Genomic DNA, 57,671 nt, shown 5'->3' with positions numbered 1-57,671 from the left:
TGCATCGCAGATCACAAGTGAAGCAAAGGAATTTAAACGTCATAATTCGGAACTTCGCAATTCTCTGAATGCGATTCTGAAGGTGATCAGTATCATTATCGTGCCTCTTGGTGCCATGTTGTTTTACAAGCAATATATGATCGTAGGAGATACACTGAAGGATTCTGTGGTAAATATGGTTGCCGCAGTACTTGGAATGATCCCGGAAGGCCTGGTACTTCTGACAAGTGTGGCACTGACATTGGGTTCTATGGTTCTTGCTACAAAGAAGACACTTGTGCAGGAGCTTTACTGTATTGAAACGCTGGCGAGAGTTGACACGCTCTGTCTGGATAAGACCGGTACGATCACAGAAGGTACCATGAAGGTTGAAGATGTGCAGTTGTATGATACAGCACAGACAACTGTTGTACAACATACAGCAAAATTTGATCCGGAAACAGGGGAGCCTGTTCAGAATGTGTCAGCATTAAAACCGGAGGTTACGGTATCAGCAGAGAAGGAAAACGGACAGATACAGGAAACAGTAAATTCAGAAACGGTATCTCAGGAAGAAAGACAGAAGCTTCAGGAAATTGACCACATTATGGGAAATATGATGTCAGTTCTTCATGATCAGAATGCAACAGCAGATGCGCTGAGAAAGCGCTTTCCTTCAAGAAATGACCTGAAACTGATCCATGCCATTCCTTTCTCCTCAGACAGGAAATACAGTGGTGCTGTTTTTGAAGGAAGAGGAACTTATCTGATGGGAGCTGCACAGTTCCTTTTTCCGGAAGGAAATGAAGAACTTCTGGAACATTGCAGCAGTTACGCACAGGAGGGATACCGTATCCTTGTTCTGGCTCACAGTGAACAGGAGACAAAAGGAACGGAACGCCCGACAGGACTTGAACCGTTGGGACTGTTTCTCATCACTGACGTGATACGTGAGGAAGCACCGGATACTCTGGCTTTTTTTGACAGCCAGGGAGTTGACCTTAAAGTTATCTCAGGAGATGATCCTGTGACTGTCTCTGCAATTGCAAAGAAAGCAGGACTGAAAAATGCCAATCATTATATCGATGCAACAACAATCAAAACTTCGGAAGAAATGCAGCGTGCAGTTGCAGAGTGCAGTGTATTCGGGCGTGTAACACCTCAGCAGAAGAAACAGATGGTACAGGCTCTTCAGTCACAGAAGCATACAGTTGCGATGACCGGTGACGGTGTAAATGACGTACTTGCACTCAAGGAAGCAGACTGCAGTATTGCCATGGCAGCAGGAAGCGATGCAGCTAAAAATATTGCAAATGTCGTTCTTCTTGATTCTAATTTCGGGGCAATGCCTCATATTGTAAATCAGGGCCGTCGTGTTGTAAACAATATCAGAAGTGCGGCATCCATGTTTCTGATCAAAACAATTTTTTCTGTTTTACTGTCATTGATCACAATTTTCTTTGGAGATGCATATCCCTTTGAACCAATCCAGATGTCACTGATCAGTGCCTGCGCAGTGGGAATTCCTACATTTCTTCTGACACAGGAGAATAATTACAATAAGATTGACCATACATTCCTGAGGCACGTATTTATGAATGCATTTCCTGCGGCAGTAACCATTACAGGATGTGTATTTACGATCATGCTGGTCTGTCAGGATGTATACCATTCCAACGTCATGCTTAATACAGCCTGTGTTCTGGTTACGGGGTGGAACTATATGTCTGCACTGCGTACAGTTTATTCGCCGCTGAACACATACAGAAAAGTGATCATTTATGGAATGCAGTTTGCATTTTTTATAAGTGCGGTTGTATTGCAGGATTTGCTGACACTGGGTTCTCTGGAATTTGGAATGATCATTCTGGTATTTGTACTGATGACATTCTCTCCAATCCTGATCGAAACTATTACAGAATGGATCAGGAGGATTTATGAGAAGTCACTGGACAGAGAAGATGAAAATAAAGGATTTTTTGCAAGATTTTTGGAAAGAGTCCAGAAGTAAAAAACGAGGACAATCTGTAAAATATGCAGATTGTCCTCGTTTGCATTATGCGGTCTGCGTTATGCAGATTAATGGTTTATTTCTTTCTGCACAGCCAGAAGCATCCAAATGCAGGGATCATAACACCTTTAGCTTCCATCTCATGTCCTGAGATAAGATCAGTGTATATGCCGTCATCTTCGTTGATCCATGCAACCTTATCCTGATCGCTGAAGTTATAGATTCCGATGAATTTCTCCTCTGCATTTTCGCGTACGATTGCAAGGATAGAAGAATCCCAGGTATCGATTGTACGAAGATCAGCTGTTGTATCAAAAACGCTGTGTGAACTTCTGATATGTTCCAGATGATCCAGTGCGTGGAAAAGTTTTCCCTGTACTGTATCTGCGATATTTCTGTTTGGAGCAAGTGACCAGTTGAATTCTCCTCTGTGAAGATAGCGGGAATCAACTGCCTTGTCAGGATCATCTTTATAAGAATAGTCGTTTACCTGACCAATCTCATCTCCGCTGTAGATTACAGGGATACCTGACTGGGAAAGCATAAATGCATGAAGTGTGATGTCATAGCGCACACTTCTGTCAACACCAGCTGCATTTCCTTCAAAACCATATTTCTCAATGCCGCACAGAGATGCGGTAGTACCGCAAAGTCTTGCATCACCCAGACGCGGGTCATCATTGTAAAGTTCACCGCGGCCAAATGTATCCGGATATTTGCCTGTAAAGAAATCATTCAGGAATTTCTTATGAGAAACCTCATCGATTGAGAAATTCTTCAGGAAATCATAATCCAGTCCCCAGCCAATATCATCGTGGCAACGCAGATAATTCTGGAAGATGTACTCTTTTGGAAGAGATCCCAGAATATCCAGCTGTCTGCGGAGCAGAGATACATCTTTGGTTGCAACTGTGTGCCAGGTGCTTGCCATAGTAGTAACGTTATACAGGATATGGCATTCCGGCTTTTCAAGTGTACCGAAATATGGAACGACTTTTTCAGGAGCCATGACAACCTCTCCGAGAAGAAGGACTCCCGGGCACACGATCTCGCAGATCATACGCATCATACGTACGATTGTGTGAACCTGTGGCAGGTTGCGGCAGTTTGTTCCAAGCTGCTTCCAGATATAAGGAACTGCATCGAGACGTACGATGTCAACACCCTGGTTTGCCAGATATAACATATTGTAGACCATTTCGTTAAACACAACAGGATTTCTGTAGTTTAAATCCCACTGGTATGGATAGAAAGTAGTCATGACATGCTTGTGAAGGTCATCCAGCCATGTAAAGTTGCCCGGTGCGGTAGTTGGGAATACCTGTGGACAAGTCTTCTCATAGAGAGCAGGAACATCGTAGGTATCAAAGAAGAAATAACGGTCCTGGTATTCTTTTTCGCCTGCGCGAGCCCGTTTTGCCCACTCATGCTCTTCGGAAGTATGGTTCATAACGAAATCAAGGCAGATGTTGATGCCGCGTTCATGGCATTTGGAGGTAAGCTCTGAAAAGTCCTCCATAGTACCAAGCTCAGGCTGCACTGTGCGGAAGTCAGCTACTGCGTAACCACCGTCACTTTTTCCTTTCGGAGATGCGAGCAGAGGCATCAGATGAAGATAATTGACATTGCATTCTTCCACATAATCCAGATGTTCCTCCAGACCTTTTAAAGTATGTGCAAAATTGTTTACATACATCATCATGCCTACAAGGTCATTGCGTTTATACCAGTCCGGATCAGCCTCACGCTTTTTATCAGATGCCTTTAATGCTGAATTTCTGCTGTTATAGAAAGCTTCCATATTAGAAGTAAGATCATGCAGATAGGTCATGACATCATCATGATCCTGATATAATTCGCAATATAACCATTTCAGCTCATCATAATGTTTCTGAAAACGTTCATTATATAAAGTAAGATCAACAGGAACGTCCAGTTTAACAGGTTCCACTTTGGAAGTCTCGACCTTAACAGGTTCTACTTTAGAAGTCTCGACCTTAACAGGTTCCACTTTGGAAGTCTCGACCTTAACAGGTTCCACTTTAGAAGTCTCGACCTTAACAGGTTCTACTTTAGAAGTCTCGACCTTAACAGGTTCTACTTTGGAAGTCTCGACCTTAACAGGTTCTACTTTAGAAGTTTCAACTCTGACAGGCTCAGTTTTGGAAGTAGTCACTTGTAAAATTTCTGATTCCTGCTTTCTGACTGTTGATGAAGAACGTTTCTTCTGGAGTCTTTTTTTAGCCATAATATTCCTCCCTGGTTTATGAAAAATACAGTAACCGGGCAGTGTCGGGACATATAAAACATAAATATGGAGACACCGGACAGTTACGAATATATACAGAAAGCTGCAATTTCCATATCTGCTGTCAGTTTTTTATCATGATCAGCTATGATGCAGACCAGAGAAACAGTATTTGGAGCAGTTTGGAAATTGGGCTTCTGAAATCATATGTAATATTATATTATAGGAACTGCCATATAGGCAAGTACTGACACGTTTTACAGAGAAATAAATTCCGGTTTACGGTCTTTGAAGATTGTATAGTAACGAAAACCACAGGCTTCCAGTACACTGGCAGCTTTATCAAATGCACAGGCGATTTTATCCGGAGTATGCGCATCTGCTCCGATGGTGATGATCTCTCCGCCAAGTTCTCTATAGCGCCTTATTACGGCAGTACATGGATTGGGTTCTCCAAGACCATAATGATATCCGCCTGTATTAAGTTCGATGCCTTTTCCCATGGAAATCAGTTTCTTCAGAATCTCATCCAGAATATCTTTATACCGTCCGTAAGAATATTCCCGGTTCTTGTTAGGACCATAACGGACAACATAATCAATATGTCCGTAAACATCAAATCCGTCATATGCGGAAATGTTTTCAAGAATGGATTCAAAATATTCCATATAACATAAAAATTCCTTACGTCCTTCAAAAAATTCCGGGTAATAAGGATCATACCCATGGACAAGATGGGATGAACCGATAACGAAATCAAAAGGTGTCTGAGAGAGAAGTGAGTCAAAATATTCTCCCAGATGCATCTGCAGTCCCAGTTCAATTCCGAAACGTACCTGAATTTTATCCTTATATATATCTGAAAGTTCAGCCAGCTTTTCTTTGTAAGCCGGAATATTCAGAGAAAAATCCAGATTGTCCGGAGTAACAGGGTAATCCGGATCCAGATGTTCCGTAAAAGTAATTCCCTGTAGTCCCGTTTCAACAGCGCGATGGATCATAACTTCCATAGGCGTATCCGAGTCAGCAGAAAAAGAAGAGTGCATATGACAATCCCACAATATTTGTCTGTCCATAATTTCAGTCCTTTCTTCTGTAAAAACAGTACTGTTATATTTGCGTGTGATATATTATAAATGAATACTGTGTCCTCTTAAATGGATATATCTGCACCTGAAATATCACAATTACAGGCCCGGATCAGTGTATTCATAAAGCACTGTATACACAGTATAACATATAATTTACATTTTTTACTTAATTTTTATCTGTTTTTTGGAAAATGGTCTTGAATTTTTGTTTAGAATTATGTACAATACATTACAGGTTGATGATTCTTTAACAAACAAAGGATTACCATAATTAACCACTTAATTCATAGGAGGAATTTTATCATGGCAGTAAAAGTTGCAATTAATGGTTTTGGACGTATTGGACGTCTTGCATTCCGTCAGATGTTTGGAGCAGAAGGATTTGAAATCGTAGCAATCAACGATTTAACATCTCCTAAAATGCTTGCTCACTTATTAAAATATGATTCAACACAGGGAAAATATGCTCTTGCAGATACAGTAACAGCAGGAGAAGATTCCATCACAGTTGACGGAAAAGAAATCAAAATTTACGCAAAAGCTAACGCTGCTGAACTTCCATGGGGAGAAATCGGTGTAGACGTAGTTCTTGAGTGTACAGGATTCTATACATCCAAAGACAAAGCTCAGGCTCATATCGATGCAGGTGCTAAACACGTTATCATTTCCGCTCCGGCTGGAAACGATCTTAAGACAATCGTTTACAATGTAAACCATGAAACTCTTACAAAAGAAGATCACATCATCTCCGCAGCTTCCTGTACAACAAACTGCTTAGCTCCAATGGCTAAAGCATTAAATGATCTTGCTGCAATCAAATCCGGTATCATGTGCACAATCCACGCTTACACAGGCGATCAGATGACACTTGACGGACCACAGAGAAAAGGTGATTTAAGAAGATCTCGTGCAGCTGCAGTTAACATCGTTCCTAACAGCACAGGTGCTGCTAAAGCTATCGGTCTTGTTATTCCGGAACTGAACGGTAAACTTATCGGATCTGCTCAGCGTGTTCCTACCCCAACAGGTTCTACAACAATCTTAACAGCAGTTGTTGAAGGAAACGTAACAAAAGAACAGATCAACGCAGCTATGAAAGCAGCTTCTAATGAATCCTTCGGATACAACGAAGATGAAATCGTATCCAGCGATATCGTTGGTATGAGATTTGGTTCTCTGTTTGATGCTACTCAGACAATGGTTCTTCCACTTGAGAATGGCACAACAGAAGTACAGGTAGTTTCCTGGTATGACAACGAGAACTCCTACACAAGCCAGATGGTTCGTACAATCAAACACTTTGGTAAATTACTGAACGCTTAATTTTCAGTAAGTGTAAAGGAATAGACTCCAACGAAGGGTCCGGTCTGATTTGGACCGGACCCTTTTCGCGTGGTCTGGAATGACAGCAGGAAATCAATAAGTTACTGTTTACAGATATGCAGTAACTGTTAAAGAATATTATTAAGGAGGCACCACAAATGCTGAATAAAAAATCTGTTGATGATATCAATGTAAAAGGCAAAAAAGTTCTTGTAAGATGTGACTTCAATGTTCCTCTTCAGGATGGAAAGATCACAGATGAGAACCGTCTGGTTGCAGCTCTTCCTACAATCAAGAAGCTGATCGCTGATGGCGGAAAGGTTATTCTCTGCTCCCACCTTGGAAAACCGAAGGGAGAGCCGAAACCGGAATTATCTCTTGCACCGGTTGCAAAACGTCTTTCCGAATTATTAGGACAGGAAGTTAAGTTTGCAGCAGATCCTGAAGTAGTAGGACCTAACGCAAAAGCAGCAGTAGCTGAGATGAAAGACGGAGATGTTATCTTACTTGAGAACACACGTTATCGCGCAGAAGAAACAAAGAACGGAGACGAATTCAGCAAAGAACTTGCTTCTCTTTGTGATGTATTTGTTAATGATGCATTTGGTACAGCTCACAGAGCACACTGCTCTAATGTTGGTGTGACCAAATATGTTGATACAGCAGTTGTTGGTTACTTAATGCAGAAGGAAATCGATTTCCTTGGAAATGCAGTGAACAATCCTGAGAGACCGTTTGTTGCCATCCTTGGCGGAGCTAAGGTTTCCAGTAAGATTTCTGTAATCAATAACCTTCTTGATAAAGTAGATACTCTTATCATTGGTGGTGGTATGTCTTACACATTCTCAAAAGCTATGGGTGGACATATCGGAACATCTCTTTGTGAGGATGATTATCTTCAGTATGCATTGGACATGATGAAGAAAGCAGAAGACAAAGGTGTGAAACTTCTTCTTCCGTTAGATAACAGAATCGGTGATAACTTCTCTAATGACTGTAATATCCAGGTTGTTAAACGTGGTGAGATTCCGGACGGATGGGAAGGAATGGATATCGGACCGGAAACAGAGAAGCTTTTCGGTGACGCAGTAAAAGATGCTAAGACAGTTGTATGGAACGGACCGATGGGCTGCTTCGAAATGCCAAACTTCGCTCATGGTACAGAAGCTGTTGCAAAAGCACTTGCTGAAACAGATGCCACAACTATTATCGGTGGTGGTGATTCTGCAGCTGCAGTTAACATCCTTGGTTATGGCGACAAGATGACACACATCTCCACAGGTGGCGGTGCATCTCTTGAATTCCTGGAAGGAAAAGAACTCCCGGGTGTTGCAGCAGCAAACGATAAATAAGAATATAATAACATCCCACAGGGATACTAAGGAGATAAATCATCATGGCAAGAAAGAAAATTATCGCTGGTAACTGGAAAATGAACATGACACCAAGCGAAGCCGTTAAATTAGTAGAAACATTAAAACCATTAGTAGTTAACGATGAAGTAGACGTAGTATTCTGCGTACCTGCAATCGATATCATCCCGGTTGTAGAAGCTGCTAAGGGAACAAACATCCAGGTTGGTGCTGAGAACATGTACTTTGAAGAGAAAGGTGCATACACAGGAGAAATCTCCCCTGCAATGCTCGTAGATGCCGGAGTTAAATATGTTGTTCTCGGGCATTCCGAAAGAAGAGAATACTTCGGAGAAACAAACGAAGATGTTAACAAGAAAGTTCTCAAAGCTTTCGAACATGGAATTACACCTATCATGTGCTGTGGCGAAACTCTTACTCAGAGAGAACAGGGCGTGACAATGGATTTCATCCGTCAGCAGGTTAAAGTTGGATTCCAGGGTGTTACAGCAGATCAGGCTAAGACAGCAGTTATCGCTTACGAGCCAATCTGGGCAATCGGAACAGGTAAAACAGCTACAACTGAGCAGGCTCAGGAAGTATGCGCAGGTATTCGTGCATGCATCGCTGAAATCTATGATGAAGCAACAGCAGAAGCAATCCGTATCCAGTATGGCGGATCTGTAAATCCTGCAACAGCACCTGACTTATTCGTTCAGAACGATATCGATGGCGGCCTTGTAGGTGGCGCTTCTCTGAAAGCTGATTTCGGAAAGATCGTAAACTACAAATAAGAATAAAAAACTGATTATAAGCAGATAATCTTTGTGTCCAAACGAGAAATAATATAATGCCCCTGAATACAGGAAAATTGGTAATTTTACTGATTGGATCGTATTCAGGGGATTGTTATAGTTGAAGCAGGTAAGTTACCTGCTCTAATTGCTGTTGCGAATATTTGTTTGGCTATGTCAGACACATAGTATCTTATGAAATTAATATGTATAAAGAAAAAGACAGCTTCATTACTGAAACTGTCTTTTTTATCTGGTGTAAAAATCTGCTGTAAGCTGTTTCTTTTGTACTTTGGGTAAATCTCTTTTGCACGAAAGGAATGCCTCGATACTTTTGTATTTTGACTATTTATCAGGTGTATTTAGTTCATGTATTTTATCTTTTGTATTTTGGAGTATTTCTGAGTTTTTATCCTTGGTGATATAAATTTTTTTCTCTTTGGCAATTCGATGATTTTCTCTTTTGTATGTACAAACTATATCATATTTTTCTACATTCGTCTACAAGTTTCAACAGAAATCAGTCAAAAACATTTCGACAGAATCCCTGCTTTTTCGACATTCGGAGAGGAAATTGACAGATAAATAAAGATTGTCTGATTGCGGGAATCCATTTTCGCTGATATAATGTAAAAAATGTGTAATTATAGAAAGCAGGTTAATATTTTATGGAAGAAAAAGTAACAAAATGTAGTGTATCAAAGAAATGCGGAAGCTGCCAGTATCAGGGTGTTCCTTATAAAGAACAGCTTGCCGCCAAGCAGAAAAGGATGAAGAAGCTTCTTGGAAAGTTTGCAAATGTAAAACCAATCATTGGAATGGATGATCCCTTCTATTATAGAAATAAAGTTCATGCAGTATTTGACAGGGATAAAAAAGGTAATATTATCTGTGGAACCTACGAAGCGAAAACACATAAGGTTGTTCCGATAGAAGAGTGCATGATCGAGGATAAGATCAGTCAGGAAATCATCCGTACAATTCGGGATATGCTGAAATCTTTTAGAATCAAAACATATGATGAGGACACAGGATATGGACTTTTGCGCCATGTGCTGGTGAGAAGAGGGTTTTCCACAGATGAGATCATGGTGGTTCTTGTGATTGGTTCCCCGATCTTTCCTTCAAAAAATAATTTTGTGAAAGCTCTGAGAAAGAAATACCCACAGATTACAACAGTTGTGCTCAACGTCAATGATAAGAAGACCAGTATGGTACTGGGTGAGCGTGATATCGTCATTTATGGAAAAGGATATATCCGGGATACGCTCTGCGGATGTACATTCCGCATTTCTCCGCAGTCTTTTTATCAGGTAAATCCTGTACAGACAGAAATTCTGTATAAGACAGCAATTGAATATGCGGGGCTTGGACGAAAAGAAACAGTGATAGATGCATACTGCGGAATAGGAACAATCGGACTTGTAGCCGCAAAGCGGGCAAAGAATGTCATTGGTGTGGAATTAAATCCGGATGCAGTCCGTGATGCCAGAATCAATGCAAGGGAAAATAAGATTACAAATGCACGTTTCTATCAGGGAGATGCAGGAGAATTTATGGAAAATATGGCAGAAAACGGAGAACATGCAGATGTTGTGTTTATGGATCCGCCACGTACAGGCAGTGATAAAAAGTTTATGTCCTCTGTTGTCAAACTGAATCCATCAAGAATCGTATATATCTCCTGTGGACCGGAAACACTGGCAAGAGATCTGGAGTATTTGACAAAACATGGCTATGATGTGAGAAAAATACAGCCGGTAGATATGTTCAGTTTTACAGACCATTGTGAAAATATTTGTCTTTTGACGAAAAAATTTGAGAAACAGACGAAAAATCAAAACGAATACAAATACTAAAAGAATATAAATACCAAAAGAAAAGGAAGGTTTCATGGAAATAAGAAAAGCATCAGTGCAGGATCTTGGGCAGATCATGCAAGTTTATGATAAAGCCCGCAAATTTATGAGAGAAAATGGCAATGCAGAACAGTGGGGTGAAGATTACCCCTCAGCAGAACTGATAGAGCATGATATTGATAAAATGTATCTGTGCATGTCAGAAGGGCGGATTGCCTGTGTTTTCTATTATGCGGCGGAAGAAGATGAAGATTATAAAGAAATTAATGGAAAATGGCTGAATGAAGAACCCTATGGAGTAGTTCACAGGGTAGCGTCCACAGGAATAGTAAGAGGAGCCGCATCATTCTGTCTGGACTGGGCCTATGCTCAGACACAGAATCTCCGTATGGATACATACAGCGATAACATCCCCATGCAGAAACTTCTGGAAAAATGCGGATTTCACTACTGTGGTTCATTTGAACGTCTGGGAATGGATAAATGGATGGCATACCAGAAAATATAATAAACAAGTCCCTATCTGTTTCAACTGTAAGAGACAGATGGGGACTTTAAGGTTATTGATTGCTGTAGTTAGAGGTATCCATCAGAAGAAATCCGGTCTTTTACAGATTCTCAACAATCTGGCGTGCTACATATACACCGCTTGCAGAAGCATGGGACAGGGAATGGGTTACACCGCTTCCGTCTCCAATGATATACAGGCCTTTGTATCTGCTTTCCAGATTTTCATCAATATCAACTTCCATATTATAGAACTTAACCTCCACACCATAGAGGAGGGTATCGTCATTAGCTGTCCCGGGAGCGATTTTATCCAGAGCATAAATCATTTCAATGATTCCGTCAAGGATACGTTTCGGGAGAACAAGACTCAGATCACCGGGAGTAGCTGCGAGAGTAGGTCGTACCATACCTTCTTCGATACGTGCAACCGTACTCCTTCTTCCGCGCACCAGATCGCCGAAACGCTGTACGATCACACCGCCGCCCAGCATATTGGAAAGACGGGCAATGCTTTCGCCATATCCATTACTGTCTTTAAATGGCTCAGAGAAATGTTTGGCTACCAACAGTGCGAAGTTTGTATTTTCTGTCTGTTTGGACGGATCTTCATAGCTGTGGCCATTTGCTGTGACAATGCCGTTTGTATTTTCGTTTACAACGATGCCATAAGGATTCATACAGAAAGTCCTCACATTATCTTCGAATTTTTCTGTTCTGTAGACAATCTTACTCTCATACAGTTCGTCTGTCAGGTGTGAGAAGATAACAGCAGGAAGTTCTACACGTACACCCAGGTCTACCCGGTTTGATTTGGTTGGGATATCAAGTTCTTTACAGATCTGTTCCATCCATTTGCTTCCGCTTCTGCCTACGGATACAATGCATTTGTTGCAGTCAGTGGTATCATTCTTTGTGATGATACGGTATCTGTCTTCAAGTACTTCCAGACGTTCTACAGGAGTGTTGAAATGAAAATCAACATGCTCTTTTAATTTTGCATATAAGTTCTCAAGAACCACATAGTTAATGTCTGTTCCCAGATGACGTACGGAAGCATCCAGAAGCTTTAATTTGTTCTGCATACAAAGTTTTTTGAATTTGGTTCCGGCTGTAGAATACATTTTTGTGTCCTGTCCGCCGTAGGCAACATTGATCTCATCTACGTAACGCATCAGGTCAAGAGCGTCTTTCTTTCCAATATGTTCATAAAGTGTTCCGCCGAAATCATTTGTGATATTGTATTTGCCGTCAGAGAAAGCACCGGCACCGCCAAAGCCGCTCATAATGGCACAGGTTTTACATTTGATACAGGTTTTTACTTTGTCACCATCAATTGGGCAATGTCTTTTACTGAGAGGATTTCCAGCCTCAAAAACAGCAATCTTTAAATCGTTATTTTGTTTCATCAGTTCATAGGCAGAGAAAATACCGCCAGGTCCTGCGCCGATGATCACTACATCATATTTCATATATACTACGATCCTTTCAGGTAAAAATATTTTGTAAATCTGCAGCAAGTCTCCTGAACGCACTATTTAACTGATAAATTGCGAAGCGGATGATATTATGCGCCTGAAGAGAATGCCATAGATAAGTCTGCGTTACTGAGAACGAAGGAGACAGTAATAAGTATATCATAAATAAATGAAAAAATCTTATGTTTTTGTGAATGGACTTATAGGATAACATTATAAATAATGTTTTAACCGAATCAGGTAAGTCCCCTGTGGAGATTGCGAATATCCGCCTGACTTTCTGCAGGATATGATAAGCAAAATATATTATAGATATGAGAAGATATCAGGTTAGGGGTAAAATACCTTTTTCCCGAACATAAAAAGAACAAATAGTTCTACGAAAGGACACAACTACATCATATTGATGCTGAACCCGAAAAAATTATTTTTCCTCAGGTTCAGCATTATCCGGAATGTGTTCTACAATATCACCGAAATCGCAGTCAAGGATTGAACATAAGATATCAAGACTGCGGATTTCCACATTTTCATTATGACGGAGTTTATCCAGAAAAGAAGTGCTTATGCCATAGTGAGTGTACAGGGCATACTGGCTGATTTTCCGCTCCTTCATAGTCTTCCATAATTTTCTATAGCTTATCATATGTAATAACCGTCCGATTTGTTCTTGATTCATATTTATTATCGGGTTAAAATAGGTCTTGTAACAGTGTCTTTATAAAGACACTATTGAGAAGGAAAGTGATATAATGAAGACGATCAGAAAGATAATGGAAGGCGTGGCCGCAGCCTGCATATCAGTGGCAATGTATTACTGCTTCCTGAGTGGAGCCCCTGCCGGGGGAACAGAGAGAACTGTTTATATGATCCTGGATGGAATATTCTGTATTTCTGCCTGGGTGGCAGGAGTGGGGATATTATGGTATGTGAGATGGCTTCGCAGACGGAACAAAGAACTTGAAAATATGATAAAGATTTTGCTTAAAAATGCAGACAAACTTGACAAATAGGAAATTCTGCCATACTATAAAAACCAACGAAAACGAAAGGGGAATCCTGCAAAATGAATGAAAATGTCATCAAAGCCGCACTGTTAGGATTTGGAACAGTAGGAACAGGTGTATATAAGGTACTGAAGAATCAGGAAAAGGAAATGTCGGCCAAGATTGGCTGTAAAGTTGAGATAAAGAAAATCCTTGTGAGAAATATAGATAAGGCAGCAGCGAAGATAGAAGACGCCTCTTTGCTCACCAGCCAGTGGGATGAGATTATAAATGATCCGGAGATTGAGATTGTGATTGAACTGATGGGTGGGATTAATCCTGCAAAAGAGTACATCCTTTCTGCATTAAAAGCCGGTAAGCATGTAGTCTCTGCAAACAAGGATCTGATCGCAGTACATGGTCATGAGCTTCTGGATGCGGCACATGAGAGTAAAGTGGATTTTCTGTTTGAAGCAGCAGTAGCAGGTGGTATTCCGATCATCAGACCATTGAAACAGTGTCTGGCAGGAAATCACATGACAGAAGTTATGGGTATTGTAAACGGAACCACAAACTTTATTCTGACAAAGATGACTCAGGAAGGTATGGAATTTAAGGATGCCCTGGCACTTGCAACAGAACTTGGATATGCGGAGGCTGATCCGACTGCTGATATCGAAGGTCTGGATGCAGGACGTAAGGTAGCGATTCTTGCATCTGTGGCATTTAATTCACGTGTGGTATTTAACGATGTATATACAGAGGGAATTGCCAAGATCACATCAAAAGATATTCATTACGCGAAAGAAATGGGACGTGATATCAAGCTTCTGGGCGTTGCAAGAAACGAAGCAGACGGAATTGAAGCATATGTGTGCCCGATGCTAATTCCCAGTTCCCATCCGCTCGCAACTGTAAATGATTCCTATAATGCAGTATTTGTCCATGGAGATGCAGTGGAGGATGCCATGTTCTTCGGAAGAGGAGCAGGAGAACTTCCTACAGCCAGTGCAGTTGTGGGTGATGTATTTGATATTGTGAGAAATATTCTTGCAGGATGCTGCGGCAGAATCGGATGTACCTGTTACAAGAATATCCCTGTTAAGAAAATGGAAGATACACATAACCGTTATTTCCTCCGTCTCAAAGTAGAGGATCGCTGCGGTGTTCTTGCCGAGATGACTGCTATTTTTGCCAAATATCAGGTCAGTGTTGCACAGATTATCCAGAAAGATACCAAGGTGGAAGGGTGTGCGGAAGTAGTTGTGATCACTGAGAAGGTAAGAGAAGGTGATTTCAGAACTGCCATCGAAGAACTGAGAAACAGGGATTCCGTAAGAAAGATTTCAACGATCATTCGTGTATATGGAAAATAAGTTACTGTTCTTTTCATATATATAGTAATGAAAATGAAACAGATACAAAAAAAGAATTGAAAAATCCTGAGATTTTGATACTATATAAGAGATGTCAGATATAAAAGTTTTATTGTGCAGAGATGATCAGTTTTCTGCTCCTGATATCAGCAAAACAGTTATCAATTATGAATAAACATAAAAGGAGAACATTATGAGCAAAAAACCAACCGTATTAATGATTCTTGATGGATATGGTCTGAATGACAAAAAGGAAGGAAACGCTGTATATCTGGCTAAAACACCGGTTATGGACAAGCTGATGGCAGAATATCCATTTGTAAAAGGAAACGCAAGCGGACTGGCAGTAGGTCTTCCGGACGGACAGATGGGTAATTCTGAAGTAGGACATATGAATATGGGCGCAGGCCGTATCGTATATCAGGAACTTACCAGAATCACAAAAGAAATCCAGGACGGTGATTTCTTTAAGAATGAAGCTCTTCTTGCAGCAATGAAGAACGCAAAAGAGAATAACTCTGCAGTACATTTCATGGGACTTCTTTCTGACGGTGGTGTGCACAGTCATAATACACATCTTTATGGATTACTTGAGATGGCTAAGAGAGAGGGCGTTGAGAAGGTTTACGTACATTGTTTCCTTGACGGTCGTGACACACCTCCTGCATCAGGTAAAGAGTTTGTAGAGGCTCTTGAAGCAGAGATGAAGAAGATCGGTGTAGGTGAGATTGCTACTGTTTCCGGACGTTACTATGCGATGGATCGTGATAACCGCTGGGATCGTGTAGAACTTGCATACAATGCTCTTACAACAGGAGAAGGCGTAAAGGGAACAGATGCACCGGCAGCAGTTCAGGCTTCTTATGACAATGATAAGACAGACGAGTTTGTTCTTCCTACAGTTATCGAGAAAGACGGACAGCCGACAGGTGTTATATCTGATAAAGATTCTGTTGTATTCTTTAATTTCCGTCCTGACCGCGCTCGTGAGATCACAAGAGCATTCTGCGATGATGATTTCCAGGGATTTGAAAGAAAAGCAAGACCACAGGTTACTTTCGTATGCTTCACAGATTACGATGATACCATTCAGAATAAACAGGTTGCATTCCACAAGGTTCAGCTTCACAATACATTTGGTGAGTATCTTGCAGCACACAATATGACTCAGGCGCGTATTGCTGAAACAGAGAAATATGCACATGTTACATTCTTCTTCAACGGCGGTGTGGAAGAGCCGAACAAAGGAGAAGACAGAATTCTGGTTAAATCTCCGAAGGTTGCAACCTACGATCTTCAGCCGGAAATGAGTGCACCTCAGGTTTGCGAGAAACTGGTAGATGCGATCAAATCTGACAAATATGATGTGATCGTGATCAACTTTGCAAACCCGGATATGGTTGGACATACAGGCGTACAGGAAGCTGCCATCAAAGCAGTGGAAACTGTTGATGAATGTGTTGGCAAAGCAGTAGAGGCTCTTAAGGAAGTGGACGGACAGATGTTTATCTGTGCTGACCATGGAAATGCAGAACAGCTGATCGACTATGAGACAGGTGCTCCGTGGACTGCACATACAACAAATCCTGTACCATTTATTCTTGTAAATGCAGATCCGAAATATACACTGCGCGAGAACGGATGTCTTGCAGATATCGTTCCTACACTGATCCAGCTTATGGGAATGGAACAGCCTGCGGAAATGACAGGAAAATCACTTCTTGTAGAGAAATAATATAATACAAAAACTGTGAGAACTGCTTTGCAGACATCAGCAGTTCGTGATATTGACGAAACCCTCTGACACAAATCAGAGGGTTTTTTGTTTGTTTTTGGTGATTATGTAGAAAATCATGGAATTAAAAAACACATCTTGAAATGGAAAATTTTTTCAACTATAATCGCTCTGATATCTGATAAAACAGATATCGAAAACAGCAAATAAAGAGGATTAAAAAAGGATTGGGAGGGTTTATTGGAATGCAGACAGACATGACAGTTGGGAAACCAATGAAGATGATACTTGACTTTACGATACCTGTATTTATAGGTAATGTATTCCAGCAGTTTTACAACATGGCAGATGCCATAATCGTAGGAAAATTTGTAGGAACAAAAGGGCTGGCAGCGGTTGGTTCAACAGGAACGATCATGTTTCTGATCATAGGTTTTCTTACGGGACTGACAGCCGGTTTTACAGTTCTGACCTCACAGAAATTCGGTGCAGGAAAGATGGATGAGATGCGTCAGTCAGTGGGAAATGCGGCGTTACTTTCAATTATCATTTCGGTTATAATGACGGCTGTCAGTATGGTGGGGATGCACTCGCTTCTGACATTAATGCATACACCAGAGGATATTTTTCAGGATGCATATACCTACATTATGATCATATGCGGAGGTATTTTTGCACAGGTATTATATAATATCCTGGCCAGTATTCTGAGAGCACTGGGAAACAGTAAGACACCCTTGTATTTCCTGATTCTGGCGGCACTTTTGAATATAGTACTTGACCTGACGTTTATTATTGTTTTCCATATGGGAGTCGCCGGGGCTGCCTGGGCAACGATCACAGCACAGGGAGTATCCGGAGTGCTTTGCCTGATTTATATCATAAAATACGTACCGGAATTGAGACTGAAGGCGGATGACTGGAGATTTCGTTCAGAGATTGCCAAAAAAGAAATTCTTGTGGGCATTCCCATGGGACTGCAGTATTCCATCACTGCGATCGGAACCATGATGGTACAGTCTGCACTGAATATTCTTGGTTCCTATGCAGTAGCGGCATTTACGGCAGGAAATAAGATTGAGAATATTTTTACCCAGGCATATGTTGCAATCGGAACAACAATGGCAACATATAATGCACAGAATATAGGAGCGCGTAAACTGGACAGAGTCAGACAGGGATTTAACAGTGCGCATATTATAGGAATTACCTATGCCATTGTTACAGGTGTGATTATTTTCTTCTTTGGCAAATATCTGTCTTATCTGTTTATTTCAGATAATGCCGCAGAAGTCATTCCTATGGTTGATACTTATGTGAAATGCGTGGCAGTATTTTTCATACCACTTCATTTTGTCAATGCACTCAGAAATGGTATCCAGGGTATGGGATACGGGCTGCTTCCCATGCTTGCCGGTGTTGCAGAACTGGCAGGACGTGGAATCACTGCTATGGTTGCGGCAGCTCATAAGAGTTATTTTGGAGCATGTATGGCCAGTCCGATGGCATGGGTGCTTGCCGGAGGACTTTTGATCGTCATGTATTTCTATGTGATGAAGGATATGAAACGCAGACTTGGCCTGTAAAAATAAGAAAAATCACAAGGGATTTGCCAAAGAAAACATTTTTCGGGGATATCACCTGCAAACAGTAATAAAAAATGAGAAAAAGGTGAATAGTAGGTGCAAATTGGAAGAATTATGTTATAATGAAACATGCAGCGCAGGTTTATGTGATCAGTACATAAATTCTGTGTATTGTGAAGCGTATTATTAAGAATTATAGCAAGCCTCTTAATTAACCGAATCAACAGTAATATGATTCAGAAGTAATAGGCTTCAGGAAAAATGAACGGTAACACTTATGTTGAGGAGAAAATAGATGGGCAACAAAGAAGAAAAAAACAACACAGTCCCAAATGGCAGTATGGAAATAACTGGCAGACGCCATAAATCCGCAAGACCGGGGAGAATTTCGTATGTACCGATCAGTGATGAAGATCTTGCACCTTATGAACCACCTGTTCGTAAGAAGTATAAAGGATTAAAAATTACAGGAATCGCAGTGGCAATGGTTATTGTAAGTGCCGGAGCCGCATATGCAGGTATGTCATATTATTATTCGGATAAATTCTTTGAAGGAACATCAATCAATGGTATTGACTGTTCAGGTAAAACTGCTTATGAGGCAGAACAGAAGATTGCGAAGACAGTAGAGAACTATTCCATAGAGGTTGATTCCAGAAATCTGGATCCGCAGACAATCAGCGGAGATCAGATCGGTTATAGTTATGTTTCTGATGGAAGTGTTCTGAAACTTCTGAAAGATCAGAAACCTTATGAATGGATCAGAGGTTTTTTTGAAAAGAAGAGCTATACAGCCGCTGAGAACACGACTTACGATAAAGAAAAGCTGAAAAAACAGGTGAAGGCACTTAACTGTGCACAGAAAGAGAATCAGGTAGCTCCTGAGAATGCATATGTCGCATATGGAGATTCGCAGTTTGAGATTGTTCCGGAGACAGAGGGAAGTAAGCTGGATTTGAAAAATGCTTATAACGTGCTTTCGGAAGCTGTTTCGGGAAATAAAACTTCGGTTGATTTCGACAGTGAGCCGGACGTGTATGTAAAAGCAGATATCACCAGCGACAATCCGGATCTGCAGGCGTCTCTTAATGCATGTAACAATTTCACAAAAGCAAGCATTACGTATACTTTTGGAGATGAAACAGAAACCCTGGATGGAAATACGATCAAGGACTGGCTGAATTTTGATGAAAAAGGACAGCTGATCATGGATGATACATCTTTCAGACAGCACATCGCAGATTATGTGGCGCAGCTTGCAGCGGCCCATGATACGGTGGGAACTGAAAGAGAGTTCCAGACAACAAGTGGGAGAACTGTCAGTGTATACGGTTCTGCATATGGATGGCAGATAGACCAGGCTTCAGAGGTTGCACAGCTGACACAGGAAATCCAATCAGGGACACAGACAACCAGAGAGCCGGTTTATTCTATGACAGCCAATGCACATGGTTACAATGATATAGGAAATACTTATATTGAAGTGGATCTGTCCGAACAGCATATGTATTTCTACCAGAACGGAGAAGATATCTTTGAGTCAGATATTGTTTCCGGTGATATGAGATATTCTGACCGTCAGACTCCGGCCGGTATTTATACGATTTATTATAAGAAGAGCCCGGATGTGCTCAGAGGTAAACAGCTGGCAAACGGTAAATACGAATATGAACAGCCGGTAACGTACTGGATGCCGTTTAATGGCGGTATTGGTTTCCACGATGCAAACTGGCAGCCATACTTTGGTGGAGATCGTTTCATGGAAGGCGGTTCGCATGGATGTATCAATATGCCGCCGGAGAAAGCAGCAGAACTTTATAATATTATTGACTGCAATATTCCAATCGTATGTTTCTATTAATATTGATCAGGAATTACTTTTCTGTAATCTTTTAATTGGAGGTATTGAACAGTTCTCTGAAAAATAAAAACAGGTATGGATATTCCGGGATCATTGTATACGAAACAATAGTCCCGGATTTCTATAAAAAGAAAAAAGGTTCTGTATGGTAAAATGCAGAAAGAAAGGGGAAGGTTATGAATTTTGATTCTTTAAACATCATACTGACAATTGCCGCTTTCATAGTAGGAATAATGCTTCTGACAGGACATGGGGATATTTTCCTGAAAGGTGGAAACTCGGACATCAGTAAGAAGCTTTATGATGAAGAGAAGATGGCAAAAGCAAGTGGAGTTGCGCTTATTTTGATTGGCGTTGTTTCTGCTATAGATCTTTTTACTACAGCACTGGCCTTTAAAATAGCTTACATAGCAGCACTTCTGATCATTATTGTCGGGCTTGTGTGTTATTTGAGATTAAAATGTAAAAAATAATGAATAAGGCAAGAAGGATCGAGATACGGTAAAATGTGTACGGTCCTTTTTATTTTTATGTATTAGCGTTTTTTCCTGTTTTGTGATAAAATGACATACAGGCCAAAATCCAATTGCCACAGGTAATCTGAAATGAATTTTGGCGGCGTTACTGAGAATGGAGTGAACAGTAAATAAACGAGGAAAAGATAAATTATGGTACTTGAAGAGATTGTGCAGCCTCTGGTAAAATGGTACAGGGATAATAAGAGGATTCTTCCATGGAGAGATAAGGACAATGCTTATTATACATGGGTGTCGGAGATTATGCTGCAGCAAACCAGAGTGGAGGCAGTGAAACCCTATTTTCAGAGATTTATCACAGAACTCCCGGATATTCAGTCACTGGCGGAATGTCCTGAAGAGAAACTTCTGAAGTTATGGGAGGGACTGGGATATTATAACCGCGTTCGGAACATGCAGGAAGCGGCGAAAACTGTAAAAGATGAATATAATGGCAGACTGCCTGAAGATTATCAGGCACTTTTGTCGTTAAAGGGAATAGGAAGTTATACAGCCGGTGCCATTGCATCGATCGCATATGGGGAAAAGGTTCCGGCTGTAGACGGGAATGTACTGCGTGTGATTTCCAGAATTACAGAGAGTACGGAAGACATCAGCCGGCAGTCTGTCCGCAGAAAAATAGAACAGCAGGTTTCGCAGATCATGCCCCCAGATTGTCCGGGAGACTTTAATCAGGCACTGATGGAACTGGGAGCTGTGATATGTGTTCCCAACGGTCAGGCGAAATGTGCAGAATGTCCGATTGCATTTACCTGTCTGGCTCACAGACATGATAAAGCGGATATGATTCCTGTAAAAGCACCTAAGAAAGCCAGAACACAGGACAACAGGACTGTGTTTATCATTCAGGACGGAGAATGCACAGCTATCAGGAAAAGACCTGAGAAAGGACTTTTGGCAGGCTTATATGAACTGCCAAATACTCAGGGACATTTAAAAAGCGAAGATGCGCTTTTGTACGTAAAAGAGTTGGGACTTGATCCATTATATATAGAAGAACTTCCGCCTGCGAAACATATTTTCTCCCATATTGAATGGAGAATGCAGGCATACAGAATAAAGGTATCATCCCTAAAGACAACACAGGATAAAGAACTCATTTTTGTAAGTAAAGAACAGTCAGGTAAACAATACGCAATTCCATCTGCTTTTGGAGCGTATGCAAAGTATATCAAGGAGGAAACAATAAGATGAAACTGTTAAGTATTGCGATTCCATGTTATAATTCCCAGGATTATATGGAGAATTGTATAGAGTCATTACTGGTGGGAGGAGAAGAAGTAGAGATTCTTATAGTAGATGACGGATCTTCTGACAGAACTGCTGAGATTGCAGATGACTATGCCAGGAAATATCCGACAATTGTAAAGGCAATCCATCAGGAAAATGGTGGTCATGGAGAAGCTGTCAATGCAGGGATCAGAAATGCTACAGGATTGTATTTCAAGGTAGTGGACAGTGATGACTGGGTAAATAAAGAGGCGTATGTACAGATTTTGAAAACTTTATATGAACTGCTCAGAGGTCCACAGACAGTTGACCTTCTGATCAGTAATTTTGTATATGAGAAACAGGGGGCAACCCGTAAGAAAATCATGCAGTACCGCAAATGCCTGCCGCAGGACAGAATATTTGGATGGGAAGAAGTGAAACATATGCCGAAAGGTAAATATCTTCTGATGCACTCCATGATCTATCGTACAAAACTGCTTCATGAATGCAATCTGGAACTGCCGAAGCATACATTTTATGTAGATAATCTATTTGCTTTTGAACCTCTTCCGTATGTAAAGAATCTGTATTATCTGGATGTGAATTTCTACCGTTATTTTATCGGGAGAGATGACCAGTCTGTAAATGAGAAAGTGATGATCAAACGTATTGACCAGCAGATCCGGGTAAACAAACTCATGGTAGATGCATATATCAACTGTAAAAGTACAAATAAGCAGTTGAAAGCGTATATGTTCAGCTATCTGGATATTATTACAACTATTTCTTCCATTATGCTGATACGTGCCAATACAGAAGAGTCCCTTCAGAAGAAGAAAGAACTTCTGGAATATATCAGGACAGAGAATAAACAGGTATACAGAAAACTGCGTCACAGTCTTTTTGGAAGAGTCATGAACCTTCCGGGAAGAAGTGGAAGAAAAATGTCAGTGGCAGCCTACAAAATCAGCCAGAAATTCTATGGATTTAACTGATGTGTAAAAGCTTCACATCCGGATATCGGTTTTGGGAAAATATTTTATGAAATTGTTATAACTGTAAAAAAAGCAGAATCGCTGAAAGACAAAAATGTATTTCAAAGATTCTGCTTTTTTTAAATCTTTCTAATTCTCGCTCTTTTTTCTCTTTACTTCTCTAAAGCAGACAGATTCAGAAGAAACGGAAACTCTTCTCGGATAAAAAACCAGAAAGCCAAACAATGCAAGTGTTGCACCCATGCATACATCGATCACAGAATGCTGTTTCAGGAACATGGTGGACATGATGATCAGCGCGGTCAGGGTAAAGGATGCTGCTTTTATAAATTTTTTATTTCGCAGTGTTTCGCAGTTTGTAAGCGACATATGTATTGCAAGAGAGTTGAACACATGAATGCTGGGCAGGATATTCGTAGGAGTATCTGTACTGTACAGCCATTTTACTATATCTGTGAAGATATTGTCTCTTGGAAATTCTGTTGGACGTATGTGCTGAGCATTTGGATAAACATAGGAAACAATCAGGAAAACAGTCATTCCCATCATAAGATTAAATGCCAGCTGATAGTATTCATGTTTGTTTTTGTTAAAAAATATAAAATAAATCACAGCCAGGATCATGTATGGAAACCACAGCATATAAGGAACGATAAAGAACTCACAAAATGGAATCCAGTCATCAAATACTGTATGTACGATATGATAGCTGTGAACCGGTCTGTGCTCCAGGTAACTGAAGAGCAGGATATAAATGATGCTGTAAACAGCAATCACAAGTCCATGCCGGTATTTGGAAATAAAACGTTTCAAAATTTCACCTTCTTTGGAGAATTATTTCATACCATACCATATCATAACATCTTCATACTGCTTTTACAAATAAATTTTCTCATAAAGTATATAAAAATTTTATAAAAAAATTCTCAATAAAGTTCAGCGTTTTACAAAGTTTTAACATAAAGCAGAACAAAGATTTTACGGCTTTTTATTATACTGATATCAACTGAGCCGGAGAAATTATAGTGATTTTCGAAAATGTCATGTTGTTTCCGGAGATTGTATACTGGTTTCGGCTTATGGCATTCAGCAAATAATTGTAAATGGAGAACAGAAAAATGATATATTTGGTAGAAGATGATGAGAGTATACGTGAACTGGTGATATATACATTGAAAAGTCAGGGATTTGAAGCAAAAGGATTTGAAAGACCTTCTCACTTCTGGAAAGCCCTGGAAAAGGAAAAACCTGCACTTCTGCTCCTTGATGTGATGCTGCCGGAAGAGGATGGGATTTCCATATTGAAGAAATTGCGTATGCGTCCGGATACACGTAAACTTCCTATTATCATGCTGACAGCAAAAAGCAGTGAATATGATACAGTGGTAGGTCTTGACAGCGGGGCAGATGACTATATTCCAAAACCATTCCGCATGATGGAACTGATCTCAAGGATCCGCGCATTATTAAGAAGAACAGAAGATGACGGCGCAGAAGAATATCGGACAGGAAACCTTTATGTCTGCCCTTCCAGACATATTGCAACTGTAGATAAAAAGAATGTAAATCTTACATTAAAAGAATATGAAGTATTATGTCTGCTTCTGAAAAACAGCGGAACTGTACTTTCCAGAACCCAGCTTCTGAATCAGGTCTGGGGGTATGAATTCGACGGAGAGAGCAGAACCGTTGATGTACATATCCGAACACTGAGACAAAAACTGGGAAGTGCCGGTGAGCTGGTGGAGACAGTTCGTGGAGTCGGATATAAAATTAATATGAAATAAAGTTAAAGAATAACTGGAAACAGGAATTTATCTATGCTATACTTTTAAATATGAGAATTGCAGGAGTTGCAAAGAGCAAAGCAAAATAGCTTTTGATCCTGACATCTTAAATATAAGCAGATGCCAAAAATAAATGGACAGCTGCCCGAAATCAACGGTCAGGGATATCAGAAACCCTGACTGTAGATTTTTATAAGGAGTTATTTATTTTATGAAATCATTAGTAATAGCAGAGAAACCTTCTGTTGCCAGAGATATTGCCAGAGTACTTCACTGTACACAGAAAGGAAATGGTACCCTTGAGGGAAAAGATTACGTAGTCACCTGGGCACTTGGACATCTTGTTACGCTGGCAGATCCTGAGGAATACGATAAGAAGTATATGAAATGGGAAATATCCACACTTCCCATGATGCCGGATCGAATGAAGCTGGTAGTTATTCGACAGACCGGTAAACAGTACAATGCAGTAAAAACGCAGCTGTACAGAAAAGACATAAACGATATTATAATAGCCACAGATGCCGGAAGAGAAGGTGAACTGGTAGCCCGCTGGATTCTTGACAAAGCGGACTGTCATAAACCAATCCGTAGACTGTGGATTTCTTCAGTTACAGACAAAGCTATCAAAGAAGGATTCGGAAATCTGAAAAACGGACATGAGTATGATAATCTGTACAGAGCAGCTGTGGCAAGAGCGGAAGCTGACTGGCTGGTGGGAATGAACGGTACAAGGGCACTTACCTGTAAATATAATGCCCAGCTTTCCTGCGGGCGTGTACAGACTCCTACACTGGCGATGATTGCGAAACGGGAAGAAGAGATACGGGCATTTAAGCCGAAGGAATATTACGGAATCACCCTGAAAGCAGGTGATATCACCTGGACATGGAAGGAACCAAAGAGTAAGAGCTTCAGAACTTTTAATAAAGAACGGGCAGAGGAGATTTCCGATGTTCTCAGAAATCAGTCTCTGGAAGTAACTTCCGTAACCAGCAAAGAGAAAAAATCCTTTGCACCGGGTTTGTATGACCTGACCACACTGCAGAGAGAGGCAAATCGGAAATATGGATATTCTGCAAAGCAGACTCTGAATATCATGCAGCGTCTGTATGAAAATCACAAAGTACTCACTTATCCGAGGACAGATTCCAGATATATTGGAAAGGATATTGTTCCTACAATTAAAGAACGACTGAGAGCCTGCGCAACAGGACCGTACAGAAAACCGGCAGGCGCACTGATGAATCAGCCTGTTCGTGCAAATGGAAGTTTTGTGGATGATAAAAAGGTCAGCGACCATCATGCAATTATCCCTACGGAGCAGTTTGTGCAGCTTGACCATATGACAAATGAAGAACGTAAGATTTACGATATGGTAGTTCGCAGATTCCTCAGTGTGCTGTATCCGCCTTTTGTTTATGAACAGGTGAGCATGGAGGGAATTGTTGCTGGAGAACTTTTTGCTGCCAGCGGGAAAGTTGTAAAAAGTGCCGGATGGAAAGATGTGTATGAAAATACGGACGACACTGAAGAGGATGAGGATACTGCTGACGATGCGCAGAAATTGAAAGATCAGAAGCTTCCACAGATGAAGAAAGGTGAGAGACTGCATATAGAGAATGTATCCATGAATACAGGCAGGACAAAGCCACCTGCAAGATTCACAGAAGCAACGCTTCTTGCAGCAATGGAGAATCCGGTGCGCTATATGGAGAGTCATGATACAAAGGCAGCGAAAACTCTCGGTGAGACAGGTGGTCTGGGGACTGTTGCCACAAGGGCCGATATTATTGAGAAACTGTTTAACAGCTTTCTGATGGAGAAAAAAGGCAATGAAATCCATCTGACCTCCAAGGCAAAGCAGCTTCTGGAACTGGTACCCGAGGAACTGCGCAAGCCGGAACTGACCGCAGACTGGGAGATGAAGCTTGGAAATATTGCAAAAGGTAAAATGAAACAGGAAACCTTCCTGAAAGAAATCAGGAACTATACCTGTGACATTGTAGATGAGATCAAAACCGGACAGGGAACCTTCAGGCATGATAATCTTACAAACAAAATCTGCCCGAACTGCGGAAAGAAGCTTCTGGCAGTGAATGGAAAGAATGCAAAAATGCTTGTATGTCAGGACAGAGAGTGCGGTTATAAAGAAACCCTGTCCAGAACTACCAATGCCCGTTGTCCCAAGTGTCATAAACGTATGGAAATGTATGTGAAAGGTAAGGAAGAGACATTTATCTGTGCCTGCGGCTATAAAGAAAAGCTCTCTGCTTTTCAGGCGAGAAGGGCCAAAGAGGGAGCAGGAGTCAATAAGCGTGATGTTCAAAAATATATGAGACAGCAGCAGAAAGAAGCCAAGGAGCCGGTGAATAATGCATTTGCACAGGCACTGGCAGGATTAAAACTGGAATAACTATATCACTCTCTTGTCTGCGAATCCGCATTCTATGCGATGGGTATAGTTATTTACGAAACGATGTACCAGGTAAAATAAAAAAGAAGGGAAGATAATATTATGGCAGTACAGGATGATCATATGATAAGAAATATTCAGGACGTAGGAAGACTGATCGCGAAGCTTCTGCTTCATGAGCAGCAGCCCAATTACAAACTTCCGGAGAAGGAAGCAGATTACACAGAGGCAGACCGGCTTTTTGCTACAATTATGAAACTGGAAGAAGAAGGCAAGATCAATGAAGCAGAAAACGAATTATATATGGGTATGGTAGAAGATGATGTAGACTATCTGGAACTGGCACTGACCTTTTATCTGTATCTGAATGATATGGATGGAGATTTCCTGGATGATAACGGATATTCAAGGGAGGAAGTTTTGGAAGGTATGAAAGATCTTGCTTCAGACTGGGGTGTTACAGGATTAGAGGCTTTTTGAGAGAAAGGAAAAAGCATAGCATATGCGCAGAGAACAGACACTGGAAGAGATTTCGGATGGTAAATTATATGATTCTAATGATATGGTAAAGGCAGACTGCCATGACTGTGAAGGCTGCTGTGACTGTTGTCAGGGAATGGGAGATTCTGTGCTCCTGGATCCATATGATGTATACAGATTGTCGGCAGGATTACAGAAATCAGCAGAGCAGCTTTTACAGGAATATCTGGAACTGGGAGTGACAGATGGAAATATCCTTCCGCATCTTCGGATGACAGGAGTTAAGGAACAGTGTATATTCCTTAACAGTGAAGGACGCTGTCACATCCACTCTATTCGGCCGGGATTCTGCAGATTATTCCCGCTGGGAAGATTCTACGAGAATGGCAGTTTTAAATATATTCTTCAGATTCACGAATGTCCTAAAACAAACCGCAGTAAGATCAAGGTAAAGAAGTGGGTGGACACACCGGATCTGAAAAAATATGAGAAATTTGTAAATGACTGGCATTATTTTCTGCTGGATGTGCAGGAAGTACTGTACAATGCTGAGGATCCAGATCTGATCAGAAATCTGAACCTCTTTGTGGTGAACAGATTCTATCTCAAACCATATGATCAAAATCAGGATTTCTACATACAGTTTTATGAGAGACTGAAAGAAGGAAAAGAATTGCTGGCATTGGCGTAGGAGAGACATATGAGTTATCAGAACGAATGGCTTCTTTTTGAGGCAGAAGATGAGTTTGATGAAATTAAGCACAGAGAACCGACAGAGGAATTATTGTTCTATCGTGCAGTTGCAAGTGGAGATATAAAAACTGTTAAGAAGAATTGTGAACGGCAGAGATTTACAGAGTGTGATGGTGTGGGAGTACTGTCAAAGAATGCGGTCACAAATATGAAATATCATTTTGTTATCACTACCGCAATGATAACCAGACTCTGTAAACAAAATGGAATGGAGATGGAACAGGCATTTCGCTTGAGTGATTTTTATATTCAAAAGCTGGATGGCATTCATACAGTAGAAGAGGTTCAGAGCCTTCATGATGAGATGGTGATGGATTATACTGAAAAAATGCGCAGATATTTCAGAGACAACACTTATTCTAAACATATCAACGCAAGTAAAGAATACATTTATTCTCATATCAAAGAACGAATTACAATAGAAGATCTTGCAGATTCACTTGGAGTATCTGCGAGCTATCTCTCCAGATTATTTAAAAAAGAAACAGGAATATCGGTCAGTGCCTATATCCGCAGACAGAAGATAGAAATGGCGAAAAATCTTTTGCAGTACAGTGATTATTCGATCATTGAGATTGCAAACCGTCTTTCCTTTTCTTCCCAGAGCCATTTCATCCAGCAGTTTAGGGAAGTTACGGGAATGACACCGGGCAAATACAGGGATGAACATTATATGATACACTGGGATATAGAAAAAGAACTTTGTGTCGCATCAGAGTCGGAACTGAAAAAAGAACAGGATTAATCAAAATATTAAGATAAGTAAAACAGGCGGCTAGCTTACAGGGAATATAAATTTTCTGTAAGCCGGCCGCTTATTTTCATCTGGTAATATCGGGGGATTAAAGAGTTAATATGACTTCGTTCTTATCCTGAAGAAGGTTTTCAGGGATATAATTATCTGCTAATTTCTGTCCGTTAAGAACCAGACTGCAGCAGCCAGATTCTTTTTCGTCTGGATTTTCTACAGAGATATGAAGCTGTTTTCCACGGAAAACTTTCTCAATCTCAAAGTGTTTCCAGCTTTTTGGCACAGAAGGAGACAGTCGAAGTCCTTCAAGATCAGGGCGAAGTCCGAGGATACCTTCCACACATCCTACCATTACAGTAGAAGCAGTTCCTGTCAGCCAGTGAACATGAGAGCGTCCAAAGTGTTTGCTTGCTTTTCCCTCTGTAAACTGACCATAGCAGTATGGTTCAAGACGACGGATTTCGGCACAGTCATTCTGCGCAGCAGGAGAATTTTCCATAAAATAGGTAAAAGCACGTTCTCCATGACCGCGGAGTGCTTCAGCAAGAATCAGCCAGCCCTGGGATTGGGAGAAAATACCGGAGTTTTCTTTGGTTCCCTGATTATAGATAACTGCCAGTGCACCATCGAAAGCATGCGCATGATAAGGCGGATCCATAAGGATCGCACCATATTTTGTGTTTAGACGTTCGTATACATTGTTCAGTGCAGCGTCTCCCTGTTCAGGGCTGGCAAGACCACTGATGACAGCCCAGCTCTGAGGATTCAGCCACATATTTGCTTCAGGAGCAGCAGCTTCACCGATTCTTTCTCCTGATTCTGTATAACCACGTACGAAGCGGTCGTTATCCCAGCACAGTTCCTGAACTTTTTCGCCAAATGCTTTCTGAGTTTCTTCAAGATACTGTACATATTCTGTATCTTTTTTATATTCGGCAAAGATTTTCAGGATTGTCATTGCATAATAGAACTGTAAAGCAACAAAAGAAGATTCTCCGTTTGCACCCAGACGGAGACAGTCATTCCAGTCTGCATAAAGTCCGGCGGGCATTCCATGAGGTCCAAGGTGATTAAGAGAGAAAGCAACCGCACGTTTCAGATGTTCATATACAGTAGCTTCATCTTTGTTGGCAAAAGGAATCACTTCATCAAGAAAAGCAGTGTTTCCGGTTTCTGAAATATATTTATATACAGTTGGGAAAAGCCATAATGCATCATCTGCACGGTAAGCCGGATGGCCGGTTTCCTGTACATAAGAAGCATCATCCGGAGTATCTTCTTTTCCAGGTGTGTGAGTAAACTTGACAAGAGGGAGTCCGCCACCGTTATTTACCTGCGCAGACAGCATGAAACGAATCTTTTCCAGTGCCATTTCCGGTGCCAGATGGATGATTCCCTGAATATCCTGTACAGTATCTCTGTATCCGTATCCATTTCTGAGTCCACAGTAAATGAAGGAAGCTGCACGGGACCAGATGAAAGTCATAAAACAGTTGTATGCGTTCCAGGTATTAATCATAGTATCAAATTCCGGACTTGGAGTGCTGACTTTAAGATTATCAAGCTTACTGTTCCAGTCAGCTTTTAATGCTTCCAGTTCTTCTGCTACAGTTGGAGCCGGATTTTCGTAACATCTGATTACTTCAGCAGCTTCAGATGACGGTTTCATTCCAAGAAGAAAAGCAATTGTTCTGGTTTCACCTGCTTTAAGAGTTATTTTGCAGGAGAGAGCACCACAGGAGTTTTCATTATAGCTTGTCTTATCACCAAGATCACCACAGACAATACCTTCAGGGTTTCCATATCCATGGTAACTTCCGAGAAATTCATTTTTGTCCCCACAGTAAGAAGAAACCTCAGCACCTGCAAGTCCAAAGAAACGTTCTGTCACATTTTTCTCATCTACATTCTCATTTTCAGGAATTGCATCAAGATTTCCATGAATCTGCTGAGTAATTCTGTTTCCTTCGAACAGTGTACGAGAAATAAAAAGAGAGTACTGTAAATTAACCTGATCCTGTTCGTAATTGCTGTGGTTGGTAAACTCTGCATATCCGCTGAGAGTCAGGTTCCTTTCGTGATCAGAATGATTGGTCACAGATAATGCCCATACTTCATAACTTTTTCCAAGAGGAACATAGTAAAGGGCTTCTGAGTGAATATCGCTGTAGTCGGCAGAAATTTTTGTATAACCGATTCCGTGACGGCATTCGCTCTTATACTGAGCCAGATCTTTGCCTACAGGCTGCCAGGATGCAGACCAGAAGTCTGATGATCTGTCATCGCGAATGTAAATGTAACGTCCCGGCTGGTCAAAGTTATTAAAAACATAGCGCAGGATACGTCCGTTTGCACCGGATTTTGCAAAACTGTAGCCCCCTGCATTATTGGAAATGATTGCACCGTACTCCGGGGAACCCAGATAGTTTACCCATGGTGCAGGTGTTGCCGGATTAGTAATCACGTATTCTCGGTTTTCATTGTCAAAATATCCGTATTTCATATAGTAAATCCTTTCTGTTAGAACAATATTTATAACAGCCTGTCGCCTGCTTTTATGGAGGCTGAGCAGCTATTGTTTTCAGGCAAGTGTCACTGTAATTTCATGAAGATCAGAAGAGAGGTTGTTAATAAATTCTCTGGAGATCATAATATGGGAATCTTCTACGATTTCTATTGCTGTTTTGTCGCAGTCCGCAGCGGCGATATGATAAGAACCATAATCTTTTCTGTCTGTGTTTCGGTAGGTAACATGGAACTGTTTTCCTGCAAAAGTAACAGAGACAGAAGCAGTTCCTGCTTCATCGAACTGTTCTGCCAGAAGTTTTGGATGAACCAAAAGGTTTCCGAAAACTCCACGGACACCAAAGACCTCTGTGATCATGGTAAAAAGATACCAGCTTGCAGCACCTGTCAGATAATGATACATGCCACGTCCGTCTGAACGGAAATATTCAGGAATTCCCGGGTAAATATGGCTGGTATCAAAGTCGAGAGCTGTATCAGACAGAGAACGCAATGCTTTCCAGCCTTCTTTTGCAAAGCCTCTCTGATATAAGGCATTTGCATACATAACTGCCATATGAGAGAAAACAGCACCGTTTTCTTTTTCGCCATAAGCGAAACCGAACATACGTCCCATATCAAACTTCAGTTCCTGAAAATCTGTGTTCAGGCGGTAACCGCCAATTTCTTTTCTGTAAAGATAATGATCTGCGCTTTTTACGATTTTTCTGATCTGCGCATCAGTGGCAACATTTCCCATAATAGAGAAAACCTGGCCCGTGAGCATCATACGCACCTGTTCATGGTGGAAACCTTCCACTGCCTCTCCATGATTATCGTAATAGCTGTTATACCATCCTTCTTCGTTGTCTTTGCCATCAATCCATTCCTGTGAACGGATATGATCTGTCAGCCAGTTGGATTTCTGGATCAGGTTGGCAGCAAGTGTGGAGAGAGAGAAGTTTTTCTTTCTGCCGCTCAGGTTATGCCTGCAGCTTTTGGCATATTCAGTAAGAATCTTTTTCTTTTCAGATACACTGTCAAACATATCTGTCTGGTCGTTCAGCAGGATTTCAATTTCCTCTGACAGCGGGATACTGGTTTCGCCTGCAGATTCCATAAGGCGTAATATGGAAGCAAGAGTGTGGAGATTGCCCGCATAAGCACAGGTAAAGGCAACACTTTCACCATTTTCTGCTGCCATATCCAGGGCATCGTTCCAGTCAGCTCCGCGGAGACGGTAAATATTATGAACACCTACATCATAAAAAGCGGCAAGCTGCTGGATCAGAATGTGCTCCAGAACACTTCCGGTATATACCTGACCGTCTTCGGTGCGCTGTTTATTTCCATATGCGTCATTCCAGAGAGTATCAATTTCTGTGCCGCGCATGGTTTGTGCATCTTTAAAATAAGGAACCTGTTTCTTAAGAATCTCTATATCTCCGGTCTGATTAATATAAAGACTGGTCGTGATTAGCGGCCAGAGTGCATGATCCATCCATACACGTGCGATTCCGTTTCTGTCAGCGATAAAATTGCCGTCACCGTCTCCGATAATAGTAGCATTTGTACCATCAATACGTACGCCGCCATAATTCTTTTCAATCATGGCACCTACATTCTGAGGATTCATCAGCAGAAGAGAAAGACAATCCTGCCACAGATCACGCCATCCGCGTCCACCACGTCCGTAATCATGATGAGGAAGGAAAGAACAGCCAAATAAACGGCGCAGGAATGGCTGGAAACTTACCCATTTCATATAACTGTCAAAGTCAGGATCCTGTGTGTGGAAGTCAACGTTTACCTGTTTTTTCCAGTAAATTCTGGTTTCTTCCAGTGCATTTTTTACTTTATCGGAAGTATTGTATTTTTCAAAAATATTTTCAATTTCTTCTTTACTGTCGGCAATACCTGATAATAAAATAAAGTCTGTTTTTTCACCGGGAGCCAGTGTGAAAGATGAGAAACAGAAAGCACCCATTGCTTCCTTTCCTGCTGCCAGACTGTGTGCGGGAACTCCTTTATATCCTTCATATACTGTGCGTGGATGTGTATAGGTACCACCTTCTCCGATAAAATCTTCTACAGTCGGATAATAGGAAATCGGATTTTCTCCCTTTCCGGAACAGCCATTTACATAATAGATTTTATGATTTGGCTGATGTCCCCGCTCGTCAAATGACATGGTGGGGCAGACGTTGATTCCATGTTCTGTTGTCTCGATACGATGGAGCATGGAAGTGACATTTCGATGATCACGAATGTTATCCGCACTTCTTCCGTAAACAGGAATTGCACCATATGCAGTAAATTTCTGTACAGTATCTGTCTGGTTTTCAACCGTCACATACATAATCTCCACATTATCACTTTTGGGGATAAAAGAAGTAACTGTGGAGATGAGCCCAAGTTCTCTGGAAGTCCTTTTCAAAGTCTGCCACATGAATCCGGCGGTTAGTTCACTGTCTTCCTGCCTGTCAGTAAAACGGTCGGCTTCCTGCTGAGCAGAGGAACCTGTTACTGAATAAGGAATGTGTCCTTCTTTTACGATCCAGAAATTTCTGGAAGAACGATTGTTATGAAGATTCTCGGAACTGACCGGTTCCAGCAGGAAGGTATCCTGATCAATTTTGCTGTCACCTCCAAGCACTGGTGTGACGGAACTTTTCAGACCTGCTTCTGATGCAAGAGGAAAATAAAGATAACTGGTATTTTCCGGTCTGTTCACACAAAAGCTTCCATGATTATCAATAAACTTAATATGTTTCAACATTTTTCTCCTTCCATAAATATTGTATGGAAATTATATCGGAAATGAGATCTTTCGGAAATAAGAAACATGAAGTAAGTATCAGAATCATGACATAAAATAACACAATTTCAGAAAAATATATGAGCAGGTAATGAATCAGATTGCGAATATTCATCTGGCTGATTTATAGAAAAATGGTACTTTTTATACAAAAATACTAATAAAAAAACAGAAAGATCATGATTTTAGGAAAGATTTCCTTATTAAATGACAAAATCTGTCTGTATATAAAAAGAACACAATGAGGTCATGAATCTGACATTTTGGTGGAAATTATAATATACCCGAAAAGCAGCTTAAGCTATAATCTGATACATCAAGTGAGGCAAGAAACTCACAAAGAGAAAAAAAGAAAAAGGAGGGCTTTTTTAATGAAAAAGAAAGCATTAGCTGTTTTACTTACAGCATCCGTAATTGCAGGTACAATGGGTGGAACCGCTACAATCGTACATGCAGATGAAGAAGGAAAAGTAATCAATATTTATTCCTGGAATGATGAATTCCGTCAGCGTCTGGAAGCAGTATATCCTGAAGTAAAAGAAACATCCAAAGACGGAACAGTAACAACATTAAACGATGGAACAGAAATTCACTGGATCATAAATCCAAATCAGGATGGTGTTTATCAGCAGAAACTTGATGAAGCTCTTATGAATCAGGCTGATGCATCAGCAGATGATAAGGTAGATATCTTCTTATCAGAAACAGATTATGTATACAAATATACAGATGCAGCAGCGGATGTGGCAATGCCTCTGACAGATCTTGGAATTGATCCTGACAAAGATCTTGCAGATCAGTATGACTTTACAAAAACAACTGCATCTGATGCAGATGGAGTACAGAGAGGATCTACATGGCAGTGCTGCCCTGGACTTCTTGTATATCGTCGTGATATTGCCAAAGATGTGTTCGGAACCGACGATCCTGAAGAAGTAGGCAAGAAAATGAAAGACTGGGATACAGCAAAAGCTACAGCTGAAGAACTGAAAGCAAAAGGATATTACACATTTGCTTCTTATGCTGATACATTCAGACTGTATGGAAACAGCATTTCCCAGCCATGGGTAGAAGACGGTGCAACAACTGTTAACGTAGACCAGCAGGTAATGAACTGGATCAAAGATTCCAAAGAATGGCTGGATGCAGGATACCTGAACAAAACTGTAAAAGGTCAGTGGAATGATGACTGGAACAAAGCTATGGGATCTGAATCCAAAGTATTTGCATTCCTCTTCCCGGCATGGGGAATTGACTTTACATTGAAACCAAACTGGGATGGAGAAGACGGAGAATGGGCTGTTACAAATCCACCACAGGAATACAATTGGGGCGGTTCTTACATCCATGCAGCAACAGGAACAGATAATCCGGAACATGCAAAAGATATCATTCTTGCACTGACAGGAAATAAGGACAATTTATTAAAGATTTCCAAAGATTATTCTGACTTTACAAATACAAAGAGTGGTATGCAGGAAGTTGCAAAAGATGATACTTTCGCATCTGACTTCCTTGGCGGACAGAATCCATTTACATATTTCTCACCGGTTGCAGAGAACATCAAGATTGCACCACTTTCTGCTTATGACCAGGGATGTGTAGAACTGATCCAGAACGCTTTCAGCGATTACTTCCAGGGTCAGGTAGACTATGACAAAGCAAAATCAAACTTTGAAACAGCAATCAAAGAACGTTATCCGGAAATCCAGGAAGTTAACTGGGCTGAATAATAAACGCTTTTGAATTGACAGTTAAAAAGTTTCAGGTGTAAATAACCTGTACAGATGCATTTGTATTTGCCAGACACACATGAACGCGATGTGTGTCTGGCGCTAATATGTAAAGGAAGGAATGCTGAACTATGAAAAAAAAGAAAAGCATCAGCTATGCAAAATGGGGATACATCTTTATCCTTCCATTTTTTATAACTTTTTTAATCTTTTCTTTGATTCCGCTGGTAGATACTGTACGTTATAGTTTCTATGAATATTATCGTTCAGGAATTAAAGAAATCGGACCGAATTTTATTGGAATGGCAAACTATCTGAGTCTGTTGAAGTCAGATATGCTCAAATACAGTGCTAATACACTGATTCTGTGGGTAATCGGATTTGTACCGCAGATCGTGATCGCACTGGTTCTGGCATGTTGGTTTACAGATGCGCGTCTGAAGATCCATGGACAGCAGTTTTTCAAGGTTGTTATTTATCTTCCTAACCTGATCATGGCTTCTGCATTTGCATTATTGTTCTTTACCATGTTCTCTACCAACGGACCGATTAACTCTATTCTGATGTCTCTGGGATGGGTTAAAAATCCGATAGATTTCCTGGGTTCTGTAATCGGAACCAGATCTCTGGTCGGATTTATGAACTTCCTGATGTGGTTTGGTAATACAACAATTATGCTGATGGCTGCTGTTATGGGTATCAGTATGGATATTTTTGAAGCATCTGAACTGGATGGCTGTAACAGTATCAAGAGATTTTTCTATATCACACTGCCGCTGATCCGTCCGATCCTTGCTTATACACTGATCACATCTATCATCGGTGGTCTTCAGATGTTCGATGTTCCTCAGATTCTTACAAATGGACAGGGAAATCCGGACCGTACATCTATGACTCTGATCATGTTCCTGAACAGCCACTTAAAGAGCAAGAACTATGGTATGGCAGGTGCACTGTCCGTATATCTGTTTATTGTCAGCGGTATTTTATGTATGATCGTATATAAGATGACAAATGACACAGACCCGGACGGATCTAAGAAAGCTGCAAAGAAAAAAGCAAAAGAAGAAAGAAGGAGGAGATAAACTATGAAATCAAATACATCAGGTCGTGTGCGCAGTATTTTTGTTCATCTTGTGCTGATCTTTTTATCCTTCCTGTGTCTGTTTTTCTTTTACATTCTGATTGTAAATGCAACACGTTCCCATGCGGATCTGCAGAAAGGATTTTCAGCACTTCCCGGAAAATATTTTCTTGAGAATTTGAAGAATGTGGCAAATGACGGAAGTTTCCCGATGTTCCGCGGTATTCTTAACAGTGTTGTTGTATCTTCCTGCAGTGCTGCACTTTGTACATATTTTTCTTCTTTGACAGCTTATGGTCTATATGCTTATGATTTTAAAATGAAGAAAGCAGCTTTTACCTTTATTATGGCAATTCTTGTTATGCCTACACAGGTAACAGCAATGGGATTTTTACGACTGATCACAAAGATGGGAATGTATGACTCTTTACTTCCGCTGATCATTCCATCCATTGCATCTCCGGCAGTCTTTTACTTTATGTACAGTTACCTTCAGTCTTCCCTTCCTTTATCCCTTGTGGAAGCGGCAAGAATTGATGGCTCCGGAGAATTCAGAACCTTTAACAGTATTGTACTTCCGATCATGAAACCGGCAGTAGCAGTACAGGCAATCTTTACTTTCGTAGGATCCTGGAACAATTACTTCGTTCCTGCCCTGATCATTCAGTCAAAGAGCAAAATGACAGTGCCGATCCTGATTGCAACTCTGCGTGGTGCTGATTATATGAACTTTGATATGGGTAAAATTTACATGATGATCACTGTTGCGATCGTGCCAATCATTATTGTATATCTGCTTTTATCCAAATACATTATTGCAGGTGTTACACTTGGTGGTGTAAAAGAATAATGAGAATTAAGAACCCCCATAGAGAGAATGCTATGGAGGTTCTTTTCATGAGAATTATAATATTAAAAACAGGAGTATAATTATATGAAGAAATGGATTTACAGTGGAACTAGAGAAGAACAGCCGTCAGAGAGAGAACTGATGCATGGAAAGCTTGCCAGAAAAGCGGCGTCAGAAGGCATTGTTCTGCTGAAAAATGAAGGAATCCTTCCATTAAAGAAAGATACAGCTGCTGCACTTCTTGGGTATGGAGCAGAGAAAACCGTAAAGGGTGGAATTGGTTCTGGAGATGTTAACAACAGAAAGAATATTTCCATTTATCAGGGACTGAAAGAAGCAGGAGTAAAAATTGTAAGCGAAGACTGGATCAGCGATTATCACAATCGCTATGAGCAGGCGAGAGAGGCGTGGAAAGAAAAAGTTCTGGAAGAAGCTAAGAAAGTAGATAATCCTTTTGATGCCTATGCAGAGAATCCTTTTGCAATGCCGCTGGGACGTAAGGTGGCAGAGGAAGATATCTGTGAAGCAGATGTGGTGATTTATGTGATCAGTCGTATTTCAGGAGAAGGAAAAGACCGCCGCAGAGTAAAGGGAGATTACTATTTAAGCGAGAGAGAAGAGGAAGATTTACGTTATCTTGCAGAAATGAACAAACCTGTGATCCTTATTCTTAATGCAGGTGGTCCTGTGGAGCTGACAGATATTCTGGAACAGACAGACAATATAAAAGGAATCTTAAATATTTCTCAGCTTGGTCAGGAAGGGGGAGATGCCCTGGCTGATGTACTTCTGGGAAAAGAAGTGCCGGGCGGTAAACTGACAACAACCTGGGCGAGGCGATACGAGGATTATCCGGCTTCAGAAGAGTATGGGTATCTGAATGGCAATCTGGAAAAGGAAAAATACAAAGAAGGTATTTATGTAGGTTACAGATATTTTGACAGCTTTGACAAAAAAGTGATGTTTCCGTTTGGGTTTGGTCTTTCTTATACTATGTTTGAGATGAAGTGTTGCAGCATAAATATGGAAGAAAGTAAGATCAGAGCAGAGGTTCAGGTTACAAATACAGGAAATGAATATGCTGGTAAAGAAGTGGTACAGATTTATGTTACGCTTCCGCAGACAGAACTGGAAAAAGAGTATAAGAGACTGGCAGGTTTTGCAAAAACCAGACTTCTGAAGCCGGGAGAAACACAAACACTTACTGTTGAGATTCCACAGAAACAACTGGCTTCTTTCAATGAGGAAACACATACATGGATAGTGGAAAAAGGCAAATATGGCATTCTGGTCGGAAACAGTTCAGACAAACTGAAACTGGAAGCAGTTCTGGTAGTTTCAGATGATACAGTACTGGAACAGATGGATAAAATCTGTCCGCTTCAGGAAGAACTGGAACAGATTTATCTGACAAAAGAATTGAAAGAAAAATCTGTGCAGAGACAGGAAAAACTGATAACAGCGCAGGTTCCGGAATATTATTTTAAACCTGCGATGATACCGGCAAAATCGGAAGATGCCGGAAAAAATCAGGAAAATCTGACAGAGGAAGAAAAAAGATTTGTTTCTGTTCTGGAAGACAGAACTACAGAAGAGCTGATTCCTCTGCTTTATGGAAAGATTTCAGAGAATATCAGTACTCTTGGTGCAGCAGGGATTCGAGTACCGGGATCAGCAGGTGAAACCTGCGGTACTTTGGAAGAGTATGGAATCCCTTCTCTTGTTATGGCGGACGGTCCGGCAGGTATCCGCCTTAGACAGTGGTATGAAGTAGATAAAGAGGCAGACAGTATCTATGAAATGGGTGTTCTTGGCTCTCTGGAAAATGGGATTCTGGAACCAGGCGTACACCATGAGAATGCAGACACTTATTATCAGTACTGCACAGCTTTTCCTGTAGGAACAGCACTGGCACAGACATGGAATGCAGATCTCATGACAGAGTTTGGAAAAGCAATCGCAGAAGAAATGGAAGAATTTCGTGTGAATCTGTGGCTTGCACCAGGCATGAATATCCACAGAAATCCATTATGTGGAAGAAATTATGAATATTATTCAGAAGATCCATATCTGTCAGGGATGCTTGCAGCAGCAGTGATCCGGGGTGTTCAGAGCAAGTCAGGATGTGGCGTAACAATCAAGCATTTTGCATGTAATAATCAGGAAGATAACCGCATGGGTGTTGACTCCTGCGTATCCGAACGTGCGCTCAGAGAAATCTATCTCCGCGGATTTGAAATTGCAGTAAAAGAAGGAAATCCTGTTTCTATTATGACTTCCTATAATCTTATCAACGGTATTCATGCGGCGAACAGCAAAGATCTGTGCATGACAGTTGCCAGAAAAGAATGGGGATTTGACGGAGCAATTATGTCAGACTGGAACACAACAGTTCCGGAAGATGGAAGCGTTCCATGGAAATGTGTGGCAGCAGGCAATGACATTATCATGCCTGGAAATCCGGATGATGATAAGAATATTCGCCAGGCATATAAAGAAGGTAAACTTACAGAAGAAGAAATCCGAAATTGTGCCGGACATCTGGTATCTATGATCCGTAGATTAGAGCGTACAGATTGTTGAAATGATTTTTCAAACATGCTCTAAATGAAAACAGATAGAATTCTGGCATATGCTGAAAATACAGTAATGAGAGGACAATATTAATTATTAAAATCAATCGGAAGACCATCAGAGGCCTTCCGATTGATTTAGTGCTCATAATAACTGGATTTTTTATTTGCATCAGCAGATTTTCAGCAGATTTTCAAAGGAGAAAATCTCTTTTTCAGACATTAATTCTTCAAATCTGTTCAGGTTAAGATCTGAGTGTTCCAGTTCTCTTGAAAACTGATAACAGATACGGATCTGGTCATCCAGCTTAAACTGCCGGTTGTTTTTCAGATAGGTTCCCACATTTAATTCATGTATGAACAGGGTGCACACAACTGCCATTTTCACCTTGGCGAAGATCTCATCATCATAAACTGCACCGCAGAAATAGGTATAGATCCAGTAAACAAGAAGCTGTTCCTCCTGAATCTGCCAGTCCGGATAAGAGAAATCAAATTCACTTTTCTGCCAGGAATAAAGATTTCCGGAGTCAGACTGCGGATCTGTATTTCTATTATACAGTGGAGTCAGACAATTCTTTAAGTATTCCTGCCATCCCGGGCGCAGAACCTCCATTTCCGGGACAACAGTTTTCCACATTTTTTTAAATAATTGTTCTGGTGTATTTGCGCAGGCAGATGCAGCAGAACTGTTTTCTATGTTATCTGCATTTATACGAGAGTAAATTTTGCTGCAAAATCTATCTCCGTATCCGGAATCTTCATGTCGTTTTCGCATTTCTTCCCATTTAAAGAGTTCATTTTTATTTACACATAACTGGAAATCATGTGCAGCAGCCAGAAGTTTCCACAGACGTTTCTGCATGGGTACAGCTCTGTCCTGGATGATATCTATAAGCATATCACGGGTGTCCATAAGTGCAGTGAACAGGAAATAATCAAAGTCATCATAGACTTCTTCTTTTGCCTTTTTTTCTTTTGTGATAAAGTGTACCTTTTCTTTTTGGGAAAGTAAAATCCTTGCTGCCTCCGGACAGGAGAGCGATAGGGAAATCTCACGCAGACCTTCAAATTCTTCAATATGTCTAGGATAATTTCTGCAGGTTCTGCAGAACATTTCCGGTCCTGCTTCTGTGTAGATATCACACAGGTTCTCTTCGTTGAGAAAAGCACAGCGTCTGTTATACTGGCGGAAAACATGTTGTTTCCAGTCAATATCATTGTGCAGGCGATTGCGGAACGGACCTTTAAAGTGCTGGTACTTCTTCAGTGTCTGATCGTCAATCACGATCTGCCATCCTGCGCAGCAGGTATCCGGACAGGCTCCTGCAATGCAGGAAAATTCTTTATAGTAGTTTGGAAATGTGTATTGCATGATATTAAATAGGATCCTTTCTTTTTTTCTTAAGTTTACGGTAAGTTCCTGCAGTCATGCCACAGGATTTGCGAAAGCTCTGGGAGAGATAACTCTGAGAGGAGAATCCTGTGAGATGCGCAATATCTGAAATCCCGTAATCAGTATTTTCCAGAAGCTCCTTGCACACTTCGATGCGTTTCCGGTTCAGATAATTGATAGGAGAAATCCCATAATATTTTGTAAATTCATGACTCAGATAATACTTATTAAGATGACTGAGTTCTGAGAGGTGATCCAGAGTAATATTTTCTCCGTAATTGGAGTCAAGATAACGCTTAATATGAGCGCATTCTTTACTTGGATGCTGGGCGGTGATCAGTTCAAATGGTGAATCCGTAATGCGCCGAAGCTGCAGGATCAGAATATCCAGCATATGACTGCAGATGGTTTCATATCCTTCAGACTGTCTGTCCAGCTCCTGAAACAGAGAATTAAAGTAAAATAACAAATCTGTTTTCTTTTCACGACAGTTAAAAATGCGATACTCTTTATGACCGTTAAAGGAAAAACATAGTCCATCCACACCTACAGTAAAATAACTCAGAGGAGGACTCCCTTTGGAGATTTCAGTGTGATTGATATGTGGATTAATGATGACCAGATCGTCCTTTGAGATTGGGAAAATCTGATCCTCGATCAGAAAATCTCCCTGACCGTCACGTACATAGAACAATTCTGTAAAGGCATGAGAGTGAGGAATACTGGGCCAGTCACCCTCGTAGCGGGAAGAAGAGGTATTTAAAAGTGTAATATTTTGAGCTGTTGGGTGTTCGGGGCTGAAACGAAATGATTGTGAGCTCATGGCAGATTCTCCTTTCTTCTGTTTACGGCAGATGAGTATATTTGTAGCAATTTTGTTGGCGGATTCTGAATGATAGTATTTTATATCGCAAAAGATATAACTGAGATTCTTCAGGATAATTAGAATAAGTGCATAAAAAATGATAAAAATAAAATCAACATCAGTTATTAAGGTAAAAAATAGAAGGCTTTTCAGATAGCTGATAACATATTTTCTATAATACCATAATTTTTTTGTAAGAGCAAGATTTCTAAAAAACAAAGCAAAAAGTGAATTGAAAAAAATTTTGAAAGAAAGTATTTTATAAACAGATAGACTGAAAATAATGTGATTACAGAAGCGAACGGACAGTAATTATCCGCTTGTCAGCAAAATGAAGGAGGTAACAGAAAATGGGAAAAGGTCGTGTAACCATACCAACTGACCTGGATGTAGTTCCACAGACACTGGAAATGATAGAAGAGTGGGGCGCTGATGCTATACGTGACTGTGACGGAACAGAATTTCCGCAGAAATTAAAAGACACAGGTGCCAAAATTTATGCAACCTACTATACAACCCGTAAGGACAATGCGTGGGCGAAAGCACATCCGGAAGAAATCCAGCAGATGTATATTATGACATCTTTCCATACAGCGGTTGCAGATACACTGGAGATTCATCTGATGGATCACCTCTATCCGGATATGCTTGCAGTCAACACAAGAGATGATATCCGCAGATGGTGGGAAGTAATGGATCGTACCACAGGAGAGCCGGTACCGACAGATCAGTGGTCATATGAAGAAGAGACAGGAAATGTAGTGATCTTATCTGCGAAACGCTTCCATGAATATACTGTAAGTTTCCTGGCATATATTATGTGGGATCCTGTACATATGTACAATGCAGTAGTAAATGACTGGAAAGACGTAGAACCGCAGATTACATTTGATGTGCGTCAGCCAAAAACAAAAGCTCATTCCCTGGAACGTCTGCGCAGATTCCTGGATACTCATGAGTATGTGGATGTTGTGCGCTTCACTACATTTTTCCATCAGTTTACTCTTATATTTGATGAACTTGCAAGAGAGAAATATGTAGACTGGTTTGGCTATTCAGCTTCAGTCAGCCCATATATTCTGGAGCAGTTTGAGAAAGAAGTGGGCTATCCTTTCAGACCGGAATATATCATTGACCAGGGATACATGAACAATACCTATCGGATTCCCTCAAAAGAATTCAAAGATTTCCAGGCATTTCAGAGACGCGAAGTTGCAAAGCTTGCCAAAGAGATGGTAGATATCGTACATGAATACGGAAAAGAGGCCATGATGTTCATGGGAGATCACTGGATTGGCATGGAACCGTTTATGGACGAATTTGCATCTATCGGACTGGATGCTGTAGTTGGAAGTGTTGGAAATGGTGCGACCCTGCGTCTGTTCAGCGATATTAAGAATGTAAAATATACAGAAGGAAGATTTTTGCCATACTTTTTCCCGGATACGTTCCATGAAGGCGGCGATCCTGTAAAGGAGGCAAAAGTGAACTGGGTAACAGCAAGAAGAGCAATCCTTCGAAGCCCGATCCAGAGAATCGGATACGGCGGATATCTGAAACTTGCCCTGGAATTCCCGGATTTTGTACAGTATATCAAAGAAGTCTGCGAAGAGTTCCGCACTTTATATGATAACATTCAGGGAACGACTCCTTATTGCGTAAAACGGGTAGCAGTCCTGAATTGTTGGGGAAAGATGCGCTCATGGGGTAACCATATGGTACATCACGCCATCTATTACAAGCAGAATTATTCTTATTTCGGAATTATCGAAGCATTAAGCGGCGCGCCGTTTGATGTATCATTTATCAGCTTTGACGATATCAAAGCAGACAAAGATCTTCTGAAGAAATTTGACGTAGTGATCAATGTGGGAGATGCGGACACTGCACAGTCAGGCGGCGAGAACTGGATCGACGAAACAATCATCACAGCAGTCAGAGAATTTGTATATAATGGCGGTGGATTTATCGGTGTAGGAGAACCGGCAGCACATCAGTGGCAGGGCAGATTCATTCAGTTAGATGATGTACTTGGAGTAGAAGAAGAACATGGATTTAACCTGAATACAGATAAATATAACTGGGAAGAACACAGAGATCATTTCATCCTTAAAGATGCAGAAGGCGAGGTTGATTTCGGTGAAGGTAAGAAGAACATTTATGCCTTACCGGAAACAGAAATCTTAATCCAGAAAGACCAGGAAGTGCAGATGGCTGTAAAGACTTTCGGTAAAGGAAGAGGCGTTTATATCAGCGGACTTCCATACAGCTTCAAGAACAGCCGCGTGCTTTATCGTGCAGTCCTTTGGTCAGCATCCGCAGAGGAAGAACTTCACTGCTGGTATTCAACCAACTACAATGTAGAAGTACATGCTTACGTAAAAAATGGAAAATACTGCGTAGTCAACAACACTTACGAACCACAGGATACAGTAGTTTACAGAGGTGATGGAAGCAGTTTCCGGTTACATATGGAGGCAAATGAGATCAAATGGTATCAGATATGAAAGATATCGGATATGAAAGATATCGAATAGATTTTATCTGTAAAATAGATTGAAAAGAAAGTCAGTTAAGAAATAACAGAACAGGTTCAGACGTGAGCAGAATGCTTTTGCCTGAACCTGTTTTGATATGTCAATAAGTTGATTTTGAACAATCTTGCGTTTGAATTTCTTATTTACGCATTGTTGTCGGTCGCTGTAGCCACCGGCATATAATTATTTGATTAAGCTGTTATCATCAAAGTAGTTGATCTGCATAGCAGAACGTACATCGTGAAGTGTCTGTGCGGCTTTTGCTTCAGCAACCTTGCTTCCCTCTTTGAGGATATCATATACATCATCAAGATGCTGTTCCCAGTATTTACGTCTCTCACGGATCGGAGAAAGCTCTGCCTGGAGTACTTTATTCAGGAATTTCTTAACCTTGACATCACCCAGACCGCCGCGTGTATAATGAGCTTTCAGTTCATCCAGATTCTGATATTCAGGCAGGAACTCTGCGAAATATTCCGGTTTACAGAATGCATCCAGATAAATAAATACAGGATTTCCTTCCACACGTCCCGGATCTTCCACACGAAGATGATTCGGGTCTGTGAACATGGACATAACCTTCTTCTTAACATCAGCTTCTTCATCTGAAAGGTAGATGCAGTTTCCGAGAGATTTGCTCATTTTTGCTTTTCCGTCAATACCTGGCAGACGTAAGCATGCTTTATTGGATGGCAGAATAATCTCAGGCTCTGTCAGAGTTTCACCATAAACAGTATTAAATTTGTGGACGATTTCCTTGCACTGCTCGAGCATTGGAAGCTGATCTTCGCCAACCGGAACAGTAGTAGCGCGGAATGCAGTGATGTCTGCAGCCTGGCTGATCGGATAGCAGAAGAAACCGACAGGGATGCTTGCCTCGAAATTACGCATCTGGATCTCGGATTTAACTGTAGGGTTACGCTGTACACGTGCTACAGTAACAAGGTTCATATAATAAAAAGTAAGCTCTGTAAGCTCCGGAACCATGGACTGGATAAAGATAGTGGATTTCTCAGAATCAATGCCGCATGCAAGATAATCCAGGGCAACCTGAAGGATGTTCTGGCGAACTTTCTCAGGGTGTTCAGCGTTATCTGTTAATGCCTGTGCATCTGCGATCATAATATAAATTTCATCATATAAGCCGGAGTTCTGTAAACGAACACGCTCGGATAATGAACCAACATAATGTCCAACATGAAGGCGGCCTGTTGGGCGGTCACCGGTTAAAATAATTTTGCTCATTTTGCTCTCCTAAAAGTAAATTCCGATTTTCCAGAGAATATCTGGAAATTCTCAGTTATCCCTATTATAAAGCCTGCGGATGTTACCGTCAATGATTTTGGCGGAATAAATGAGGATATAATTTTTTGAATAATTATGCAATAAATACATTTACAGAATTGATAAAAAGAAAAGATTCTGCTAGAATAATAAAGAGTTGTACATTAAAAATTACACACTGATTAAGGATAAAATAAAAGGAGTATTTACTATGCCAGTATTTGATTTCAGCGGTGCTTCAGACAAGAAACCAGGTGTACAGTCTGAATGTACCTACACTACTTTCCAGTCTAATGAAAAGGAGACTTCCCCTGAGAAACCGATCATGATCCTGGATAACAGCAGCTGTCAGTGGAAACATCATTCCTGCGGTATTTTTACTAATCCAATCAAACGTACATCCTTTGAATTTAAAGAAGATGACGGCGTTTTCAGTGCAGATATCATCAGTATTGATTCAAGATTTGTAAGTCTTCTGAAATGGCTTGGGGAGAATCATATCAATGTGCGTCTTTCAGGAGAGAATAAAGAGAATGGTTATGCAGTTTATAAGATCCGTGAAACTGCTTTTGGCGGCGGTACGAAGCTTTCCGCAGAAGACGGATTTCTTCAGTTTATGATCGAGAGACTTCTTGCAAGCAGTGCACCTGCAGAGCTTGTTGAGGATGAAGATGAGGAAGAAGCAGGGGACGAGATGAAGCTGACAAGCATTCAGAGCATCACTGATTTTATGACCTGCGCAGGCAGAACACTGCCGGACAATATCCGTCTCTGGGCGAGAAGAAACCTTGCAGTTGCCCGTTCACACGAAGTATCTCCGGAGGAGAGACGTCATGCTCAGAGAGCACTTTCCATCATGATGAATGTACAGTGGAAGAGCAATTACTTTGAAGCAATCGATCCTCAGGAAGCCCGCAGGATCCTTGATGAGGAACTCTACGGAATGGAATCTGTAAAGCAGCGTATCATTGAAACAATCATACAGATCAACCGTACCCATACACTTCCTGCATACGGACTTCTCCTTGTAGGTCCTGCAGGTACAGGCAAATCTCAGATTGCCTATGCAGTTGCCCGTATTCTGAAACTGCCTTGGACAACTCTGGACATGAGTTCCATCAATGATCCGGAACAGCTTACAGGAAGTTCCAGAATCTATGCAAACGCAAAGCCCGGAATCATCATGGAAGCTTTCTCGGCAGCAGGAGAATCCAATCTTGTATTTATTATCAACGAGCTTGATAAAGCAGCGTCAGGTAAGGGCAACGGAAACCCTGCAGACGTACTTCTTACTCTGCTTGACAACCTTGGATTTACAGATAACTATATGGAATGTATGGTGCCCACAGTGGGCGTTTATCCTATTGCTACGGCAAACGATAAGTCCCAGATTAGCGCACCTCTTATGTCCCGTTTTGCAGTGATCGATATCCCGGATTATACATCAGAAGAGAAGAAGATCATCTTCTCCAAATACGTTCTTCCGAAAGTTCTGAAACGCATGAGCCTGAAAGCAGAAGAATGTGTAGTAACAGAAGACGGTCTGGATGCCATCGTTGAATTGCATAAAAATACAAGCGGTATTCGTGATCTGGAACAGGCAGCAGAGCATATCGCAGCCAATGCCCTGTATCAGATTGAAGTAGATCACCTGACAGGTGTGACATTCAATGCAGAGATGGTAAGAGAATTACTTTCCTGAAAAACTGAAATTATATGTCTGAAAAAATCTTGACATAAATAAAAATTAAGAGTATACTTTCAGACATCAACAGGATAAAATTTAGAAATTGCTGATAAAAATAAAATAAGATCTTCAGGGCAGGGTGCAATTCCCTACCGGTGGTAAAGCCCACGAGCCGTAAGGCATGATTCGGTGTAATTCCGAAGCCGACAGTACAGTCTGGATGAAAGAAGATAACAGTAGAGATACAGAAGAATTAACTGATCTGTGAAAGCGACTGCTCTGGAATAATAAATTTATTCCAGAGCTTTTTAATATCATCAAAGCAGTTTTAATGATGAAGCAAAAAGTCAGATTCACACGAAGATAATTCAAGCAGATATTAATTTACAGGCCCTGGATGTTGAAAGACACCGGGGCTTTTTTGGTATCATCAGTACCATCAGAAGAACAGGAGATGAGGGATTGAAAGATATAACGGATATGGAAAAAGACAGGCAATATATGAAAATGGCGTTAGAACTGGCGCAAAAAGGAATGGGATTTACAGCACCTAACCCAATGGTAGGTGCCGTGATCGTCAAAAGCGGAAAAGTCATTGGCCAGGGATATCACAGAAAATACGGTGAACTTCATGCAGAAAGGGAAGCTCTGGCATCATGTACAGAACAGCCAGAAGGTGCCTCCATATATGTTACTCTGGAACCTTGCTGCCATTACGGGAAACAGCCTCCGTGTGTCAATGCAATCCTGGAATCGGGGATCAGACGTGTGATTATTGGTTCCTCGGACCCTAATCCCCTGGTTTCAGGAAAAGGAATCCGGATTCTGAAAGAGCATGGGATCGAAGTAACGGAAAACGTTTTAAAAGAAGAGTGCGATAAACTCAATGAAGCATTTTTCTATTACATACAGAATCAAAAACCATATGTAGTCATGAAATATGCGATGACCATGGATGGAAAAATTGCCACTTATACAGGCGCATCCAGATGGGTGACAGGCGAAGCTGCCAGAATGCATGTGCAGAAACAGAGATTGAAATATACAGGGATTATGGCTGGAGTGGGAACTGTGCTGGCAGATGATCCGATGCTTACATGCAGACTGGAAAACGGCAGAAATCCTGTGCGTATTATCTGTGACTCCCACTTGCGGACACCACTGAATTCCAGAATTGTGAAAACGGCATCAACAATTCCAACAATCTTTGCAACCAGCAGTAAAGACCAGCAGAAGATAAAGAATTATGAAGATATGGGATGTAAAGTTCTGGATGTCCCGGAAAAAAACGGACACATAGATTTAAACAGACTAATGGAACTTCTGGGAGCTGCAAAGATAGACAGTATCTTACTGGAAGGAGGAGGCACTTTAAACTGGTCAGCACTCGAAAGCGGTATTGTTCAGAAAGTCCAGACCTATATAGCACCCAAACTTTTTGGGGGAGAAAGTGCAAAGACACCGATAGAAGGAAAAGGATTTCCTGATCCTGCCAGCGCAATATTATTAAAAAACAGCGAAATAATCAGAATAGGAGATGATTTTCTTATAGAGAGTGAGGTGAAGAGTAATGTTCACGGGAATTGTTGAAGAACTGGGAACTGTGAAAAAAATAAAAAAAGGAGCAAATTCAGCAGTATTTACGATACGGGCAGAGAAAATTCTGGATGATCTGAAAACAGGGGACAGTGTAGCTGTAAATGGAATCTGCCTCACTGTAACTGCATGTCTGGAAGATGGTTTTACAGCAGATGTGATGCATGAGACATTGAATCGTTCTGCGCTGATTCAGCTTTCTTTGGGACAGCATGTAAATCTGGAAAGGGCAATGCCTGCAAATGGAAGATTTGGAGGACACATTGTTGCCGGGCATGTGGATGGAACAGGAAAAATCACGGAAATTCGCAGAGATGATAATGCTGTCTGGTACACCATTCAGGCTTCACCACAAATTATGAAATATATTGTGACAAAAGGTTCTGTAACAGTTGATGGAATCAGTCTTACAGTGGCAAAAGTCTCAGAAACAGACTTTTCCATTTCTGCAATTCCTCATACAGTAAAGATTACAGTCCTCGGAGAACGCAAAGAAGGAGATATCGTTAATCTGGAGACAGACATAATTGGAAAATACGTGGAAAAATTAATAACGCCTGTGAAAGAACAGCCGATAAAAAGTAATATTACACGGGATTTTCTGAATAAGTATGGCTTTTGACAGAATTAACCACAAAGCGGTTATTCGATTGATGCAGAACTGTACAGTGGATGTTTTATCTGCCTGACACGAACCAGATAAGCAGCCAATACGAATGATTTTGCCCTCTTAACAACAGAAAAATATATTGTATCAGAAAATACATTGCATAAGGAGAGAAAAAATGAACGGATTTGATTCAGTAGAAGAAGCTCTGGAAGAACTTCGGAATGGAAAAATTATTCTGGTAACGGATGATCCGGACAGAGAGAATGAAGGAGATTTTATCTGTGCAGCAGAGTTTGCCACAACAGAAAATATTAACTTTATGGCAACTCACGGAAAAGGACTTATCTGTATGCCAATGTCTGAGGAATATGTAAGAAAACTGCAGTTCCCGCAGATGGTAGCAGAAAATTCAGATAATCACGAAACTGCTTTTACTGTTTCCGTAGACCATATCAGCACCACTACAGGAATCTCTGCGGCAGAACGTTCTGTTACTGCCATGAAATGTGTGGATGAGAATGCAAAACCCGAAGATTTCAGACGCCCCGGACATATGTTTCCACTTCTGGCGAAGAAGAACGGTGTTCTGGAAAGAAACGGACATACAGAGGCAACTGTAGACCTGTGCAGACTTGCAGGGTTAAAACAGTGCGGGCTGTGCTGTGAAATTATGAGAGAAGACGGCACTATGATGCGGACTTCTGAGTTACGGGAACTTGCCGGAAAGTGGAATCTTAAATTCATAACAATTAAAGATATTCAGAATTACCGTAAATGCCATGATATTCTGGTGGATCGCGTGACGACCACAAAAATGCCGACCAGATACGGAGAGTTTATGGCGTATGGATTTGTAAACCGCCTGAATGGGGAACATCATGTAGCACTGGTAAAAGGTGAAATCGGAGATGGAGAAAACGTTCTGTGCCGTGTGCATTCAGAGTGCCTGACAGGAGACGTTTTTGGATCACAGCGTTGTGACTGCGGACAGCAGTTTGCAGCGGCGATGGCCCAGATTGAGGAAGAAGGCAGAGGGATACTCCTTTATATGAGACAGGAAGGAAGAGGAATCGGACTGATCAATAAACTTCGTGCCTATGAACTTCAGGAACAGGGAATGGATACACTCGAAGCGAATCTGGCACTTGGATTTGCCGGAGACGAAAGAGAATACTACATTGGTGCGCAGATTCTGAGAAATCTTGGGGTAAAAGAGCTGAGGCTGCTGACAAATAACCCGGATAAAGTTTATCAGTTGGAAGAATTTGGCATCAGGATCAAACAGAGAGTTCCGATACAGATGAATGCCACAGCGTATGATCTGCGTTATCTTAAGACAAAACAATTACGAATGGGACATATTCTGAAGTATTAAATACAGCGGGGATTTTCATATATAACGATAACGTTCCCGAAAATAAAATTTACCGTATATAAAAACCTGTACAGGTTAAAAAATATAAATTTACAGATGAAAGGACCAGAAAAAATGAAAACATTAGAAGGAAAATTAGTATCAGATGGAATGAAAGTAGGAATTGTAGCAGCCCGCTTCAATGAATTTATAACTTCCAAGCTGGTAAGTGGTGCCATGGATGGGCTGACACGTCACAATGTAAAAGAAGAGGACATCCAGGTAGCGTGGGTACCAGGTGCTTTTGAAATCCCACTGATCGCGTCTAAAATGGCAAAAAGTGGAAAGTATGATGCGGTTATCTGCGTAGGTGCTGTGATTCGTGGAAATACCAGTCATTATGATTATGTATGCAATGAGGTTTCCAAAGGGATTGCATCAGTATCACTGGAAACAGGAGTTCCGGTATTATTCGGAGTGCTTACCACAGAAAACATCGAGCAGGCAATTGAACGCGCAGGTACAAAAGCAGGAAATAAAGGCTATGACTGTGCACTCAGTGCCATTGAAATGGTAAATCTGATCAAAGAATTTGAAGCTTAAATAGACAACAGATCAGACCCTGAAAGTGAAACCAGTTCACGAAAATCGAAAGGTAATGGTGCTTCCAGAAGGAGCATTTCATCTCTGAAAGGATGCTGAAAAGAAACTTTCCATGCATGAAGGGCTGCCCTGGAAAAGGAAGCACAGGAAGATATTTTATCGTCTGAATGATAAAGAGTATCTCCAAGCAAAGGATGTCCTGTGGATGCCATATGGACACGGATCTGGTGGGTACGTCCGGTATCCAGCTTAAGTGTGATAAGCGACCAGTCCTGACTGGAAAAAAGAGTATGATAATGAGTAACTGCTGTTTTGATTTTTCCCGATAATGCAGATGAATGTAAGGAAAGATCAGCAGCAGTTTTCATTTTCAGATGATTCTCCGGGTCCTGCATCAGCGGTAAATCTAAGGTATGCCAGACACCAGGCATATCTACAGGCAAAGTACCGGATACAGCGGCAAGATATTGCTTGTGAATTTTGCATGGAGATTTTACAGATTGAAGCCTTGAAGCTGCTACCTGATTTTGGGCAAAAACCACAATCCCGGAAGTCTCCTGATCCAGCCGCCCCACCGGGCGGACACAGACCTGTTCATTTTTCTCTCGAAAGTAACTGGCAACAAGATTGGAGAGGCTGTCTGTATAATGCATTCCCGTCGGATGCGTAACCATTCCTGCCGGTTTATCAACTGCCAGAATATCCGTATCTTCATATAAAATATTCAGAGAAAAAGAAGTTTCGGAAACTGGAGCTGAAGCTTTGTTGGAATGGAAATCCGACAAATCTTTACTTTTGATTCCGTCATTATAATTTTCAAGATGCGCAGAAGCAGTCCCGGCTTCCTCCAGACAAACGCGGATCACATCGCCTGGATATATTGTCTCAGTTACACGACAGCGAACTCCGTTTCTGGTAATCCCGTCCGGTCGAAACTTCGCCTGGCTGATCTGCCGTTTTGTAAGTCCTGCATTCTTTTTCAGAAATGCTTCCATTTTAAGTTCTGTAGTTTGTTCATCTATTCTAAATTCCAGATATCGTTCCATCTTAATACTTTTCCTGTGTAATATATTCTGATATTGATACCATTGATATTACAGGGCAAAAAATAAACTGTCAATGCAAAATTATGTCAGCGTAATGCATAAAATATACTGAAGAAAAATTGCAATTGTGCTATGATATAAGAATCAAAACAATGAAAGCGGGGCAGAAAATAAATATGAAATACTTAATCATTGGAGCCGGAGGAACCGGTGGTGTTACCGGATATTATATGAAAAAAGCAGGCAAGGACGTAACCCTGATCGCGAGAGGCGAACACCTGAAAAAGATCCAGAAACAGGGTCTTACATTGGAGAAAATGTGGGATAAAACAGAGGAAAACATAAGCATTCCTGCTACAGATATGGAGCATTATGCAGAGCATCCGGACGTAATTTTTGTCTGCGTAAAAGGCTATTCCTTACAGGAAACGATTCCGTTTATCAAACGCATTGCCAGGAAAAATACTATCGTAATTCCAGTGTTGAATATATATGGAACAGGTGGAAAAATGCAGAAAGAACTGCCGGATCTTCTGGTAACGGACGGCTGCATCTATGTTTCTGCCAACATTAAAGAACCGGGAAAACTTCTCCAGCATGGACAGATCCTGCACATTGTATTCGGCGTAAGAGACAAAGCAGAATTCCGACCGGAACTGAAAGAGATTCAGAAAGACCTCTGTGACAGTCATATCGACGGGACTCTTTCGGAAAACATCCGCCGTGAAGCACTGGAGAAATTTTCCTATGTATCCCCGATCGGGGCAGCAGGACTCTATTACCACGCAACTGCCGCAGATTTCCAGAAAGAAGGCGAAGCCAGAGAACTTTTTAAGACCATGATAAAAGAAATCGCAGCACTTGCAGAAGCCATGGGAGTTCCTTTCCAGAAAGATATGGCAGAAGTAAATTTAAAAATCCTTTCCAACCTCGCACCGGAAGCAACCACTTCCATGCAGCGGGATATCATGGCAGGAAAACAGTCCGAAATTGACGGATTAGTTTACGAAGTAGTAAGAATGGGAGAAGAATATCACGTTCCGGTACCCGCATATGAGAAAGTGGCAGAAAAACTCAGAGCCCTGTAGCGAAGCGGATTGCGAATATCCGCTTGACCACCGAAACAACATGAAAAAGGGATGCGAATTACTCGCATCCCTTTCGTACTCATTTGGACAATAAAATTATAATTTAATTATAATTAACTTTAATTCAGCAATTATAATTATAACTGAGGACCAGCTGCAACAAGTGCTTTACCAGCAGCGTTTCCTTCGTATTTAGCAAAGTTCTTGATGAATCTTCCGGCAAGATCTTTTGCTTTTTCTTCCCATTCAGAAGCGTCAGCATATGTGTCACGAGGATCAAGGATACCTGTGTCTACGCCGTTAAGCTCTGTTGGAACTTCGAAATCGAAGAATGGGATCTTCTTAGTAGGAGCGTTGAGGATATCTCCGTTAAGGATTGCATCGATGATACCACGAGTATCTTTGATGGAGATACGTTTTCCAGTTCCGTTCCATCCTGTGTTAACGAGGTAAGCTTTTGCTCCGCTCTTTTCCATTTTCTTAACAAGTTCTTCTGCGTATTTTGTCGGATGCAGTTCAAGGAATGCCTGTCCGAAGCAAGCAGAGAATGTAGGTGTAGGCTCTGTGATTCCACGCTCTGTACCAGCAAGTTTAGCTGTGAATCCAGACAGGAAATAGTACTGAGTCTGAGCTTCTGTCAGGATAGATACTGGAGGAAGTACTCCGAAAGCGTCTGCGGACAGGAAGATTACGTTCTTAGCTGCCGGTGCAGAAGAGATCGGGCGAACGATGTTTTCAATGTGGTTGATCGGATAAGATACACGAGTATTCTCTGTTACGCTCTTATCTGCGAAATCAATCTTGCCTTCAGCATCAAGTGTTACATTCTCAAGAAGAGCGTTACGTTTGATCGCATTGTAGATGTCCGGCTCAGATTCTTTGTCAAGGTTGATAACTTTAGCGTAGCATCCGCCTTCGAAGTTGAATACGCCGTTGTCATCCCAGCCATGCTCGTCATCACCGATCAGGAGACGTTTCGGGTCTGTGGAAAGAGTTGTTTTACCTGTTCCGGAAAGACCGAAGAAGATAGCTGTGTTTTCGCCGTTCATATCTGTGTTTGCAGAGCAGTGCATGGAAGCCATGCCTTTCAGTGGAAGGAAGTAGTTCATCATAGAGAACATACCTTTCTTCATTTCTCCGCCGTACCATGTGTTTACGATAACCTGCTCTTTAGTTGTGATGTTGAACATTACAGCTGTTTCAGAGTTAAGGCCTAATTCTTTATAGTTTTCAACTTTAGCTTTGGAAGCGTTGTATACAACGAAATCTGGCTCGAAGTTTTCAAGTTCTTCAGCTGTTGGCTGGATGAACATATTTGTTACGAAATGTGCCTGCCAAGCAACTTCAACGATGAAACGGATAGCCATACGAGTATCTTTGTTAGCACCGCAGAATGCATCTACTACGAAAAGTCTCTTGTTGGAGAGCTCTTTTTTAGCGATTTCTTTTACTGCATTCCATGCTTCCTGAGTTGCAGGATGGTTATCGTTTTTGTATTCGTCTGTTGTCCACCATACTGTATCTTTGGAGTTCTCATCCATAACGATATATTTATCTTTAGGAGAACGTCCTGTGTAGATACCTGTCATAACGTTAACTGCACCAAGTTCGCTGACCTGACCTTTTTCAAAGCCTTCCAGTTCCGGTTTGGTTTCTTCTTCAAATAATACTTCATAAGAAGGGTTGTAGACAATTTCTGTAGTTCCGGTAATGCCATACTTGCTTAAATCGATTTTTGCCATCTTACGTTTAACCTCTTTTCTTCGTTAATGAAAGCGCCTGTTTAAACAGGCTTAAGATACCTTACCATAAAAGCGAATGGGTATCGCTTCTCTTTTACTATTATACATATTTAACGCTTAAAATCAACAGGATTTTTGCCTTTTTTTGAAATTTGTTAAAGATTTATCAACTCAAATTTGATGAAAAAACCGTCATTTTTCACAAAAGGTATGTAAATTTATTATAGTGGCAATATGGGAATACTATTCGTGGATATGATAATATTCTGTCTGACTGGAATAGGCAGGAAAGACAACCAGGAAATACTAACCAGGAGAGCTGCCACTATGTGGTTGTGCCGAAGAAAGATGCATGTTAAAATAGGAAAGAATTATCCGGCTGAAAATGACAGAGTATTATACAGCAGAGAAAAATAAAGGTTACTGTGAACGGAGTGAACATTAACAAATAAAGAGAGGATGAAGATTATCAAAACTTATTATTTAATTGATTATGAAAATGTAGGAAGTGAAGGCTTCAAAGGATGCGAAAAATTACGGGAAACAGATATTATCCATCTTTTTTATACAGACAACAGCAGAAAAATAGACCTTGATATTATCAATGATCACGGAGAGTCAAAACTGATCACGCATAAAGTACCGACAGGAAATCAGTCAGCAGATATGCATCTGGGCTCTTATCTGGGATATCTGATAGGAAAAGAGTGCACAGGTCAGGATGAAGAATGTAAAATTGTTGTAATCAGTAAGGATACAGGATTTGACCATATTATAGAATTCTGGAAAGCAGAAGAAAATGTGAAAATTTCCAGAAACGAGAAGATTTCCGGAAAACAGGTACAGACAAGAAAACAGGTAAAAAAACAGACCAGTAAAGAAAAAGACAGACAGTTGGCAGAACAAACTGATCAGAAAACAGAAAAACAGTTGAATGAACAATCTGAAAAGCAGTCTGTCAAACAATCAGAGAATCAGAATACAAAAAAGCCAAAACAAAAGATAATTGACATGAAAGCCGGAACAAAGAAATTACAGCAGGAATTAGTATTGGTTCTCGACAAGGCAGGCATGCCAAAGGAAGTAGTAAACTATGTTTCTACAACTGTGGAGAAAAATGCAGAAGACAAAAACAGAAAGCAGCAGATTTACAGATCTATCATTTCCAAATACGGACAGACAAA

At 41.0% G+C, this 57,671-nt stretch carries 43 protein-coding genes and 1 riboswitch (2 of these 44 only partly in view); of the genes, 31 read left to right on the top strand and 12 right to left on the bottom strand.

Translation table 11 applies throughout. The annotated features are described in order from the left end of the window. Positions 1-1,990, top strand: the 3' portion of a protein-coding gene (locus ACESZG_RS02160) for a cation-translocating P-type ATPase (RefSeq protein ID WP_022381066.1). It extends 545 nt beyond the left edge of the window; 1,990 of the gene's 2,535 nt are visible here — the last part of the coding sequence; its start codon lies off the left edge, out of view; its stop codon occupies positions 1,988-1,990. Between the two features lie 76 nt (positions 1,991-2,066). Here the strand turns inward: ACESZG_RS02160 and ACESZG_RS02155 are convergent, their stop codons facing one another. Continuing rightward, the gene (locus ACESZG_RS02155; protein WP_373217455.1) at positions 2,067-4,238 is read right to left on the bottom strand and encodes an amylosucrase; all 2,172 of its coding nucleotides are present in this window, start codon (positions 4,236-4,238) and stop codon (positions 2,067-2,069) included. A gap of 257 nt (positions 4,239-4,495) precedes the next feature. After that, a complete protein-coding gene (locus ACESZG_RS02150) occupies positions 4,496-5,314 on the bottom strand; it encodes a histidinol-phosphatase HisJ family protein (RefSeq protein ID WP_022381068.1) in 819 nt (272 codons plus the stop codon). A gap of 318 nt (positions 5,315-5,632) precedes the next feature. On the opposite strand from ACESZG_RS02150, the gene gap reads away from it, so the two are divergent. The 5 genes from gap to ACESZG_RS02125 all read left to right on the top strand — a co-directional run bounded on the left by gap (position 5,633) and on the right by ACESZG_RS02125 (position 11,165). Beyond that, on the top strand, positions 5,633-6,652 hold the full coding sequence (gap, locus tag ACESZG_RS02145; RefSeq protein ID WP_008704062.1) for a type I glyceraldehyde-3-phosphate dehydrogenase: 1,020 nt from the start codon (positions 5,633-5,635) through the stop codon (positions 6,650-6,652). A gap of 158 nt (positions 6,653-6,810) precedes the next feature. After that, positions 6,811-8,004, top strand: coding sequence for a phosphoglycerate kinase (pgk, locus tag ACESZG_RS02140; RefSeq protein ID WP_025577282.1), 1,194 nt, complete (start codon positions 6,811-6,813; stop codon positions 8,002-8,004). A gap of 44 nt (positions 8,005-8,048) precedes the next feature. After that, positions 8,049-8,798: a triose-phosphate isomerase gene (gene tpiA, locus ACESZG_RS02135; RefSeq protein ID WP_022381027.1), complete on the top strand. Its 750-nt coding sequence runs from the start codon at positions 8,049-8,051 to the stop codon at positions 8,796-8,798. 668 nt (positions 8,799-9,466) lie between these two features. Next, positions 9,467-10,657 (top strand): 23S rRNA (uracil(1939)-C(5))-methyltransferase RlmD, encoded by a 1,191-nt coding sequence (rlmD, locus tag ACESZG_RS02130; RefSeq protein ID WP_022381026.1) that lies wholly within the window; start codon positions 9,467-9,469, stop codon positions 10,655-10,657. 34 nt (positions 10,658-10,691) lie between these two features. Continuing rightward, entirely contained in the window at positions 10,692-11,165 is a 474-nt protein-coding gene (locus ACESZG_RS02125; RefSeq protein ID WP_373217452.1) for a GNAT family N-acetyltransferase, read from the top strand. A 100-nt stretch (positions 11,166-11,265) separates the two neighbouring features. Here the strand turns inward: ACESZG_RS02125 and ACESZG_RS02120 are convergent, their stop codons facing one another. Both ACESZG_RS02120 and ACESZG_RS02115 read right to left on the bottom strand, forming a co-directional pair. Further along, complete coding sequence (locus tag ACESZG_RS02120; RefSeq protein WP_022381024.1) at positions 11,266-12,636, bottom strand: NAD(P)/FAD-dependent oxidoreductase; 1,371 nt, start codon at positions 12,634-12,636, stop codon at positions 11,266-11,268. 430 nt (positions 12,637-13,066) lie between these two features. Then, positions 13,067-13,288 carry a helix-turn-helix transcriptional regulator gene (locus ACESZG_RS02115; protein WP_026648433.1) on the bottom strand — a complete coding sequence of 74 codons (222 nt, stop codon included), beginning with the start codon at positions 13,286-13,288 and terminating at the stop codon, positions 13,067-13,069. A 106-nt stretch (positions 13,289-13,394) separates the two neighbouring features. Between ACESZG_RS02115 and ACESZG_RS02110 the strand changes: the two genes are divergently transcribed. The 8 genes from ACESZG_RS02110 (at position 13,395) to ACESZG_RS02075 (ending at position 22,929) form a co-directional block, all read left to right on the top strand. Further along, on the top strand, positions 13,395-13,655 hold the full coding sequence (locus tag ACESZG_RS02110; RefSeq protein ID WP_008704052.1) for a hypothetical protein: 261 nt from the start codon (positions 13,395-13,397) through the stop codon (positions 13,653-13,655). 53 nt (positions 13,656-13,708) lie between these two features. Further along, entirely contained in the window at positions 13,709-15,004 is a 1,296-nt protein-coding gene (locus tag ACESZG_RS02105; protein WP_008704051.1) for a homoserine dehydrogenase, read from the top strand. 193 nt (positions 15,005-15,197) lie between these two features. Beyond that, complete coding sequence (gene gpmI, locus ACESZG_RS02100) at positions 15,198-16,739, top strand: 2,3-bisphosphoglycerate-independent phosphoglycerate mutase (RefSeq protein WP_008704048.1); 1,542 nt, start codon at positions 15,198-15,200, stop codon at positions 16,737-16,739. A gap of 245 nt (positions 16,740-16,984) precedes the next feature. Further along, entirely contained in the window at positions 16,985-18,325 is a 1,341-nt protein-coding gene (locus tag ACESZG_RS02095; RefSeq protein WP_118585605.1) for an MATE family efflux transporter, read from the top strand. 295 nt (positions 18,326-18,620) lie between these two features. Next, positions 18,621-20,186 carry a L,D-transpeptidase family protein gene (locus ACESZG_RS02090; protein ID WP_373217449.1) on the top strand — a complete coding sequence of 522 codons (1,566 nt, stop codon included), beginning with the start codon at positions 18,621-18,623 and terminating at the stop codon, positions 20,184-20,186. A gap of 176 nt (positions 20,187-20,362) precedes the next feature. Beyond that, entirely contained in the window at positions 20,363-20,659 is a 297-nt protein-coding gene (locus ACESZG_RS02085) for a DUF3784 domain-containing protein (RefSeq protein WP_008704043.1), read from the top strand. A gap of 195 nt (positions 20,660-20,854) precedes the next feature. Then, complete coding sequence (mutY, locus tag ACESZG_RS02080; RefSeq protein WP_178709947.1) at positions 20,855-21,916, top strand: A/G-specific adenine glycosylase; 1,062 nt, start codon at positions 20,855-20,857, stop codon at positions 21,914-21,916. Continuing rightward, entirely contained in the window at positions 21,913-22,929 is a 1,017-nt protein-coding gene (locus tag ACESZG_RS02075) for a glycosyltransferase family A protein (protein WP_128867706.1), read from the top strand. Before mutY ends, ACESZG_RS02075 begins: the two co-directional genes overlap by 4 nt. Before the next feature lie 129 nt (positions 22,930-23,058). Here the strand turns inward: ACESZG_RS02075 and ACESZG_RS02070 are convergent, their stop codons facing one another. Then, positions 23,059-23,742, bottom strand: a complete 684-nt coding sequence (locus ACESZG_RS02070) for a phosphatase PAP2 family protein (RefSeq protein WP_022381018.1) — start codon at positions 23,740-23,742, stop codon at positions 23,059-23,061. 305 nt (positions 23,743-24,047) lie between these two features. Between ACESZG_RS02070 and ACESZG_RS02065 the strand changes: the two genes are divergently transcribed. The 5 genes from ACESZG_RS02065 to ACESZG_RS02045 all read left to right on the top strand — a co-directional run bounded on the left by ACESZG_RS02065 (position 24,048) and on the right by ACESZG_RS02045 (position 29,110). Beyond that, positions 24,048-24,716, top strand: coding sequence for a response regulator transcription factor (locus ACESZG_RS02065; RefSeq protein WP_008704038.1), 669 nt, complete (start codon positions 24,048-24,050; stop codon positions 24,714-24,716). A 211-nt stretch (positions 24,717-24,927) separates the two neighbouring features. Continuing rightward, the gene (locus ACESZG_RS02060; protein ID WP_025580044.1) at positions 24,928-27,132 is read left to right on the top strand and encodes a DNA topoisomerase 3; all 2,205 of its coding nucleotides are present in this window, start codon (positions 24,928-24,930) and stop codon (positions 27,130-27,132) included. A 102-nt stretch (positions 27,133-27,234) separates the two neighbouring features. After that, positions 27,235-27,612 carry a DUF6483 family protein gene (locus ACESZG_RS02055; protein ID WP_373217446.1) on the top strand — a complete coding sequence of 126 codons (378 nt, stop codon included), beginning with the start codon at positions 27,235-27,237 and terminating at the stop codon, positions 27,610-27,612. A 22-nt stretch (positions 27,613-27,634) separates the two neighbouring features. Further along, complete coding sequence (locus ACESZG_RS02050; RefSeq protein ID WP_025580046.1) at positions 27,635-28,303, top strand: YkgJ family cysteine cluster protein; 669 nt, start codon at positions 27,635-27,637, stop codon at positions 28,301-28,303. A gap of 9 nt (positions 28,304-28,312) precedes the next feature. Continuing rightward, a complete protein-coding gene (locus ACESZG_RS02045) occupies positions 28,313-29,110 on the top strand; it encodes a helix-turn-helix domain-containing protein (RefSeq protein ID WP_025580047.1) in 798 nt (265 codons plus the stop codon). A 97-nt stretch (positions 29,111-29,207) separates the two neighbouring features. Here the strand turns inward: ACESZG_RS02045 and ACESZG_RS02040 are convergent, their stop codons facing one another. Both ACESZG_RS02040 and ACESZG_RS02035 read right to left on the bottom strand, forming a co-directional pair. Then, on the bottom strand, positions 29,208-31,619 hold the full coding sequence (locus ACESZG_RS02040; protein WP_025580048.1) for a GH36-type glycosyl hydrolase domain-containing protein: 2,412 nt from the start codon (positions 31,617-31,619) through the stop codon (positions 29,208-29,210). A gap of 78 nt (positions 31,620-31,697) precedes the next feature. Continuing rightward, positions 31,698-34,397: a GH36-type glycosyl hydrolase domain-containing protein gene (locus ACESZG_RS02035; protein WP_118341709.1), complete on the bottom strand. Its 2,700-nt coding sequence runs from the start codon at positions 34,395-34,397 to the stop codon at positions 31,698-31,700. A gap of 413 nt (positions 34,398-34,810) precedes the next feature. Here ACESZG_RS02035 and ACESZG_RS02030 point away from each other — a divergent pair, with 413 nt between their 5' ends. From ACESZG_RS02030 to ACESZG_RS02015, 4 genes are all read left to right on the top strand, one after another. Next, complete coding sequence (locus tag ACESZG_RS02030) at positions 34,811-36,172, top strand: ABC transporter substrate-binding protein (RefSeq protein WP_118341689.1); 1,362 nt, start codon at positions 34,811-34,813, stop codon at positions 36,170-36,172. Between the two features lie 131 nt (positions 36,173-36,303). Next, complete coding sequence (locus ACESZG_RS02025; RefSeq protein ID WP_118341688.1) at positions 36,304-37,257, top strand: carbohydrate ABC transporter permease; 954 nt, start codon at positions 36,304-36,306, stop codon at positions 37,255-37,257. Between the two features lie 3 nt (positions 37,258-37,260). Then, positions 37,261-38,106 carry a carbohydrate ABC transporter permease gene (locus ACESZG_RS02020; RefSeq protein WP_055059513.1) on the top strand — a complete coding sequence of 282 codons (846 nt, stop codon included), beginning with the start codon at positions 37,261-37,263 and terminating at the stop codon, positions 38,104-38,106. 84 nt (positions 38,107-38,190) lie between these two features. After that, positions 38,191-40,689, top strand: a complete 2,499-nt coding sequence (locus tag ACESZG_RS02015; protein ID WP_343309261.1) for a glycoside hydrolase family 3 C-terminal domain-containing protein — start codon at positions 38,191-38,193, stop codon at positions 40,687-40,689. 162 nt (positions 40,690-40,851) lie between these two features. Here the strand turns inward: ACESZG_RS02015 and fliB are convergent, their stop codons facing one another. Then, positions 40,852-42,054, bottom strand: a complete 1,203-nt coding sequence (fliB, locus tag ACESZG_RS02010; RefSeq protein ID WP_173697245.1) for a flagellin lysine-N-methylase — start codon at positions 42,052-42,054, stop codon at positions 40,852-40,854. A gap of 4 nt (positions 42,055-42,058) precedes the next feature. Next, positions 42,059-42,898 (bottom strand): AraC family transcriptional regulator, encoded by an 840-nt coding sequence (locus ACESZG_RS02005; protein WP_008704021.1) that lies wholly within the window; start codon positions 42,896-42,898, stop codon positions 42,059-42,061. Positions 42,899-43,290: 392 nt separating this feature from the next. On the opposite strand from ACESZG_RS02005, the gene gnpA reads away from it, so the two are divergent. Then, entirely contained in the window at positions 43,291-45,447 is a 2,157-nt protein-coding gene (gene gnpA / locus ACESZG_RS02000) for a 1,3-beta-galactosyl-N-acetylhexosamine phosphorylase (protein ID WP_227567160.1), read from the top strand. Between the two features lie 213 nt (positions 45,448-45,660). Here gnpA and trpS read toward each other — a convergent pair whose 3' ends face one another. Beyond that, on the bottom strand, positions 45,661-46,722 hold the full coding sequence (trpS, locus tag ACESZG_RS01995) for a tryptophan--tRNA ligase (RefSeq protein ID WP_373217442.1): 1,062 nt from the start codon (positions 46,720-46,722) through the stop codon (positions 45,661-45,663). A gap of 250 nt (positions 46,723-46,972) precedes the next feature. Between trpS and ACESZG_RS01990 the strand changes: the two genes are divergently transcribed. The 5 genes from ACESZG_RS01990 to ribE (ACESZG_RS01970) all read left to right on the top strand — a co-directional run bounded on the left by ACESZG_RS01990 (position 46,973) and on the right by ribE (ACESZG_RS01970) (position 52,611). After that, on the top strand, positions 46,973-48,463 hold the full coding sequence (locus ACESZG_RS01990) for an AAA family ATPase (RefSeq protein WP_373217440.1): 1,491 nt from the start codon (positions 46,973-46,975) through the stop codon (positions 48,461-48,463). A 106-nt stretch (positions 48,464-48,569) separates the two neighbouring features. Continuing rightward, positions 48,570-48,684: riboswitch (FMN riboswitch) on the top strand. A gap of 244 nt (positions 48,685-48,928) precedes the next feature. Beyond that, positions 48,929-50,038, top strand: a complete 1,110-nt coding sequence (ribD, locus tag ACESZG_RS01985) for a bifunctional diaminohydroxyphosphoribosylaminopyrimidine deaminase/5-amino-6-(5-phosphoribosylamino)uracil reductase RibD (RefSeq protein ID WP_055052604.1) — start codon at positions 48,929-48,931, stop codon at positions 50,036-50,038. Continuing rightward, positions 50,019-50,666, top strand: coding sequence for a riboflavin synthase (gene ribE, locus ACESZG_RS01980; RefSeq protein ID WP_008704016.1), 648 nt, complete (start codon positions 50,019-50,021; stop codon positions 50,664-50,666). Before ribD ends, ribE (ACESZG_RS01980) begins: the two co-directional genes overlap by 20 nt. A 163-nt stretch (positions 50,667-50,829) precedes the next feature. Continuing rightward, the gene (locus ACESZG_RS01975; RefSeq protein ID WP_008704014.1) at positions 50,830-52,029 is read left to right on the top strand and encodes a bifunctional 3,4-dihydroxy-2-butanone-4-phosphate synthase/GTP cyclohydrolase II; all 1,200 of its coding nucleotides are present in this window, start codon (positions 50,830-50,832) and stop codon (positions 52,027-52,029) included. A 114-nt stretch (positions 52,030-52,143) separates the two neighbouring features. Further along, on the top strand, positions 52,144-52,611 hold the full coding sequence (ribE, locus tag ACESZG_RS01970) for a 6,7-dimethyl-8-ribityllumazine synthase (protein WP_020994061.1): 468 nt from the start codon (positions 52,144-52,146) through the stop codon (positions 52,609-52,611). On the opposite strand, the gene ACESZG_RS01965 is transcribed toward ribE (ACESZG_RS01970), so the two are convergent. Next, entirely contained in the window at positions 52,608-53,657 is a 1,050-nt protein-coding gene (locus ACESZG_RS01965) for an RluA family pseudouridine synthase (protein ID WP_022380124.1), read from the bottom strand. The two genes, ribE (ACESZG_RS01970) and ACESZG_RS01965, sit on opposite strands and share 4 nt — an antisense overlap. A 176-nt stretch (positions 53,658-53,833) precedes the next feature. On the opposite strand from ACESZG_RS01965, the gene ACESZG_RS01960 reads away from it, so the two are divergent. Beyond that, positions 53,834-54,745, top strand: a complete 912-nt coding sequence (locus tag ACESZG_RS01960; protein ID WP_044952194.1) for a ketopantoate reductase family protein — start codon at positions 53,834-53,836, stop codon at positions 54,743-54,745. Positions 54,746-54,882: 137 nt separating this feature from the next. Here ACESZG_RS01960 and pckA read toward each other — a convergent pair whose 3' ends face one another. Further along, the gene (pckA, locus tag ACESZG_RS01955) at positions 54,883-56,487 is read right to left on the bottom strand and encodes a phosphoenolpyruvate carboxykinase (ATP) (protein WP_008704006.1); all 1,605 of its coding nucleotides are present in this window, start codon (positions 56,485-56,487) and stop codon (positions 54,883-54,885) included. A gap of 459 nt (positions 56,488-56,946) precedes the next feature. Here pckA and ACESZG_RS01950 point away from each other — a divergent pair, with 459 nt between their 5' ends. After that, positions 56,947-57,671 carry the 5' portion of a PIN domain-containing protein gene (locus ACESZG_RS01950; RefSeq protein WP_008704004.1) on the top strand. Its footprint extends 40 nt past the window's final position, so the window shows 725 of its 765 coding nt (coding positions 1-725); its start codon is at positions 56,947-56,949; its stop codon lies off the right edge, out of view.

Origin of the sequence: Blautia sp. Marseille-P2398 (assembly GCF_964240315.1) — a bacterium.
GTDB classification, from domain to species: domain Bacteria; phylum Bacillota; class Clostridia; order Lachnospirales; family Lachnospiraceae; genus Blautia_A; species Blautia_A wexlerae.
This window is presented reverse-complemented; position numbering and strand designations above follow the sequence as displayed.

Excerpts from the sequence above, each read along its gene's own strand:
- ACESZG_RS02155 (WP_373217455.1), bottom strand. The coding sequence starts at position 4,238 with ATGGCTAAAAAAAGACTCCAGAAGAAACGTTCTTCATCAACAGTCAGA.
- ACESZG_RS02075 (WP_128867706.1), top strand. The coding sequence starts at position 21,913 with ATGAAACTGTTAAGTATTGCGATTCCATGTTATAATTCCCAGGATTAT.
- ACESZG_RS02095 (WP_118585605.1), top strand. The coding sequence starts at position 16,985 with ATGCAGACAGACATGACAGTTGGGAAACCAATGAAGATGATACTTGAC.
- pckA (WP_008704006.1), bottom strand. The coding sequence starts at position 56,487 with ATGGCAAAAATCGATTTAAGCAAGTATGGCATTACCGGAACTACAGAA.
- gap (WP_008704062.1), top strand. The coding sequence starts at position 5,633 with ATGGCAGTAAAAGTTGCAATTAATGGTTTTGGACGTATTGGACGTCTT.
- ACESZG_RS02030 (WP_118341689.1), top strand. The coding sequence starts at position 34,811 with ATGAAAAAGAAAGCATTAGCTGTTTTACTTACAGCATCCGTAATTGCA.
- ACESZG_RS02020 (WP_055059513.1), top strand. The coding sequence starts at position 37,261 with ATGAAATCAAATACATCAGGTCGTGTGCGCAGTATTTTTGTTCATCTT.
- ACESZG_RS02120 (WP_022381024.1), bottom strand. The coding sequence starts at position 12,636 with ATGAAATATGATGTAGTGATCATCGGCGCAGGACCTGGCGGTATTTTC.
- ribD (WP_055052604.1), top strand. The coding sequence starts at position 48,929 with ATGGAAAAAGACAGGCAATATATGAAAATGGCGTTAGAACTGGCGCAA.
- pgk (WP_025577282.1), top strand. The coding sequence starts at position 6,811 with ATGCTGAATAAAAAATCTGTTGATGATATCAATGTAAAAGGCAAAAAA.
- mutY (WP_178709947.1), top strand. The coding sequence starts at position 20,855 with ATGGTACTTGAAGAGATTGTGCAGCCTCTGGTAAAATGGTACAGGGAT.
- trpS (WP_373217442.1), bottom strand. The coding sequence starts at position 46,722 with ATGAGCAAAATTATTTTAACCGGTGACCGCCCAACAGGCCGCCTTCAT.
- ribE (WP_020994061.1), top strand. The coding sequence starts at position 52,144 with ATGAAAACATTAGAAGGAAAATTAGTATCAGATGGAATGAAAGTAGGA.
- ribE (WP_008704016.1), top strand. The coding sequence starts at position 50,019 with ATGTTCACGGGAATTGTTGAAGAACTGGGAACTGTGAAAAAAATAAAA.
- ACESZG_RS02050 (WP_025580046.1), top strand. The coding sequence starts at position 27,635 with ATGCGCAGAGAACAGACACTGGAAGAGATTTCGGATGGTAAATTATAT.
- ACESZG_RS02105 (WP_008704051.1), top strand. The coding sequence starts at position 13,709 with ATGAATGAAAATGTCATCAAAGCCGCACTGTTAGGATTTGGAACAGTA.
- ACESZG_RS01965 (WP_022380124.1), bottom strand. The coding sequence starts at position 53,657 with ATGGAACGATATCTGGAATTTAGAATAGATGAACAAACTACAGAACTT.
- ACESZG_RS02015 (WP_343309261.1), top strand. The coding sequence starts at position 38,191 with ATGAAGAAATGGATTTACAGTGGAACTAGAGAAGAACAGCCGTCAGAG.
- ACESZG_RS02110 (WP_008704052.1), top strand. The coding sequence starts at position 13,395 with ATGAAGACGATCAGAAAGATAATGGAAGGCGTGGCCGCAGCCTGCATA.
- ACESZG_RS02150 (WP_022381068.1), bottom strand. The coding sequence starts at position 5,314 with ATGGACAGACAAATATTGTGGGATTGTCATATGCACTCTTCTTTTTCT.
- tpiA (WP_022381027.1), top strand. The coding sequence starts at position 8,049 with ATGGCAAGAAAGAAAATTATCGCTGGTAACTGGAAAATGAACATGACA.
- ACESZG_RS02025 (WP_118341688.1), top strand. The coding sequence starts at position 36,304 with ATGAAAAAAAAGAAAAGCATCAGCTATGCAAAATGGGGATACATCTTT.
- ACESZG_RS01990 (WP_373217440.1), top strand. The coding sequence starts at position 46,973 with ATGCCAGTATTTGATTTCAGCGGTGCTTCAGACAAGAAACCAGGTGTA.
- ACESZG_RS02045 (WP_025580047.1), top strand. The coding sequence starts at position 28,313 with ATGAGTTATCAGAACGAATGGCTTCTTTTTGAGGCAGAAGATGAGTTT.
- ACESZG_RS02085 (WP_008704043.1), top strand. The coding sequence starts at position 20,363 with ATGAATTTTGATTCTTTAAACATCATACTGACAATTGCCGCTTTCATA.
- gpmI (WP_008704048.1), top strand. The coding sequence starts at position 15,198 with ATGAGCAAAAAACCAACCGTATTAATGATTCTTGATGGATATGGTCTG.
- gnpA (WP_227567160.1), top strand. The coding sequence starts at position 43,291 with ATGGGAAAAGGTCGTGTAACCATACCAACTGACCTGGATGTAGTTCCA.
- ACESZG_RS02125 (WP_373217452.1), top strand. The coding sequence starts at position 10,692 with ATGGAAATAAGAAAAGCATCAGTGCAGGATCTTGGGCAGATCATGCAA.
- ACESZG_RS02005 (WP_008704021.1), bottom strand. The coding sequence starts at position 42,898 with ATGAGCTCACAATCATTTCGTTTCAGCCCCGAACACCCAACAGCTCAA.
- fliB (WP_173697245.1), bottom strand. The coding sequence starts at position 42,054 with ATGCAATACACATTTCCAAACTACTATAAAGAATTTTCCTGCATTGCA.
- ACESZG_RS02060 (WP_025580044.1), top strand. The coding sequence starts at position 24,928 with ATGAAATCATTAGTAATAGCAGAGAAACCTTCTGTTGCCAGAGATATT.
- ACESZG_RS01960 (WP_044952194.1), top strand. The coding sequence starts at position 53,834 with ATGAAATACTTAATCATTGGAGCCGGAGGAACCGGTGGTGTTACCGGA.
- ACESZG_RS01975 (WP_008704014.1), top strand. The coding sequence starts at position 50,830 with ATGAACGGATTTGATTCAGTAGAAGAAGCTCTGGAAGAACTTCGGAAT.
- ACESZG_RS02055 (WP_373217446.1), top strand. The coding sequence starts at position 27,235 with ATGGCAGTACAGGATGATCATATGATAAGAAATATTCAGGACGTAGGA.
- ACESZG_RS02115 (WP_026648433.1), bottom strand. The coding sequence starts at position 13,288 with ATGATAAGCTATAGAAAATTATGGAAGACTATGAAGGAGCGGAAAATC.
- ACESZG_RS02040 (WP_025580048.1), bottom strand. The coding sequence starts at position 31,619 with ATGAAATACGGATATTTTGACAATGAAAACCGAGAATACGTGATTACT.
- ACESZG_RS02065 (WP_008704038.1), top strand. The coding sequence starts at position 24,048 with ATGATATATTTGGTAGAAGATGATGAGAGTATACGTGAACTGGTGATA.
- rlmD (WP_022381026.1), top strand. The coding sequence starts at position 9,467 with ATGGAAGAAAAAGTAACAAAATGTAGTGTATCAAAGAAATGCGGAAGC.
- ACESZG_RS02090 (WP_373217449.1), top strand. The coding sequence starts at position 18,621 with ATGGGCAACAAAGAAGAAAAAAACAACACAGTCCCAAATGGCAGTATG.